Here is a 55,686-nt window from a genome sequence, read left to right as displayed (position 1 = left end):
CTTATCCGGCCTACATAATCACGCAAATTCAATATATTGCAGAGATCATGTAGGCCGGATAAACGTAGTGCATCAGGCAAAACGTAAACAACGAGTACATTAATGAGCGAAATGATTTACGGCATCCACGCAGTGCAGGCCCTGCTGGAGCGCGCCCCTGAACGTTTTCAGGAAGTCTTTATTTTAAAAGGCCGTGAAGATAAACGTCTGTTGCCGCTGATTCACGCCCTTGAGTCCCAGGGCGTGGTTATCCAGCTGGCAAACCGCCAATATCTCGACGAGAAAAGCGACGGTGCCGTGCATCAGGGCATTATCGCTCGTGTGAAGCCAGGACGGCAGTATCAGGAAAACGATCTGCCGGATCTGATCGCTTCGCTCGATCAACCGTTCCTGCTGATCCTCGACGGCGTAACCGATCCGCACAACCTCGGCGCGTGCCTGCGTAGCGCGGACGCCGCTGGTGTTCATGCGGTGATTGTGCCGAAAGATCGCTCCGCACAGCTCAACGCCACGGCGAAAAAAGTGGCCTGTGGTGCGGCAGAAAGCGTTCCGCTGATTCGGGTGACTAATCTGGCGCGCACCATGCGTATGTTGCAGGAAGAGAATATCTGGATCGTCGGTACGGCAGGCGAGGCGGATCATACACTCTATCAGAGCAAAATGACCGGACGCCTGGCGCTGGTGATGGGCGCGGAAGGTGAAGGTATGCGTCGCCTGACCCGTGAACATTGCGATGAGTTGATCAGCATCCCAATGGCAGGAAGTGTTTCTTCCCTGAACGTTTCGGTTGCAACCGGAATTTGCTTATTTGAAGCGGTTCGTCAGCGCAGCTAGTTCCTCTGAATTATGAAAAGCCATCCAGATTTGGATGGTTTTTTTTTGTCTATAGCTGGTAAGATAATTACGTACTGCAAATATTCATTTTATTAATATTTAAACTTAATCTATATGGAATAATATATGACATGGAATCCGTTGGCGCTGGCGACGGCGCTGCAAACTGTACCTGAACAAAATATTGATGTAACAAATAGCGAAAGCGCATTAATTATTAAAATGAATGATTATGGCGATTTGCAAATCAATATTCTTTTTACTTCCCGCCAAATGATCATCGAAACCTTTATTTGTCCGGTAAGTAGTATCAGCAATCCAGATGAATTTAATACCTTCTTATTAAGAAATCAGAAGATGATGCCGTTGTCATCGGTAGGGATCTCCAGCGTGCAACAGGAAGAGTATTACATTGTTTTCGGTGCGTTATCGCTTAAATCTTCTCTTGAAGATATCCTGCTTGAGATAACCTCGCTGGTAGATAACGCATTGGATCTGGCTGAAATTACAGAAGAATATTCACACTAATTACAAGGACGGGTATTTATGGGGATTTTAAAAAGTTTATTTACGCTGGGGAAATCGTTTATCTCCCAGGCGGAAGAGTCCATTGAAGAAACCCAGGGCGTGCGCATGCTGGAACAGCATATTCGTGACGCTAAAGCTGAACTCGATAAAGCCGGAAAATCTCGCGTTGATCTGCTGGCGCGGGTGAAATTAAGTCACGATAAGCTGAAAGATTTACGTGAGCGCAAAGCCAGTCTGGAAGCTCGTGCGCTGGAAGCGTTAAGCAAGAACGTTAATCCGTCGTTGATTAACGAAGTTGCTGAAGAAATCGCGCGCCTTGAGAATCTCATTACCGCTGAAGAGCAAGTGTTGTCGAATCTGGAAGTCTCTCGTGATGGCGTGGAAAAAGCAGTTACAGCGACAGCGCAGCGTATCGCTCAGTTTGAGCAGCAAATGGAAGTCGTTAAAGCTACTGAAGCCATGCAGCGTGCACAACAGGCTGTAACGACCTCTACCGTTGGCGCATCTTCCAGCGTTTCGACAGCGGCAGAATCCTTAAAACGCCTGCAAACGCGTCAGGCCGAACGTCAGGCTCGCCTGGATGCTGCCGCACAGTTGGAAAAAGTCGCAGACGGTCGCGATCTTGATGAAAAGCTGGCGGAAGCCGGAATTGGCGGTAGCAATAAAAGTAGCGCCCAGGATGTATTAGCAAGACTGCAACGCCAACAGGGCGAGTAATTTTTTGCCAGCCTCACTGCAAGGCTGGCAACTATTTTAAGGATAAAATATGTCTGGTTTTTTCCAGCGTCTGTTTGGCAAGGATAATAAGCCTGCTATCGCTCGCGGTCCGCTGGGTCTGCATCTCAATAGTGGTTTTACGCTCGATACGTTAGCGTTTCGTTTGCTGGAAGATGCATTGCTGATTGCGCTGCCGGGTGAGGAATTTACGGTAGCCGCTGTCAGCCACATCGATCTGGGCGGGGGTAGCCAGATTTTCCGTTACTACACTTCGGGCGATGAGTTCCTGCAAATCAATACCACTGGCGGCGAAGATATTGATGACATTGATGATATCAAGCTCTTTGTCTATGAAGAGAGCTACGGTATCAGTAAAGAGAGTCACTGGCGCGAGGCGATCAACGCCAAAGCGATGGGGGCTATAACCTTAAACTGGCAGGAAAAACGCTGGCAGCGATTTTTTAACAGTGAAGAACCGGGAAATATCGAACCCGTCTACATGCTGGAAAAAGTAGAAAATCAAAACCATGCCAAATGGGAGGTCCATAATTTTAGCATGGGCTACCAACGGCAAGTGACCGAAGATACTTACGAATATTTGCTGTTAAATGGTGAGGAATCATTTAACGATCTCGGCGAGCCGGAGTGGATATTTTCGCGCGCGCTGGGTGTCGATATCCCGCTGACATCACTTCATATTATTGGTTAATTACAAGGACGTTTACGATGCATATACTGGATTCACTTCTTGCCTTTAGCGCCTATTTTTTTATTGGCGTGGCTATGGTGATTATTTTTCTGTTTATCTACTCCAAAATTACACCGCACAACGAATGGCAATTAATCAAAAACAATAATACCGCGGCGTCACTGGCATTCAGCGGTACATTGTTGGGTTACGTGATCCCCTTATCCAGTGCGGCAATCAATGCGGTGAGTATTCCGGATTATTTCGCCTGGGGCGGGATCGCACTGGTGATTCAGTTACTCGTTTTTGCTGGTGTCAGACTTTATATGCCCGCATTAAGCGAAAAAATTATTAATCACAATACCGCAGCAGGAATGTTTATGGGAACCGCCGCGCTGGCAGGTGGTATTTTTAACGCAGCTTGTATGACATGGTAATGGACGATCATGGCCAGAAAACGCAAATCAAGAAATAACAGTAAAATTGGTCACGGAGCGATCAGTCGCATTGGCAGACCGAATAATCCTTTTGAACCGCGTCGCAATCGCTACGCACAAAAATACTTAACGTTGGCGCTAATGGGCGGTGCAGCTTTTTTTGTATTGAAAGGTTGTGGCGATAGTGGTGATGTCGATAACGACGGTGACGGAACGTTTTACTCGACAGTGCAGGATTGTATTGATGACGGTAATAATTCAGATATCTGTGCTCATGGCTGGAACAACGCCAAAGCGGCGTTTTATGCCGATGTTCCGAAGAATATGACTCAGCAGAATTGTCAGTCTAAGTATGAAAATTGTTACTACGACAATGTTGAACAGAGTTGGATCCCGGTCGTTTCTGGATTTTTGTTAAGCCGGGTTATTCGTAAAGATCGCGATGAGCCGTTCGTCTATAACAGCGGCGGATCCTCATTTGCTTCCCGCCCCGTCTGGCGCAACACTTCCGGTGATTACTCCTGGCGCTCCGGTTCTGGCAAAAAAGAGTCTTACTCTTCGGGCGGCTTTACCACCAAAAAAGCGTCAACCGTTTCTCGCGGCGGCTATGGTCGTTCTTCCAGCGCCCGTGGGCATTGGGGAGGCTAATCATGCTGAGACACAACGTTCCTGTGCGGCGGGATCTGGACCGGATTGCCGCCGATAACGGATTTGACTTTCATATCATCGACAATGAAATCTATTGGGATGAGAGTCGGGCTTATCGCTTTACTTTGCGCCAGATTGAAGAGCAGATCGAAAAACCGACTGCGGAACTGCATCAGATGTGCCTGGAGGTGGTGGATCGTGCGGTTAAAGATGAAGAGATCCTGACGCAACTGGCGATCCCGCCGTTGTACTGGGATGTGATCGCCGAAAGCTGGCGCGCACGCGATCCTTCGTTGTATGGCCGTATGGATTTTGCCTGGTGTGGTAATGCACCGGTTAAGTTGCTGGAGTACAACGCCGATACGCCAACTTCATTGTACGAGTCGGCTTATTTCCAGTGGTTGTGGCTGGAAGATGCCCGGCGCAGCGGCGTTATTCCGTGTGATGCCGATCAGTACAATGCCATTCAGGAACGCCTGATTTCGCGCTTTAGTGAGCTTTACAGTCGGGAACCGTTTTATTTTTGCTGCTGTCAGGACACCGATGAAGACAGGAGTACCGTGCTGTACTTGCAGGACTGCGCCCAGCAGGCAGGGCAGGAGTCGCGGTTTATCTACATTGAAGATCTCGGTTTGGGCGTCGGCGGAGTACTGACCGATCTTGATGATAATGTCATCCAGCGTGCATTTAAGCTGTATCCGCTGGAGTGGATGATGCGTGACGATAACGGTCCGCTGCTGCGCAAGCGTCGTGAGCAATGGGTGGAGCCGTTATGGAAAAGTATCTTGAGTAATAAAGGGCTAATGCCGCTGCTTTGGCGCTTCTTCCCTGGTCATCCTAACCTTCTTGCATCCTGGTTCGATGGTGAAAAACCGCAGATTGCCGCTGGCGAAAGCTATGTGCGTAAACCGATCTACTCGCGCGAAGGCGGCAACGTCACCATTTTCGACGGTCAGAATAACGTCGTTGACCACGCTGATGGTGATTACGCCGATGAACCGATGATCTACCAGGCGTTTCAACCTCTGCCGCGATTTGGCGATAGCTACACACTCATCGGTAGCTGGATTGTCGATGATGAAGCGTGCGGAATGGGGATCCGTGAAGATAACACGCTGATCACCAAAGACACCTCACGTTTCGTTCCGCATTACATTGCTGGATAAGAATGTTTTAGCAATCTCTTTCTGTCATGAATCCATGGCAGTGACCATACTAATGGTGACTGCCATTGATGGAGGGAGACACAGTGCACTGGCAAACTCACACCGTTTTTAATCAACCTATACCATTAAATAACAGCAACTTATACCTGTCTGATGGCGCGCTCTGCGAAGCGGTAACGCGTGAAGGTGCTGGCTGGGATAGCGATTTTCTAGCCAGTATTGGTCAGCAGTTAGGGACGGCTGAATCCCTTGAACTGGGGCGGCTGGCGAATGTGAATCCGCCTGAATTATTGCGCTACGATGCGCAGGGGCGGCGTCTGGACGATGTGCGTTTTCACCCCGCCTGGCACCTGCTGATGCAGGCGCTATGTACCAATCGGGTGCACAATCTTGCCTGGGAAGAAGACGCTCGCTCCGGCGCATTTGTGGCGCGCGCGGCGCGTTTTATGTTGCACGCACAGGTTGAGGCAGGGTCGTTATGTCCGATAACGATGACCTTTGCCGCCACGCCATTGCTGTTACAGATGTTACCCGCGCCGTTTCAGGACTGGACCACGCCGCTGTTGAGCGATCGCTACGATTCTCACTTATTGCCAGGTGGGCAAAAACGCGGTTTGTTGATTGGCATGGGAATGACGGAAAAGCAGGGCGGTTCCGATGTCATGAGCAACACCACCCGCGCAGAGCGCCTGGAAGATGGCTCTTATCGGCTGGTGGGGCATAAATGGTTTTTCTCGGTGCCGCAAAGCGATGCGCATCTGGTGCTGGCGCAGACTACGGGCGGTTTGTCCTGCTTTTTTGTGCCGCGCTTTTTGCCTGACGGGCAACGCAACGCGATTCGCCTCGAGCGGCTGAAAGATAAGCTGGGTAATCGCTCTAACGCCAGTTGCGAAGTGGAGTTTCAGGATGCCATTGGCTGGTTGTTAGGGCAGGAAGGGGAAGGAACTCGTCTGATCCTGAAAATGGGAGGGATGACGCGTTTTGATTGCGCCCTGGGTAGCCATGCCATGATGCGCCGTGCATTTTCGCTGGCGATTTATCATGCACATCAACGCCATGTTTTTGGTAATCCATTGATCCAACAGCCCCTTATGCGTCATGTCTTAAGTCGCATGGCGCTTCAGCTTGAAGGGCAAACCGCGTTGTTGTTTCGTCTGGCGCGGGCATGGGATCGACGTGTCGATGCCAAAGAAGCTCTGTGGGCGCGTTTATTTACGCCTGCGGCAAAATTTGTGATCTGCAAACGAGGTATGCCGTTTGTGGCCGAAGCGATGGAGGTGCTGGGCGGCATTGGTTATTGCGAGGAGAGCGAGCTGCCGCGGCTTTACCGGGAGATGCCGGTAAACAGTATCTGGGAAGGTTCCGGCAATATTATGTGCCTGGATGTGCTGCGCGTTCTCAATAAGCAAGCGGGCGTATACGACTTATTGTCGGAAGCATTTGTGGAAGTGAAAGGGCAGGATCGCTATTTTGATCGCGCGGTTCGTCGTTTACAGCAGCAGCTGCGTAAGCCTGCTGAAGAACTGGGGCGAGAGATTACTCATCAGCTATTCCTGCTGGGCTGCGGTGCGCAAATGTTGAAATATGCCTCTCCGCCAATGGCGCAGGCGTGGTGTCAGGTGATGTTAAATACGCGCGGTGGCGTGCGGTTGTCAGAGCAGATCCAGAATGATTTATTACTGCGGGCGACGGGAGGAGTGTGTTTGTAAGCGTATACGACGGATGCGACGCTGGTTTCGATTAACCAAATGAAATATATGAAAATTATAGGCCGGACAAGGCGCTCGCGCCGCATCCGGCATTGTTCATTTGCTGTAGATGATACTCATGCATACAGTATCGCCTGTACGCGCCAGTTATCAGGCTGCTGGTCTTCGTACATGGTAATAATGCGGTACCATGACGCACCTTGTTCATCAGCCTTTAACGCCACGATACGTTCCACGTCCTGCGGATCCCCTGAAATATTGCTAACTGAGATCTGACCTATTTCATTCAGGCCCGTCACGCAGTCAGCACTGGCGAATTCTGCAGACTGTGCCGTGGCGCTCGCAGGATAAGTCACTAATTGCAGCGAGGGTGAGGCAAGTAATTGTTTCATCGTCAGCTCCATTTTTCGTTTCCCCACATGTTGCAGGGCATTCCATCGCGGTAATAAACGCCCAGGCTTCCAGCCGGTAATTTATTGTGCACAGGTAAACGCATAGGGACGCAAAGCAATGTAAAACTGGCTGTATAAATTGTCTGATTTATTTACGGTATAAAATGGCTTGTGAATACCACTGTCCTGTCACGATGGTTTCATCCACCATTACGACAACGTAATAATCAGCTTTTGCAGCGACAGCTTTCGCTCTGATTTCTGCTAATGCGTCATCCGGAGAGCCCCGTACCATTGTGCTTACGCTACCTATTCGCTGTAACCCTTGTGTCTGGTCGCGGCGAATCTCTTGCGGATGGTCCGTTACTGGTGGTGCTGGCTGTGGCGTACCTTGCAGTGCGCTACAGGCACTTAACATCAACACCAATAATAAACTGGCAAACCGGTAAATAACGCTATTACGTTTCCTGCTAACCATAGTGTAGTGCCTTATTAATTTAACTTTGGGGGAATGTTCCCGAATTGTTACCTGGTACGCGATTTTCGAATGAAAACGTGACGAAAGCGTAACCCACATCTCAACATTATGAACTAATACCGCCAGCAGAAACTTGTGCTCAGGATTTCTTCATGTCATACCAGACAAAAAGGAGAGACAGATGATTGAAATAGAATCACGCGAGCTGGCAGATATTCCCGTTCTTCATGCTTATCCTGTCGGGCAAAAAGATACCCCGTTACCGTGCGCGATTTTTTATCACGGCTTTACTTCGTCCAGTCTGGTGTATAGCTATTTTGCCGTTGCGCTGGCGCAGGCTGGTTTGCGGGTGATCATGCCGGATGCGCCCGATCACGGTAGTCGTTTTAGTGGCGACGCAGCGCGGCGGTTAAATCAATTCTGGCAAATCTTGCTACAAAGTATGCAGGAATTCACTACTTTACGTGCGGCAATAGCCGAAGAAAACTGGCTGCTTGATGACCGTCTGGCAGTCGGTGGCGCGTCGATGGGCGCGATGACGGCACTGGGAATTACCGCTCGCCACCCCACGGTAAAATGTACCGCCAGCATGATGGGATCGGGCTATTTTACATCGCTCGCCCGTTCACTGTTTCCACCGCTGATACCTGAAACGGCAGCACAGCAGAATGAATTCAATAACATTGTCGCGCCGCTGGCAGAGTGGGAAGCGACAAACCACCTGGAACAACTTGCTGACAGACCTCTACTGCTGTGGCATGGCCTTGACGACGACGTCGTGCCTGCCGACGAATCACTACGTTTGCAGCAGGCCTTAAGCGAGACGGGACGGGATAAACTGCTAACCTGTTCATGGCAGCCTGGCGTGCGTCACCGCATTACGCCTGAGGCGTTAGATGCTGCCGTGACATTTTTCCGCCAGCATCTTTAAACACGCAGAATGCTGACCCCTTGCGCTTCCAGTTGTTGCAGGATTTCCGGGTTAGCATTTTTGCCGGTGATCAGCATATCGATTTGATCGGCACGGCTAAAAAGCATTCCCGCGCGTTCGCCGATCTTACTGCTATCAACCAGTACCACCAGTTTCCCTACCACGCTCAGCATCTTCTGCTCTGCCATTGCCGTCAGCATATCGGTTTTATACAACCCTTCTGCTGTCAGCCCTTTGCCGCTGGTAAACATCCAGTGCCCGGCATAGAGACTGTTTTCGCTGCCTTGCGGGCTTAAAGTGATGGACTGACTTTTGTTGTACTGTCCGCCCATAATGATCACGCTGTCATGCTCCTGATCGATCAGGTAATTTGCCAGCGGTAGATAATTAGTGATGATTTGCACTGGCTTGCCACACATTTCCCGCCCAAGCAGAAACGCGGTGGAGCCGCAGTTGATGACTACGCTTTCGCCCGGATTAACCAGCTGCGAGGCCGCTTTAGCAATACGTACTTTTTCATCGTGATTCTGCGCCTGATGCAGATTCATCGGCGTCCAGCGTGGGCGCTGCTGGGTAATAGCTTCTGCGCCATTGCGCACTTTTTTCAGTTTGCCGCTTTCGTCAAGTTTATTGATATCGCGTCGCGCAGTGGCAGGCGAAATTCCCAGACGCTCAACGACTTTCTCAACGGTCACAAAGCCCAATTGTGCGAGCATTTCCAGGAGGATTTGATGTCTTTGTGCTTCAGTCATGAGCTATTCCGATAAAATTTGATTTTTTTAGATGATATTTGAAATAGCCAGGAAATACTACGCCGGATAGCGCGAACTACTCCACGCTATCCGGTATAAACGACAGATTACAGGAACGACTTGAACGGCAGATCCGGTTCAATAGTGAAGCAATCATCGAAACCACGCGGATAGTGGTACTCGAAGTTGTCTTTATCCAGCGGCCAGGTAAATTTGCCGCCCACCTGCCAGATAAACGGCTTGAAGCCATACTTCAGACGATCTTTTTTCATCTCCCACAGCACGCGGATTTCTTGCGGATCGGCCTGGAAGTTTGACCAGATGTCGTGGTGGAACGGGATAACCACTTTCGCATTCAGGGCTTCACCCATACGCAGCATATCGGCGCTGGTCATTTTGTCGGTAATACCGCGTGGGTTCTCACCGTACGATCCTAACGCCACATCGATCTGATGTTCGTTACCGTGCTTCGCATAATAGTTAGAGTAGTGGGAATCGCCACTGTGATACAGGGTGCCGCCAGGGGTTTTGAACAGGTAGTTTACTGCGCGATCGTCCATGCCATCTGGCAGTACGCCAGCCGCTTTTTGATCGGCAGGCAGGGTGATCAGTGCAGTACGGTCGAAAGCGTCAAGCGCATGAATTTCAATGTCTTTCACTTTAACGACATCGCCTGGTTTGACCACGATGCAACGTTCTTTCGGCACACCCCAGCCAATCCACAAATCCACGCAGGTTTTCGGCCCAATGAACGGCACGTCATCAGCGCAGTTCTGCATCACGGCAGCAGCGACGTTAACGTCGATATGATCGTTGTGATCGTGAGTCGCCAGTACCGCGTCGATCTGGCGAATCGCAAACGGATCAAGAACAAACGGGGTGGTGCGCAGGTTTGGCTGCAGTTTTTTCACGCCAGCCATGCGCTGCATCTGGTGACCCTGTTTCATTAACGGGTTACCGTGACTTTGTTTGCCAGTGCCGCACCAGAAATCAACGCAAACGTTGGTGCCACCTTCTGATTTCAGCCAGATCCCGGTGCAGCCTAGCCACCACATCGCAAATGTGCCAGGGGCGACCTGCTCTTGTTCAATTTCTTCATTCAGCCAGCTACCCCACTCCGGGAAAGTGCTCAGGATCCAGGATTCTCGGGTGATACTTTTCACTTTACTCATCGCCATTTACCTTCATGATAGTTCAATTCGAATCAATATGTGATTGGTTTTGATTAATCCTGACACTATTTTTTCAGGAAGGCAATGACCATTTTTTGACTTTTTGCCAGGGAAGTTGTTGTTGATTTTGAGTATGGAAAGATTTAATGGAATGTGTAATTCAATTAACTAAATGAATTTAAATGAATAATCGTTTCGTTGTGTGAATCCCACTCTATCCATGTGGAATTATTTGCGGGTCGCGTCACATTTAATCATAAATAATCTTGTTGTGATTACTTTTGAAAATTAGAGTGAGTGCACAACATTCCGGGTGTGTGGAATACCCGGTTACCTCTTCTTCAGGAGATCGTTATGGAGATCCTCTACAACATCTTTACCGTGTTTTTTAACCAGGTCATGACCAATGCCCCGTTGTTGCTGGGTATTGTGACCTGTCTGGGCTACATCCTACTGCGCAAAAGTGTCAGCGTTATTATTAAAGGCACGATTAAAACCATAATTGGTTTCATGTTGTTGCAGGCAGGGTCCGGCATCCTCACCAGCACCTTCAAACCGGTGGTGGCGAAAATGTCCGAAGTCTACGGCATTAACGGCGCAATTTCCGATACTTACGCCTCGATGATGGCAACCATCGACCGCATGGGCGATGCCTATAGCTGGGTAGGTTACGCGGTGTTGTTAGCGCTGGCGCTGAACATCTGTTACGTGCTACTGCGTCGCATTACCGGTATTCGTACCATCATGCTGACTGGACACATCATGTTCCAGCAGGCGGGACTGATTGCCGTTACGTTGTTTATTTTCGGCTATTCCATGTGGACGACCATTATCTGCACGGCGATTCTGGTTTCGCTCTACTGGGGCATAACCTCCAACATGATGTACAAACCGACTCAGGAAGTGACGGACGGCTGCGGTTTCTCCATCGGTCACCAGCAACAGTTTGCATCATGGATTGCCTATAAAGTAGCGCCGTTCCTCGGCAAAAAAGAGGAAAGCGTTGAAGACCTCAAACTGCCAGGCTGGCTGAATATTTTCCACGACAACATCGTCTCCACGGCGATTGTCATGACCATCTTCTTTGGTGCCATTCTGCTCTCCTTCGGTATCGACACCGTGCAGGCGATGGCAGGCAAAGTGAACTGGACGGTGTATATCCTGCAAACCGGTTTCTCCTTCGCGGTGGCGATCTTCATCATCACTCAGGGTGTGCGCATGTTTGTGGCGGAACTCTCTGAAGCGTTTAACGGTATCTCTCAGCGCCTGATCCCTGGCGCGGTTCTGGCGATTGACTGTGCGGCTATTTATAGCTTCGCGCCGAACGCCGTGGTCTGGGGCTTTATGTGGGGCACCATCGGTCAACTGATTGCAGTTGGCATCCTGGTCGCCTGCGGCTCTTCCATTCTGATTATCCCTGGCTTTATCCCGATGTTCTTCTCTAACGCCACCATCGGCGTGTTCGCTAACCACTTCGGCGGCTGGCGTGCGGCACTGAAGATTTGTCTGGTGATGGGGATGATCGAAATCTTTGGTTGCGTCTGGGCGGTGAAACTCACCGGTATGAGTGCCTGGATGGGCATGGCGGACTGGTCGATTCTGGCACCGCCGATGATGCAGGGCTTCTTCTCCATCGGTATCGCCTTTATGGCTGTCATCATTGTAATTGCACTGGCTTATATGTTCTTCGCTGGCCGCGCACTGCGCGCAGAAGAAGATGCAGAAAAACAACTGGCAGAACAGTCTGCTTAATAAGGAGTTTTGATTATGACCGTACGTATTCTGGCTGTGTGTGGCAACGGACAAGGCAGTTCCATGATCATGAAGATGAAAGTGGACCAGTTTTTAACCCAATCAAACATTGACCACACGGTAAACAGCTGCGCGGTTGGCGAATACAAAAGCGAGTTGAGCGGCGCGGATATCATCATCGCTTCTACGCACATTGCGGGCGAAATCACCGTGACCGGCAACAAATATGTGGTTGGCGTGCGCAACATGCTCTCTCCTGCTGACTTTGGCCCGAAACTGCTGGAAGTGATCAAAGCGCATTTCCCGCAGGATGTGAAGTAAGGACGCGCCATGAAATTACGTGATTCGCTGGCTGAAAATAAATCTATCCGCCTGCAGGCCGAAGCAAATACCTGGCAGGAAGCGGTGAAAATCGGTGTTGACCTGCTGGTGGCGGCGGATGTTGTCGAGCCGCGTTACTACCAGGCGATTCTGGATGCGGTTGAACAGCACGGTCCGTACTTTGTGCTCGCACCAGGCCTGGCAATGCCGCACGGTCGCCCGGAAGAGGGCGTTAAGAAAACCGGTTTTGCGCTGGTGACGCTGAAAAAGCCGCTGGAGTTCAACCACGAAGATAACGATCCGGTGGATATCCTCATCACCATGGCGGCGGTCGATGCCAACACTCACCAGGAAGTGGGCATCATGCAGATCGTTAACCTGTTTGAAGATGAAGAGAATTTCGACCGTTTACGCGCCTGCCGTACCGAGCAGGAAGTACTGGATTTAATTGACCGCACCAACGCGGCAGCTTAAGAAGGAATTGAAGATGTCATTACCAATGTTGCAAGTCGCGCTGGACAACCAGACTATGGATAGCGCCTACGAAACCACTCGCCTGATTGCCGAAGAAGTCGACATTATCGAAGTGGGCACCATTCTGTGCGTGGGCGAAGGCGTGCGTGCGGTTCGTGACCTGAAAGCGCTTTACCCGCACAAAATCGTACTGGCAGACGCCAAAATTGCCGATGCGGGCAAAATCCTTTCTCGTATGTGCTTCGAAGCTAACGCTGACTGGGTGACCGTGATTTGCTGTGCGGATATCAACACCGCCAAAGGTGCGCTGGACGTGGCAAAAGAGTTTAACGGCGACGTGCAGATCGAGCTGACCGGCTACTGGACCTGGGAACAGGCGCAACAGTGGCGCGACGCAGGCATTCAGCAGGTGGTTTATCACCGCAGCCGTGACGCACAGGCCGCAGGCGTGGCGTGGGGCGAAGCTGACATTACCGCGATCAAACGTCTTTCCGATATGGGCTTCAAAGTAACCGTTACTGGTGGCCTGGCGCTGGAAGATCTGCCGCTGTTCAAAGGCATTCCGATTCATGTGTTTATCGCTGGTCGCAGCATCCGTGATGCCGCTTCTCCGGTTGAAGCCGCGCGTCAGTTCAAACGTTCCATCGCCGAACTGTGGGGCTAAGGAGCGGATATGTTGTCCAAACAAATTCCGCTTGGCATCTATGAAAAAGCGCTCCCCGCCGGGGAGTGCTGGCTGGAACGGCTGCAACTGGCAAAAAAATTAGGCTTCGATTTTGTCGAGATGTCGGTAGATGAAACGGACGATCGCCTGTCGCGCCTCGACTGGAGCCGCGAGCAGCGTCTGGCGCTGGTGAATGCGATTGTTGAAACCGGCGTGCGCGTGCCCTCCATGTGCCTTTCTGCTCATCGTCGTTTCCCGCTGGGCAGCGAAGATGACGCGGTACGGGCGCAGGGGCTGGAGATTATGCGTAAAGCTATCCAGTTCGCCCAGGACGTTGGCATTCGCGTAATCCAACTGGCGGGCTATGACGTTTACTATCAGGAAGCCAATAACGAAACGCGTCGTCGTTTCCGTGACGGCCTGAAAGAGAGCGTTGAGATGGCAAGCCGCGCGCAGGTGACGCTGGCAATGGAGATCATGGATTATCCATTGATGAACTCCATCAGCAAGGCGCTGGGTTACGCGCACTATCTCAACAACCCATGGTTCCAGCTCTACCCGGATATCGGCAACCTGTCGGCGTGGGACAATGACGTGCAGATGGAATTGCAGGCCGGAATTGGGCATATCGTCGCGGTGCATGTGAAAGACACCAAACCAGGCGTCTTCAAAAATGTGCCGTTTGGCGAAGGCGTAGTGGATTTCGAACGTTGCTTTGAAACGCTCAAACAGAGTGGCTATTGCGGGCCGTACCTGATTGAGATGTGGAGCGAAACGGCGGAAGACCCGGCGGCAGAAGTGGCGAAAGCGCGTGATTGGGTGAAAGCGCGCATGGCCAAAGCAGGCATGGTGGAGGCGGCATAATGCAAAAGCTAAAACAGCAGGTGTTTGAAGCCAATATGGATCTGCCGCGTTACGGGCTGGTGACCTTTACTTGGGGCAACGTCAGCGCCATTGACCGCGAACGCGGGCTGGTGGTGATCAAGCCCAGCGGCGTCGCCTACGAAACCATGAAAGCAGACGATATGGTGGTGGTTGATATGAGCGGCAAGGTGGTGGAAGGGGCGTATCGCCCGTCTTCCGATACTGCGACGCATCTCGAACTCTACCGTCGTTACCCGTCGCTTGGCGGCATTGTCCATACCCACTCCACTCATGCTACCGCATGGGCGCAGGCGGGGCTGGCGATCCCTGCGTTAGGCACTACGCACGCCGACTACTTCTTTGGCGACATCCCGTGTACGCGTGGATTAAGCGAAGAAGAGGTGCAGGGTGAGTACGAACTGAACACCGGCAAAGTGATTATCGAAACGCTGGGTGACGCCGAGCCGTTGCATACGCCGGGAATTGTGGTGTATCAGCACGGGCCGTTTGCCTGGGGGAAAGATGCCCACGATGCGGTGCATAACGCGGTGGTGATGGAAGAAGTGGCGAAAATGGCGTGGATTGCGCGCAGTATAAACCCGCAACTGAATCACATCGACAGCTATCTTATGAATAAACACTTCATGCGTAAGCACGGTCCCAACGCTTATTACGGGCAGAAGTAAAACACGCGCTGCGGAAATTTCCTTCTTCGGGAGATAACTGGTCTGATTCCGCAGCCGTTTTTCAAAAAAAGCCCCCTGCGAAGGGGGCAAAGCAAACTATGGCAATGTTTCGTTGGTTATACCTGGTGCTAGCGATAAATATCCGCGCTGGCGTGCATGTTGCCGTTACTCCCCGGTTCCCGCATCAGAATCACGTGGTAGTACGTTGCGCCCTGCGCATCTGTCTCTTCATTTAATGCCTGACGTGCTTCACTTTCAGTGGCGAAGTTATGGTTGATATAAATCACGCCTAAGCTTTGCACATCGTCCATATTTCTGGCCTGGTGGTTATTAATTTCAATGGCTGCCCATGTATTTGCACTTAGCAAAAGCACAGCCAGAAGGGCTAAAACACGACTGAACATAGATACCTCCTCAACGGCTGACTTTGTGTGCTCTCCTCTTGTGGTGATCTTCTGATTTAATTTTAATCAATGATAAAGAAGTGGATGGTGACCATTTCTGATGCAGTTGTTCAAAAAAACACCATGATGAAGTGTGATGAACTTCAAATCAGCGTGTTAGTACGATTTGGTGAAAGATGAGATTTATTTGTCGGCTGGCCTTGAGTTTAGCGGGGTATGTCAGTACTATAACGCGTCATTTTTCAGCCGACCTTTAACACGTTCCTTGCCTCCCCGGGATTCGGCTGACCCAGACAGGAGGCTGAATAATCCGTAAGGAGCAATTCGATGCGTCATTACGAAATCGTTTTTATGGTCCATCCTGACCAGAGCGAACAGGTTCCGGGCATGATCGAGCGCTACACTGCTGCCATCACTGGTGCAGAAGGCAAGATCCACCGTCTGGAAGACTGGGGCCGCCGTCAGCTGGCTTACCCGATCAACAAACTGCACAAAGCACACTACGTTCTGATGAACGTTGAAGCTCCGCAGGAAGTGATCGATGAGCTGGAAACTACCTTCCGCTTCAACGATGCCGTTATCCGCAGCATGGTTATGCGTACCAAGCACGCTGTTACCGAAGCATCTCCGATGGTTAAAGCGAAAGACGAGCGCCGTGAGCGTCGCGATGATTTCGCAAACGAAACCGCTGATGATGCTGAAGCTGGGGATTCTGAAGAGTAATTTCTGATGACCAACCGTCTGGTGTTGTCCGGCACCGTGTGCAGGACTCCCCTTCGAAAGGTCAGTCCATCAGGAATTCCTCACTGCCAGTTCGTGCTTGAGCATCGTTCTGTGCAGGAGGAAGCCGGTTTTCACCGGCAGGCGTGGTGCCAAATGCCCGTTATTGTTAGCGGACACGAAAACCAGGCCATTACTCACAGTATAACGGTCGGCAGTCGCATAACCGTTCAGGGGTTCATTTCATGCCACAAGGCAAAGAACGGACTGAGCAAAATGGTTTTGCATGCCGAGCAGATTGAATTGATAGATTCTGGAGACTAGCCATATGGCACGTTATTTCCGTCGTCGCAAGTTCTGCCGTTTCACCGCGGAAGGCGTTCAAGAGATCGACTATAAAGATATCGCTACGCTGAAAAACTACATCACCGAAAGCGGTAAGATTGTCCCAAGCCGTATCACCGGTACCCGTGCAAAATACCAGCGTCAGCTGGCTCGCGCTATCAAACGCGCTCGCTACCTGTCCCTGCTGCCGTACACTGATCGCCATCAGTAATCGGTCACGGTCCATTAATACGACTTTGAGAGGATAAGGTAATGCAAGTTATTCTGCTTGATAAAGTAGCAAACCTGGGTAGCCTGGGTGATCAGGTAAACGTTAAAGCGGGCTATGCTCGTAACTTCCTGGTACCGCAGGGTAAAGCTGTTCCAGCTACCAAGAAAAACATTGAATTCTTCGAAGCACGTCGCGCTGAACTGGAAGCTAAACTGGCTGAAGTTCTGGCAGCAGCTAATGCTCGCGCTGAGAAAATCAATGCACTGGAAACTGTTACCATCGCGTCTAAAGCTGGCGACGAAGGTAAACTGTTCGGTTCCATCGGTACTCGCGACATCGCTGACGCTGTAACTGCAGCTGGCGTTGAAGTGGCTAAGAGCGAAGTTCGTCTGCCGAACGGCGTTCTGCGTACCACTGGCGAACACGAAGTGAGCTTCCAGGTTCACAGCGAAGTATTCGCGAAAGTGATCGTAAACGTAGTAGCTGAATAATTCGTTATTCAACGAGACGTAAAAACGCCGACCATTGGTCGGCGTTTTGCTTTTGTAGCGAGCACTTGCAGATATCGATAAGGGCCACAATAAGCAGCCCTACGAAGATAATTACTTAGCTGCCTGAATATCAGCCAGCATTGGGGCAAGGGCTGGGTTGTCCTTAGCGAAGTTTGCGTACATTGGCTGTACTTTCTCGATAAACGGAGCTTTATCTACCTGGTAGACTTTCACGCCCATTTTATCCAGTTTTGCAAATTCTTGTTTCTCTTCCTCGCTCCACAAGTCTTTCATGTAGCTCATTGATTCTTTAGCTGCTTTTAATATAACTGCCTGATTTTCCGGGCTAAGTTTATCAAACGCAGCATTGCTCATCAGAACCACATCGGGAACCATAGTGTGTTCGTCAAGGCTGAAGGATTTTGCCACTTCACCGTGACGCATGGTGGTCAGCGCCATCACGCTGTTTTCTGCCATATCGACCACACCCTGCTGTAAGGCTGTATACAACTCGCCGTAATCCAGTGGCGTCGGGTTACCGCCCATGACTTTGATCATTTCAACTGCGCCAGGACTTGGCTGGACACGGACTTTCATGCCTTTGAGATCGTCTGGTTTCAGTACTGGTTTATTGCCGTAGAAACTGCGGGCGCCTCCATCATAAAAAGTCAGCCCGAAATAACCTTTGCTTTTCGTTGAGTCGAGGATTTTTCTCCCGATATCGCCCTGCATGACCTGATAATAATGATCACGATCGCGGAACAAATAAGGCAGGCTAAATAATTTATAGGAATTTTCAAATGCTTCCATTTCTGCCGCGTTGGTTTTTACCAGTGGAATAGCGCCAGAACGAATCAGCTCCATTGTTTCTCGTTGAGTACCCAATGTTCCATTTGGATAAATACGAATAGTAATATCACCGTTAGAGTACTCTTTGCTCTTTTTCGCAAAGAACTCCATCGCTTTATGAACAGGATGAGACTTATCCTGATTATGACTCAGTTTTAATGTCACTGCCCAGGACTGGCTTGCGGATAACATAAGAACAGCACCGATAATGCCAGCGGATACTTTTATTTTCATAGATGTTCCTTTTCTAATAAATATGGCGGCAGGTGCCGCCAGTGAATGCGCATCAGTAACCCAGTGCTCTTGGCAATGCCATACTGATTTGCGGAATATAGGTCACCATTGCCAGCACCAATACCATCACGGCATAAAATGGCAGCATAGGTTTGATAATTTTATTAATCGGTAATTTAGATACACTACAACCGACAAATAACACACTGCCTACAGGCGGAGTACAAATACCGATACACATGTTCAGTACCATGACAATACCAAAGTGAATCGGGTCCATGCCCAGTTCGGTGACAACCGGTAAAAATATCGGCGTAAAAATCAGTACCGCCGGTGTCATATCCATAAAAGTGCCGATAATCAACAGGATAATATTGATAATAAGCAGGATTATTATTGGGTTGTCAGAAATAGTGTTAAGCAAATCGAGAATCAGGAAGGGAACGTCAGCGTTTGACATCGCCCATGACATTCCCATCGAAGAACCAATTAATAACAAGACAATTGCAGTGGTAATAACGGATTCCAGAAATATTTTAGGTAAATCTTTAACTGAGATTTCACGATAAAGAACCAGTGCAAGGAAAAGGGTATAAATTACTGCAATTGCGGAGGCCTCTGTCGGGGTAAAAATACCACTTAATACACCCCCCATAATTAAAATAATCAGGAAAATACTGGGGATAGCCATCCATATCGCAACGCCAGCCTGGCGTAAAGTCGGGCGTTCTGGCTTTGGATAACCGCGACGTACCGCGATAATACCGGCTATTACCATCAGTGCCAGACCCAGCAAAATTCCCGGAACATAACCCGCCAGGAACAGTGCGGCAATAGAAGTACCACCACTGACCAGTGAATAGACGATTAACGTATTACTTGGTGGAATAAGCAAACCCGTCGGGGCAGAGGCAACGTTAACCGCAGTACTGAATGCCGGGTCGTAGCCCTCTTTAACCTGTTGCGGATGCATGACGCCGCCCATCGCAGCCGCCGAAGCAACAGCTGAACCAGAAATTGCCCCGAACAGCATATTGGCAAGAATATTACAGTGAGCAAGTGAGCCAGGCAGTCGACCGCCAAGAATTCTGGCAAAGTTGATTAATCGTCGCGCTATTCCTCCATGATTCATAATGTTGCCAGACAAAATAAAAAATGGAATTGCCAATAATGTAAAGCTATCTAACCCGGAGGCTAACTTTTGGGAAACCACACTCAATGCTGAGTTGAAATCGAGTTGTGTGGAAATTGATGCCAGTGTGGATAAACCAATGGCATAAACAATAGGTACACCTAATGCCAACATAAAAAAGAAGGCACCAAATAACACAATAATCGGTAACCAGTAATCCATAATTTCTCCATTCCTACTATGGTTGGTTGTTGTTTATTATCTTTAGAGTGGTTGTTTAAGTTCTGTTAAAACCATATCTATGGTGTATATAATAATAAGAACACCACTAATCGGGATACTCATATAGATATATCCCATCTGCCAGCCTAAAGCGGGTGAGGTTTGACCTGAATCGAATGTGTCCAGCGTTAATAGCCCACCACCATATACCATAATGATGGTAGAGAAGATAATAACGATAATCTGAATACACAAAAATAAATGACGCCGGGCTTTTCCTTTCAGCATCATAGGAAGCAGATCAATCGCCAGATGCCGGTTCTGCCCCGCGGTATAGGCACCACCAAAAAGGCCAAGGCAAATAAAAAGCAAACGACTGAGTTCATCCGTAAATATACTGGGGCTTTTAAATATAAATCGTGCTACCACTTGCCATGTCACACATGCCACAATGATCGCCAAAATGGTAATATTCAATGTTGCAAGCAGAGCATTAATAGATCTAATTATATTTCGCATAGTGATTAACCTTTGCAATATCATTCATCCTGTGGCTGGTAAATTGTCCCATTAAGAAAGCCAGGCCAGTTTTTTTCAAACCAAATGCCGCGGATAGTGGGAAACTCACGGACAGGTGTTTCTCTGACGTGAAAGATACTGTTGCAATAATGAATAAGCAGTTTATCTTTTTTATCCTCAGTACGCTCTGAACGAAAGCGCCAGGCATCACAAAAACCATTTCGTGTTTGCGGAATAGAATTTCCATCCCTGTCGAGAATAATACGTGCTCCCCGGCTACCACCACCTGCATCAATATAATGTGTCAGTTGAGTTAAGACGGCGGCAGAAGTCAGCGCCATATGCCGCCACATAAACAGCTCGGAAACTTCACCCACATGTTTGATTGCCAATCCATGCCGTTGCACAAATTCGTTCAATAGCAGGGCATCACGAGTGGCGCGTCGGACTTTATCGGCATGACAAATAAATCCCGCATGGTCAGACATTCGTGCCTGAATTTTTTCCCTCACAACCGACAACGGCATCCCGGTTCCGTTATCGTGCGCCTGAGTAATGATCTCTCTTATAGAAGCCAGTGCCGGAGCTGCCAGCTGTGCTATATCTCCATCAATATTCCGCTTTTGCGTGCAACCAATAAAACGTGCCAGACGAACAGCAAAAACCTGCCCGGCATTCAGCGCCGCACCGCCAGGTCGGGTGACGCCGTGTGTGCCAGCAACTTCCCCCACTGCAAAACAACCGGGCAGAGATGTTTGTCCCCAGATATCCACTTCAATGCCGCCATTCATATGCTGATTATTCATGGCAAACTGCAATGGCTGCGTGGTGAGATCGTAACCGTGCATCTTATACAGCGAGATAGACAGCGGATTCATTCGTTGCAGTCGTTCGATGGGCGATGGTGCCAGAGCGTCGTTATTTTCCAGATACGCGCGAACGTCGTCGTCCAGTCGATCTAATGAGAACGGCAGGTCACCCGGCACAGGTTCAGGATTACGATTGAAATCCATAAATACCTGACGCCCTGATTGCTGCTCTTGCGCTACTGCCATATCTAACAAGCTGGAGCCAAAATCCATTACCCGCGTGGCGTGGAACGGCCACTGATAGCCTTTACGGAAAATGTTTGAAGCCAGCTCCTGGGTGGTGCGATAGTAATCCGCGAGGAAGTTATACTCGTTACCCCCGGCATCCACGGAATAGATATATGGGATCACCTGTACATAAGTCCCGGACAAATTCCACGGAAACGTGCTGCGCGGTGTGCCGATACCAAACTGGCTTTCAGTCAGATTGGTTAGCGTCAGACCTTCCTCCAGCGCCAGCCCCAGCGAGCCGAAACATTTGTGTGGATACACACTGTCGCGATAAAGCTCGCCAGGCCCTCCTGTTGCCAGTACCACATTGGGCGCAGTCACAATTGCCAGCCCCCATGGGTTATGGGCGCGATGACCGGTCGCGAGGATTGCCCCCGCCACGCGGTCTTCGCCGTTTTCGTCACGCTGATGTAGCAGTTTAATCACTGTTGCACTGGTTAACATTGGGATAGCAAGACGCTGTACTTCTTCCAACAGCACTTTCACCATTAACCTTGAGGTACGCGGCCCACACGAGGTTGCACGCCCGGCTTCGTCATGGTCGGTTTGATAACGAAGAATCGCGCCATAGCGATCTTCCGGTAATTCCAGACCAAGATATTGCAACCCGCCTAGAGTGTGCAGAGAACCTACCGCTTCGACATAAGCGGTGTCGTGATCCATCGCCCCACCGCTCGCCAGTGCCTCTGCCAGTTTGGTGAAGTTGTCGCCGTTGCCCGCGGTAGCGGCGGTAAATAGTGTCTGTTTATCGGAACCAGAACATGCCGACGTCCCCATATATAACCCGGCGGTAGCGATCAGCACATTTTGCTGGCGGCGTTTAAGTTCAACTGCCGCACGTAATCCTGCTGCGCCGCTACCAACGACCAGCGCATCAACTTGCCAGATCGGGTAATCAACATCCTCAACGGTGACAATTGACGTTGGCTCTGCTGACGCAAACCCCTTTGGGAAAGTGACGTACGTCAGCGCATCAAGGATGGTGTCATCAAGCTGACTCATGCATCCTCCATCGGCGTAAACAGGCTACTTTCCATCAGGCGTGGGTGCCTGATAATCGGACGGAAAGCCATATACGGCAGAATGTCGCGCTCAATCTCTACACCCGGCGCGATTTCAATTAATTCAACGCCTTCTGCCGTTAACTGGAATACTGCACGTTCAGTGATATACAACACTTCCTGACCACTTTGCTGTGCGTAGGCGGCGCTAAAAGTGATTTTTTCCACCTGGGTAACCAGTTTAGGGATTTGACCTGACTGGGCGATATGCAAGCCATCTGGCGTTACATCAATCTTGCTGCCTTTGGCGTCAAACGTACCGCAAAACACCACTTTACGGGCGTTTTGTGCAATTTCGAGGAAGCCGCCGGGGCCAATGAGATTGCCATTAAGATGGGAGACGTTGACGTTACCGTATTGATCCATCTCTCCCATGCCGAGGAAGGTGATATCGATGCCGCCGCCACTGTAGAATTCAAATTGATCGAGTGATGGAATAATGGCATCGGCGTTACGGGCGCAGCCGAACAGAGCATCATCCAGCATCATGCCGTTATGTACACCCTGTTCTACACTCAGCCACAAACTTTGATAAGGCACGCCTTCGCGCAGCGCAACCCCAGGAATACCACCGGGAATACCAAAGCCAAAGTTGGTTGAAGCGCCTGCCGCCAGTTCCCGCGCTGCCCGACGGGCAATCAGGCGACGCACCGGATGACTAACCAGTTCAATAGCGTCGTTAGAACTTAGACGGCGATGTTGACCGCTAATGGTCAGGTCGTAACCACCAAGATAGGTTTGCGGTTGTTCGCGGTGCTCAACGATACCATCGACCAGAATCCCCGGTAGCTTGACCCGACGTGGTTCAATCGCGCCAGCTTCCAGCACATCGCGTACCTGTACGAACACTTTGCCGCCGCTGTTGTGTGCTGCCAGCGCCATCGAATAGCTATCCATATCAATCGCTTCTTCTTCGAGGCTAACGTTACCTCGTGGATCGGCATAAGTGCCACGCAAAATCGCGTAATCCACTTTGAAAGGGCGATAACGAAGTTTGGTCTCACCGTCGATTTCAATCAGTTCTACCAGGTCGTCGGTCGTGCATTCATTCGACTTACCGCCACCATTGCGTGGATCAACAAACGATCCCAGCCCAACGTGGGTAAAAAGTCCCGGACGTCCGGCACCGATCTCCCGTAGCAGTGCCTGAATCACGCCACCAGGAAAGCAGTAGGCTTCAATCATGTTATTTTTTACCAGCGCCTGCATTTTGGGCGACCAGGTAAAGTGTCCGGCAATTATGCGTTTGAGCATCTCTGCATGAGCGAAACGGTTCGTGCCTTTGCTGTCGCGATCGCCAATACCCAGTGAATGGATTAGCGTCAGGTCGCGCGGGTGTCCGGTTTGCAGGAAACGCGCTTCAATGGCAGCCATAATATGGTCGGCTTCCACCATACCGCCGCCGTTACCGCTAATGGCAATGGTTGCGCCGTCCTGAATTTGCGCCGCCAGTGCCTCGGCGGTTGTTATCTTACGCATACAATTTCCTTATTGATTATGGAAGCTCACGCTACTTTTTTCGGCAAAGGCGCGCGTCGCCTGCTGGCAATCCTGAGTGGCGGACATTAATCCGGCCAGTAGCTGGTGCGGGTAATCGGCATGTTTATTTTCCAGTGCCAGAATCAGTTGCTTAATATGTGCAAGCGCCACCGGACCGCATTTTTCCAGCTGCGCTAACTGATTCGCCATCCAGCTTTCCACCTGTTCTTTTTCTACCACTTCATCAATTAAATTCGCCACCTGGGCTTCCTGCGCCGTCAGGCGTTTACCCAGCATCAGCATCTGGCGACCGACCACCGGGCCAACCTGATTAAGCACGCGTTCAATGCCCATCCAGCCAGGCACCATGCCGAGCATCACTTCAGGATTAGAGAATTTTGCGTGGGGGCGAGCGATACGAATATCACAGCACAAGGCGAGTTCAATCCCACCGCCAATGGTATGACCGTTGAGATTTGCAACCGTTAATTGGGGTAAATTGCGCAGGCGATTAAAAACCTCGTTACCGCGTTTAATCCATTTTCTGCCCATATCTAATGGCGAATAGGCCGACCACGATTTAATATCGCCGCCCGCACAAAAGAATTTATCGCCGGTTGCCGTTAATTCGACTAAGCGTAATGTGGTGTCGTTTTCAATTTCATTTAAATAATGGTCGAGAGATTCGATCATTTCTTCATTAATAGCATGACATTTATCTTCACGGTTCAATGTCAGGCGGCAAGAAGCCGCCGCTCTGCTGAACAGAACGGGTTGGTCACTCATGATTATTCCTTAGCAATAATGCGCGATGCGATCGACGCTAATATCCAGTGTGCTGTCAATATCTTGCTGCCACCAATACGGTGAGAATATTTCCAGTTCAATAGCGCCATTAAATCCGGCGTTTTCAACCAGCCGACGAATTGACGGAATATTGATGACACCATCTCCCGGCATTCCACGGTCATTGACCAGATCGGTGGTCGGCACTAACCAGTCGGAAACATGAAACGCGAGGATGCGTTTTCCGGCACGCAGGATCTGACTGGCGAGATCCGGATCCCACCAGACATGGTAGACATCTACCGCCACGCCGAGGCCAAATTCGCCATCGGGATCGAGTTCATCACACCAGTCCAGCGCCTGACGTAACGTGCACAGACAAGAACGATCGGCAGCAGTCATCGGGTGCAGTGGCTCCAGTGCAATTGGCACACCGACATCTTTCGAATGTGGCAGCAACTGGCGAATCCCTTGTTTCACCTGTTCCCGCGCTTCGTACAGATCTTTTGTTCCCATTGGCAGACCGCCAACCACCTGCATATAACAGGCGGCGTTCAGTACAGCGGCGTCGTCCAGCGCCCGGCGGTTATCGTCAATCGCCAGTTTGCGCTCCGCCAGCGTCGGTGCGGTGTAGTAGGTGCTACGGCACAAACCGGAAACGTTTATGTTACTGGCAGCAAGCTGGCGGGCGATTTGCTGGAGATCTTCACCCTGCAACTCCCTGCGCCAGGGGGCAATGGCGCCAATACCGCGTGCGGCGCAGGCATCAATAATGGCGGGCAGCGGCGTTTTATAGCCCAGTGTCGCGGTATTGATACTGAATAAATCCGGGCGTTGTAACAGATCTCTCATGATTCAGCCTCAGAAGCGCGGCATACTTAAGCCGCCGTCGATGGCGACCGCCTGACCACAGGTGTAAATCAGTTTACCTTCCGCCATCGCGCGGACAGTGGAAGCAATATCAGCCGGATAACCCCAACGTCCCCACGGCACCAGACCTTTGGCAATCAGTTCGTCGTAATAGGCCGTTGCCGGAATAGTCATATCGGTTTTGATGAGACCAGGACGCACTTCATAAACGCCAATTTGTTCATTACAAAGGCGAGCAGCAAACAGACGAGCAGCGGCAGAGACGGCAGTTTTGGCAATGGTATATTCGCCGCGATTCATCGCCAGCATGATGGCGTTGATGGAACTGACGAAAATAATCGAGCGGTGCGGCAGTTCTGCTTCCGGTTTCGGCTGTGCCAGTAAGCGCTTACTGAATGCCTGAGCGAGGAAGAACGGTGCGCGGGTGTTAATGGCAATATTTTGGTCGAAGCTGTCTGGTTCGAGGTCGAGAAGATCACCGCGTTTTTTTACTGAAATGCCTGCGTTGTTGAGCAGGCAGTCCAGACGTCCCCACTGGTTTTGCGCTGCGTCGAGCATCTCTTCATGCAGGGAGAGATCGCCCACATCAGCAGGGAAGCAAATCACTTCCACGCCTTCCGCCAGACATTCTTGTTGTGTGATATGCAGTTTTTCTACGCTGTCGGCATCAGGGCGATCGTTAATCAGCAGGTTAAACCCGCTACGAGCAAGTTCCAGCGCACAACCCTTTCCAATACCACGAGCGGCTCCGGTAATCACGGCAACAGGACGAGTGGATTTCATACAATAGCTCTCTTTTTTTGAATTTTGTTTCCTTAGTGATGATTAGCTTGCGACTGGATGATAAAAAGATCAACCATCTGGTTGGTTGATATGCGATGGCGATCACAGGACATTTGATAACCTGATGAAAGTACAAGTTTTTGCCCTTTTTTCTGAAGCTGAAATCAAATCAGGTTATGATAGTCACCACGAAGAGGTCGTGGGGAAGCGTTATGTATCTTGATACCAGCAACGTACAAAGCCTGAAGGAAAAGCTGTTGTTATGTGCGGTTAATGAATTCGCCGAATATGGTTACGAAGGGGCCAGAGTCGATAATATTGTCAAGGCCGCGGAGTGCAGTAAACAGACGGTTTATCACCACTTTGGTAATAAAGAAAATTTATTTATCGAAGTGCTGGAATATACCTGGAACGATATTCGACAAAAAGAAAAGGCCCTTGATTTCTCAGATCTTCCGCCACAGAAAGCCATTGAGAAAATAATCGATTTTACATGGGATTATTATATTTCTAATCCCTGGTTTTTAAAAATTGTGCATAGTGAAAATCAAAGTAAGGGTGTGCATTATGCAAAGTCACAGCGTCTTTTAGAAATTAACCATGCGCACTTGCAGTTAATGGAATCCTTATTGGATGAAGGGAAGAAACACAATATTTTTAAGCCAGATATCGACCCATTGCAGGTGAATATTAATATTGCTGCGCTTGGGGGATATTATTTGATCAACCAGCATACGCTTGGCCTGGTTTATCACATCAGTATGGTTTCACCCCAGGCACTGGAAGCCAGACGTAAGGTCATCAAAGAGACAATCCTTAGCTGGCTTTTGGTTGACCCTTCATCTACCGTGCGCGAATAAAACTGCCATCCGGCTGGCGGGTAAACAGGACCTGTTGATTATTCCCCGTATCAATGGTTAAGCCCGTCACCACGCCGCTGGCGTTCTGGCGGATTTTCACCATCTGCCCGTTTTGCAAATTACTCAGTGGCTTATCCGCGCCTTCTACCTGCGCCATGGCATAGACATCGGTAGCGGGCAGTCCGTGGTCGCGGAACAGCTGCGCCATCGTTTTACCGGGTTCGACACGATAGGAGCGCCATTGATTATCAATTCCGCTATCTGGCTGGAATGGTTGCGTATGGGTGGTTTGCGGCTGCTCTTCTGGTTGGCCTTCCTGTATTGGTTCTGGAGCGACCGGAGCCACCTGATCAGGATCATTTTGTGGCGTGACTAATTGCGCCCGCAGCTGTTCTTCTGTCGGTGGTTGTGATTGCGACTGAATATCTAACTGCGCTTCACGCGTCACCACTGGCGCGTTGGGCGTATCATCAGATGGAAGCAGAAATCCGACTACCAATACAATGGCGGCAATAATGATCCCCCGACGATGCATCGGCGGCAGCGGGTCCATGAAGCGAAAATTGTCCGGCGCGTGCCAGACTTTCTCCAGGGTTGGTTTTAGTTCAAAGCGCCCGGGCATGGTTTCCTCCTGCTCCGCGTCTTGTTCCTCAATCATAGCCTATGAATAAGCTAACGCTATGATGTCCGTGGTAAACCCGCCTTTATTATATTCATACGGGATATTGCTATTGTTTCTTTTTCCCCGGGATTTGTCATCATTCCCGCGACAAAGTTTTACCCAAAGAAGTGTGGCTGATATGCTGCCCGCTACTTTATACCCTAAGAAAGGAAATACGATGACCACCCCAACTTTTGACACCATCGAAGCGCAAGCAAGCTACGGCATTGGTTTGCAGGTAGGGCAACAACTGAGTGAATCTGGCCTGGAAGGGCTGCTGCCAGAAGCACTGGTTGCAGGCATTGCCGATGCGCTGGAAGGCAAACATCCGGCTGTTCCGGTTGATGTGGTGCACCGCGCGCTGCGTGAAATCCACGAACGCGCCGATGCCGTTCGTCGTCAGCGTTTCCAGGCGATGGCTGCTGAAGGTGTGAAATACCTGGAAGAAAACGCCAAAAAAGAAGGTGTAAATAGCACCGAATCTGGCCTGCAATTCCGCGTGATCAACCAGGGCGAAGGCGCAATTCCGGCACGTACCGACCGCGTTCGTGTTCATTACACCGGAAAACTGATCGACGGCACCGTGTTTGACAGCTCCGTTGCTCGCGGCGAGCCAGCTGAATTCCCGGTTAATGGTGTGATCCCTGGCTGGATTGAAGCACTGACTCTGATGCCGGTAGGTTCTAAATGGGAACTGACCATCCCGCAGGAACTGGCATATGGCGAGCGCGGCGCTGGCGCGTCCATCCCTCCGTTCAGCACCCTGGTGTTTGAAGTCGAACTGCTGGAAATCCTCTAAGCAGCGCATTCTGTTCCCCTCGAACCAGAGGGGAGCAGGCATTCAGCAATAACTCCTTCAGTTTGCCAAACGGCGCTATTTTATGTTGCAAAGACCCTGTAAGCGTGTATTTTTGTGAGCTGTTTCGCGTTATCACCGTGATATGACACTCACTTCAAACATAAAATTAACATTAGATCTAAATCTTAGTATTCATCCCGCGTATTGTTACCTAATATCGATGAGTCCCGATACAGATTCGTCGTATCATAGACTGACTAAAGGCCGTAGAGCCTGAACAACACAGACAGGTACAGGAAGAAAAAAACATGGTAGATCAGGTAAAAGTCGTTGCCGATGATCAGGCTCCGGCTGAACAGTCGCTACGGCGCAATCTCACAAACCGACATATTCAGCTTATTGCCATTGGCGGTGCCATTGGTACAGGGTTGTTTATGGGGTCCGGCAAAACGATTAGCCTTGCCGGGCCGTCGATCATTTTCGTTTATATGATCATCGGTTTTATGCTCTTTTTCGTGATGCGGGCAATGGGGGAATTGCTGCTTTCGAATCTGGAATACAAATCTTTTAGTGACTTCGCTTCCGATCTACTCGGGCCGTGGGCAGGATATTTCACCGGCTGGACTTACTGGTTCTGCTGGGTTGTAACCGGTATGGCAGACGTGGTGGCGATCACGGCTTATGCTCAGTTCTGGTTCCCTGGGCTTTCTGACTGGGTTGCTTCGTTATCCGTGATCATTCTGTTACTGGTTCTAAACCTCGCCACGGTAAAAATGTTCGGTGAGATGGAGTTCTGGTTTGCGATGATCAAAATCGTCGCCATCGTGTCGCTGATTGTTGTCGGCCTGGTCATGGTGGCGATGCACTTTCAGTCACCGACCGGTGTGGAAGCATCATTTGCACATTTGTGGAATGACGGCGGCTGGTTCCCGAAAGGCTTAAGTGGCTTCTTTGCCGGATTCCAGATAGCGGTTTTTGCTTTCGTGGGGATTGAGCTGGTAGGTACAACAGCTGCGGAAACCAAAGATCCAGAGAAATCACTGCCACGCGCGATTAACTCCATTCCGATCCGTATCATTATGTTCTACGTCTTCTCGCTGATTGTGATTATGTCCGTGACGCCGTGGAGTTCGGTAGTCCCGGAGAAAAGCCCGTTCGTTGAACTGTTTGTGTTGGTAGGTTTGCCTGCGGCTGCCAGCGTGATCAACTTTGTGGTGTTGACCTCTGCGGCGTCTTCCGCTAACAGCGGTGTCTTCTCTACCAGCCGTATGCTGTTTGGTCTGGCCCAGGAAGGTGTGGCACCGAAAGCGTTCGCTAAACTCTCTAAGCGCGCAGTACCCGCGAAAGGGCTGACCTTCTCCTGCATCTGCCTGCTCGGCGGCGTGGTGATGTTGTATGTGAATCCCAGCGTGATTGGCGCGTTCACGATGATTACAACCGTTTCCGCGATTCTGTTTATGTTTGTCTGGACGATTATCCTTTGCTCGTACCTGGTGTATCGCAAACAGCGTCCTCATCTGCATGAGAAGTCGATCTACAAGATGCCACTCGGCAAGCTGATGTGCTGGGTATGTATGGCATTCTTTGTGTTCGTGGTCGTGCTGCTGACACTGGAAGATGATACCCGCCAGGCGCTGCTGGTTACCCCGCTGTGGTTTATCGCGCTGGGGCTGGGCTGGCTGTTTATTGGTAAGAAACGGGCTGCTGAACTGCGGAAATAACCGCATTATCATGCTGGATGGCGCAATGCCATCCAGCTTTTAGATCACTCACCCGCCAGCGCGCGCGGGAATAGTACATTGTTTTCCAGACTGATGTGCTCCATCAGGTCATCAATCAGTTCATTAATGCCGTTATACATCGCTTTCCAGGTGGTGCAGGCTTCCGGCGGCGGTGTGACGTTATTGGTGGTGTGTTTGATCACTTCCAGCAGTTCGCCCGCTTCATCGTGCTCGCTTTCCATTACGCTGATTGGCCCCATTGCCTGGCTGCCCATGCCTTGTTTGATCATCGGGAAGAGGATCTGCTCTTCTTTCATCATATGGCTGGAAAGCTCTTCATGCAGCATAGTCAGGTATTTTGTCAGCCCTTTTGGCACGCTCGGTTTGTCGGCGTGAACGCGCTCGACTTTAGTCGCTTGCAGAATCAGCTCCGGCAGTTGCTCGCGGTGACGATCGTGGTAGCGCACAATAATGTGGTCGATGATTTCCGCCAGCGGGGCGCTACGCCAGTCTTTCTCAATCGGTTGTTCAGCAAGCTTTGCCAGTTCGGCTTCAATGACGTCAACATCCAGTTCTTTACGTGCCGCCGCACGCGCCAGCGTTTGCTTACCGCCGCAGCAGTAATCCATATCATATTTACGAAACAGAGCCGAAGCGCGAGGGATAGAGAGCGCCAGTTCACCTAAAGGTTGGTCGCGATAAGCCATAGCTGATACCTCATTCTTAATAAGATAAGATGCATTTTAAATGCATCTTTAAGGCAAAAGCTATAACCCTTACGTAGCAGAGGCTTATTTAACTCACTGCCAGCGTGTCAACTTTCTGAGACAGATTCAGTTAAGGGTTTTTCTGGTTTTGCTCTGACCGCAATGACCACGCCAATCACTAACAGCGCGATACCGCTCAGCGTCATTAGCGGCGGCATTTGCTGGCGGAGTAAAAAGGTGTACAGCAAACCTGCCAGCGTTTCGAAAACAATCAGCGGCCCGAGAATCACTGTCGGTAATCGCTGGCTGGCGACGTTCCAGCAGAGTGCGCCAACCCATGAGCAAAGCACGGCTATCGCAACCATCAGACTAATAAACACCAGCGGACGGGGGCCAAAAGGTAAGGAGAAGTCCGGCGTTTGTATATTCAGCCAGTAACAGGCGACGAGATAGCCGATGAGAGAAACCGGCAGCGTGACCAGCGCCTGCGCCGTCGCCCACATCATCGGATGTTTGTCGGGATTTTCCCGCAGCCAGCGGGCGTTGCGCAGGGCATACCATGTCCAGCAGACCACGGAAACTAACGCCAGCACGATGCCAGAGGTATAACGTGCCCAGTCAAAATCGGGGAGTCCGTGGTTTAACTCAGCAATATTCACACACGCCAGGCCGATGCCAATACAAATCAGTGCCGGGACGAGTTTTCCCCACGCGAGTTTGCCGTCGCGCTGGCTATAAAGCAGATTGGCAAAAACGGGAATCACCACCGGCAGGGTGCCGATAATCATCGTAGAAACAGGCGCGCCAGTACGTTGAATGGCACTGGCAAGGCAGAAGTAATAGATGAGGTTGCCCATCATAGTGAGCATCAAGGCGGTAAGCCAGTCCCGACGCGCCAACTGACGCAGACGCACGCGTCCCAGCCAGGCAATGGGCAGCGCAATTAACCCTAACGCCAGATAACGCCCCATCGACTGCAACATCGCCGGGTATTCCGGCACGATCAACGGCCCGACAAAAATAAGCCCCCACATCAACCCTGCTAACAGGGCGTACAGCACGCCGCTAATCATTACTGGCATCCATTGATCTGTCAGAAGAAAGTTCAGGAAGCAGACATGATTGCTCCCGGCATCCCGTCATTATCAGAGAGGATGCGGGAGGATGCCACTTTAATTAACTAGTTATTAACATTAAAAAGATGGCTTACGCTTTCGGCTAACGTTGTCGTTGGGCGGCCAATCAATTTGCTAAGCGTTTTGCTGTTATCAAACAGACCACCTTTCGATGCGCCAACGTCAGAATCCGCCAACATATCCGCCAGTTCGTCAGGCAGTCCGACGCTTTTCAGTGCCGCGGCGAAATCGGCTTCGCTCAGGTTTTGATAGGTAACCTGTTTGCCGCTCTGTTTGGTCAGCTCTGCCGCTAACTGTGTCAACGTCCAGGCACTATCGCCCGCCAGTTCGTAAACCTTGCCTTCGTGACCGGCTTCGCTAATCACGCGTGCCGCAGCTGCCGCATAATCTGCCCGCGTTGCTGAGGCGATTTTGCCATCGCCCGCCGCACCGATAAATACGCCGTGTTCCAGTGCTGCCGGGGCGCTGGCGAGGTAGTTTTCGCTGTACCAGCCGTTGCGCAGCAGGGTGTAAACGATGCCAGAATCAGCCAACATTTTCTCCGTCTCAATGTGCTCATCGGCGAGGCCGAGCGGAGATTTATCCGCGTGAAGCAGACTGGTATAAGCGATAAATTTCACACCAGCCGCCTTTGCGGCATTAATAACATTACGATGCTGCGGGGCACGTTGACCCACTTCGCTGGAAGAGATCAGCAGTAGTTTTTCCACTCCCTGAAGTGCAGATGTCAGTGCGGCTTCATCGCCGTAGTCAGCCTGACGCACGGTAATGCCTTGTGCTGTCAGTGCCTGGGCTTTTGCCGGATTACGAACGATAGCCACTATTTGGCTGGCAGGAACCGTTTTCAGTAAGGAGTTAATAACATAATGACCAAGTTGGCCAGTGGCACCAGTAATAGCGATCATGGGAAGCCTCCATCGTTTTGTCTTGTGTTTAAATACGCTACCACCTAAACTTACTTTTAGTAAGTACGTACAAAAAGGTAAGTATGAAATGAGTCAGGTTAGCCTGTCGCAACAACTCAAAGAGGGAAATCTCTTTGCGGAACAGTGCCCGTCGCGCGAGGTGTTAAAACACGTCACCAGCCGTTGGGGGGTGTTGATTCTGGTGGCGCTACGCGAAGGTACTCATCGCTTTAGCGACCTGCGGCGCAAGATGGGCGGGGTGAGTGAAAAGATGCTTGCGCAGTCGTTACAGGCATTAGAACAGGATGGTTTTCTTAACCGTATCGCGTATCCGGTGGTGCCGCCGCATGTGGAATATAGCCTCACGCCGCTGGGCGAGCAGGTGAGCGAAAAGGTTGCTGCACTGGCGGACTGGATTGAGTTGAATTTGCCCGAGGTGTTAGCGGTGCGGGATGAACGTGCGGCATAACTGCCGGATGCGCTGCGCTTATCCGGACTACGGTTCATGGCTTGTAGGGCGGATAAGATGCGTCAGCATCGCATCCGACAAAAGTGCCGGATGCGGTTGATGATTTATAGGCCGAAAAAGAAGTGTATTACTTACTCAAATCCACCTGATAAATTGCAAACCCGATATCATCGGTCGCGACTTTATTCATCGGATATTGCCCTTTCTCTTTAATAAACGCTGCGGCTTTATCTGACGGAGAGGTTTCGAAACGGATATCCAGTTTCTTATCGCCAGCTATCGGTGCTAAACGCCAGTTGTTATCTGCCGCCGGGTGAATTTCCCCCGCACGTTTCGACTCTTCCGCAATCCACGCTGCCAGCACCGAGCGGTTCTCATCCGGTGAAGCAAAAGCGATATGGCTGTCGCCCGTACCGGCAAATTTGCCACCGTAAGCGCGATAGTTATTGGTGGCAACGAGGAACATGGCGTTCGGATCAATCGGCTTGCCATTAAAGGTCAGGTTCTTAATCCTTTCCGCATTGGCATTAACCATCTGGCACTCGCCGTCATAACGGGCAGGCTGGGTAACATCAATCTGATAATTCACACCATCAATAACATCAAAGTTATAGGTGCGGAAACCATCCCAGTTGATGAGTGACTGTGGTTTCGTGCTGTTAGGATCAATCTGGTTAAACTGTCCGGCAGAGCATTCCAGCCACTCTTTCACCTCTTTACCGCTGGCTTTCACCACAATCAGCGTATTGGGATAGAGATAAAGATCGGCGGCATTACGGAAGGTCAACTGGCCTTTTTCCACCTCCACATAGCTTGCCGGGTCATTTTTGCGACCACCAACTTTAAACGGTGCGGCAGCTGAAAGCACTGGCAGTTTTGCCAGATCCGGATCGCCCTGAATGTAATGCTCGACATACGCTTTTTGCGCGTTGTTCACCACCTGCACGGTCGGATCGTCCTGCACCAGTGCCAGATAGCTATACATATTGTCGGCAGATTTACCGATTGGCTTGCTGACGAACTGGCGTGTGGCATCGTGATCGGCTTTGAGTGTTTCTACCAGCTTGCTGTCTTCCGCCGCGAGGGATTTTTTATTAGCGATGTCGTAAATCGGTCGTGCTTCCGCTTTCGCCTGCGTCACCTGCCATTTACCGCTGTCATTACTGAGTTGTAAGTCGACCACACCAAGATGATCGCCCCACATGCCCGGCATTACCGCCGGAACACCATTCAGCGTGCCTTTCGCGATATCAGCTCCTTCGATATCAGCAAAATCTTTACCTGGGAAAACGGCGTGAGCATGGCCAAACATAATGGCGTTAACGCCCGGAATTTCACTGAGGTAATAAACTGAGTTTTCCGCCATCACTTTATACGGATCGGCAGACAGCCCGGAATGCGCCAGAACGACAACGACATCGGCACCTTTCTCGCGCATTTCAGGCACGTATTTGCGCACGGTTTCGGTAATATCATTCACCGTCACTTTCCCGGATAAATTAGCTTTATCCCAGCCCATGATTTGCGGCGGTACGACGCCAATATAGCCAATCTTCAGCGTCTGTTTTTTTCCGTCTTTATCGACCACTTCGGTATCTTTAATTAAATACGGTGTAAACATTGGCTGTTTGGTTCTGGCGTCAATGACGTTGGCATTTACATAAGGGAATTTCGCTCCCGCCAGCGCATTTTTCAGGTAATCCAGACCGTAGTTAAACTCATGGTTGCCAAGCGTGCCGACGGTATAGTCCAGCGTATTTAATGCCTTATAGACCGGGTGAATATCACCTGCTTTTAATCCTTTCGCCGACATGTAATCTGCCAGCGGACTCCCCTGAATCAAATCGCCGTTATCGACCAGTACGCTGTTTTTCACTTCATTGCGGGCATCGTTAATCAGGCTTGCCGTACGTACCAGTCCGAATTTTTCCGTGACGGTGTCTTTGTAATAATCGAAATCCATCATGTTGCTATGCAGATCAGTGGTTTCCATGATACGCAGATCGACCGTCGCTGCATTCACACTGGCGGCAATCAGCGTGGCCAGGAGCGTTGCGCTAAACTTAATCATCAGGGACATCCTTTTATCATCGGGAATACGAAAGAAAAGGGAGAATAAACGTCTTACTTATAGAACAGTGAAGAATGCCACAATTTTACGCTTTGAAAATGATGACACTATCACAGTTGGCGCATTCATTAACGATAGGGTATAAGTAAAACAATAAGTTAACACCGCTCACAGAGACGAGGTGGAGAAATGTTAGATCAAGTATGCCAGCTTGCACGGAATGCAGGCGATGCCATTATGCAGGTCTACGACGGGACGAAACCGATGGACGTCGTCAGCAAAGCGGACAATTCTCCGGTAACGGCAGCGGATATTGCCGCACACACCGTTATCATGGACGGTTTACGTACGCTGACACCGGATATTCCGGTCCTTTCTGAAGAAGATCCTCCCGGTTGGGAAGTCCGTCAGCACTGGCAGCGTTACTGGCTGGTAGACCCGCTGGATGGTACTAAAGAGTTTATTAAACGTAATGGCGAATTTACCGTTAACATTGCGCTCATCGACCACGGCAAACCGATTTTAGGTGTGGTGTATGCGCCGGTAATGAACGTAATGTACAGCGCGGCAGAAGGCAAAGCGTGGAAAGAAGAGTGCGGCGTGCGCAAGCAGATTCAGGTCCGTGATGCGCGCCCGCCGCTGGTGGTGATCAGCCGTTCCCATGCAGATGCGGAGCTGAAAGAGTATCTGCAACAGCTTGGCGAACATCAGACCACGTCCATCGGCTCTTCGCTGAAATTCTGCCTGGTGGCGGAAGGACAGGCGCAGCTGTACCCGCGTTTCGGGCCAACGAATATTTGGGATACCGCCGCTGGTCATGCTGTGGCTGCGGCTGCCGGAGCGCACGTTCACGACTGGCAGGGTAAACCGCTGGATTACACTCCGCGCGAGTCGTTCCTGAATCCGGGGTTCAGAGTGTCTATTTATTAATTAATTTATGCAGCAGGTCCATCACTTGCTGCACCTCTTCCTGAGTAAGCGCCCCGTCTTTGGCCCATTGCACGCGACCGTCTTTATCCAGCACCACTACAGCGGAACTTTTTTCATCCAGCTGCCAGGCACCGCGTGCGACGCCATTGCTATCAACAATAAACTGCGACCAGGGATAAAGCTTTTTATTACTCTCCAGACTGCTGCGCACAAACATGCCGGAACCCGGAATTGCGTCGTCGGTGTTAACAATGGTGGTGGTCTGGTAACGATCGTGCGGTAACTTTGCTGATTTAATCGCTTCAATCAGCGTCGCGTTTTTCTCTTTTGCAGAGGTGCGACCAGCAATATGTTGCAGTACTCGCACTTTTCCCACTAACTGCGCGCTGTTCCAGGTTTTGTAGCTAAACTGATCTTTATCAAGCACCAACTCGCCACGATCGGTGATGCCAATCGGCGGCACTCGCTGACCGGTTTCGAACTGATGTGCGGAAGCCATCATCGGCAACAGCAGGCAGGTGAGTGCCAGAATCTTGCGTAGGGTCATGGTGTTTCCTTCTTATGATATGCAGGTGATCCGACCACTTGGGTCTGAGTTTTAATCATATGTGCTATTTATCGAATTTCCCGCAAGTGTGATGCCAGTTTGCGGTCAAGCGCACAAATCATATGAAAAATGAATGCTTATACTGAAGACCGCGCTTCGGTAAAAAGATAATTCTGAATAATTGTAACCTTTAGGTAAAAAAAGTTATACGCGGTGGAAACATTGCCCGGATAGTCTATAGTCACTAGGCATTAAAATTTGCGCCTCATAATAGTTGGGCCGATTGTGGCACCGCACAGGCGTAATACTCAGCAGGAGATAACAATGAAAATTTTCCAACGGTACAACCCACTTCAGGTGGCGAAGTACGTAAAGATCCTGTTCCGTGGACGGTTATACATCAAGGACGTTGGCGCTTTTGAATTTGATAAGGGTAAGATTCTTATCCCAAAAGTGAAGGATAAGCTGCATTTGTCAGTGATGTCCGAAGTTAACCGTCAGGTTATGCGTCTGCAAACAGAGATGGCTTAACCAAAGTGCTATGCAGTAATAAGACGGCTCCTGATTCAGGAGCCGTTGATGTTTCTGGGGGTTACGCGACGCTTTCTTCTTTATCTTTAGCGTCAGGCAGTTTTGGCGAAAGGGCGGTGGCCTTGCTGTCGATCCGGGTCACCAGCAGTTGGTCGATACGGTAGTTATCGATATCCACCACTTCAAATTTGTAGCCGGCGAATTTCACCGAATCGGTGCGTTTCGGGATCTTACGCAGCATAAACATCATAAAGCCGCCGATGGTTTCGTAGTTGCCCGACTGCGGGAACTCGTCAATATCCAGCACGCGCATGACGTCGTCAATCGGGGTGCCGCCGTCAATCAGCCATGAGTTCTCATCACGGGCGACAATCTGCTCTTCCAGCCCCTGACCGACCAGATCGCCCATCAGCGTGGTCATCACGTCGTTGAGGGTGATGATCCCCACTACCAGCGCGTACTCGTTCATGATCACCGCGAAGTCTTCACCTGCGGTTTTAAAACTTTCCAACGCTTCTGAAAGGGTTAACGTATCCGGCACAATCAGCGTGTTGCGAATTTGTACGCCGCTGTTCAGTGCCAGGCTTTGGTTAGCCAGCACGCGGTTCAGCAGGTCTTTAGAATCGACATAGCCGATGATGTGGTCAATATCTTCATTACAGACGAGAAACTTAGAGTGCGGATGTTCCGCCACCTTATTCTTCAGACTTTGCTCATCTTCGTGGAGATCAAACCAAATCACGTTTTCACGCGGTGTCATTGAAGACGGAACGGTACGGGATTCCAGCTCAAAGACGTTTTCAATCAGCTCGTGTTCCTGTTTACGTAACACGCCTGCCAGCGCACCGGCTTCCACTACCGCGTAGATGTCATCAGAAGTGATGTCATCTTTACGTACCATTGGCAGTTTGAAAATACGGAAGATTATGTTCGCCAGTCCGTTGAAGAACCACACCAGCGGGGTGCAAACGTACAGGCAGAAGCGCATCGGGTTGATGATACGCAAAGCCACCGCTTCTGGCGCAATCATACCGATGCGTTTCGGGGTTAAATCCGCAAACAGGATAAACATGCCAGTCACTAACGAGAAAGAGAGAATAAAGCTCAGTTGCTCAGAGAGTTCTGCCGACATATAGCGGGAGAACAGGCTGTGAAAAGCTGGAGAAAATGCCGCATCACCGACGATACCGCCGAGAATCGCCACTGCGTTCAGACCGATTTGGACCACGGTAAAGAACATGCCGGGATTTTCCTGCATATTCAGAACGCGTTGGGCATTTATATTGCCTTCATCAGCCAGCAGTTTAAGTTTGATTTTGCGTGAGGCGGCAAGTGAGATCTCAGACATCGAGAAGAACGCACTTACAGCGATCAAACAGAGTATGACTAAAATACTGTTTAACATATCTTATCCGACCTTTCAGGCCAGATCCTCGGAAGGGGAAGTTGATTAATTTGTGTGAAATACACATTGAAAGCCGATTCGAAGAAAGTGAACCGGCATTTTCAGTGGCTAGTATAGCGTAAGGTACTGTAAAGCCGCCAGAGGGTTAAAATTCAGACAGCTGAAAAATGAAAAACTGGCTGATGCGCTATGCCGAACAGGCCTACGCAGTCCCCGCAATATATTGAATTTGGACGATTTTGTAGGCCTGGCAAGGCGTTTACGCCGTATCCGGCATAAACAAAATGCACTTTATCAACAATCTACATTTGTACCCGTAACGCTATGCTTCCGGCGGCAGACAGACGCCAATTCCGCCAATTCCACAGTAACCATACGGGTTTTTATGCAGATATTGCTGGTGGTCATCTTCGGCATAATAAAACGGTGTGGCGTTAGCGATTTCCGTGGTGATGCGACGATCGTCATCGGCGGCAAGCATCGCCGCCTGAAAACGTTCCAGACTGGCGCGAGCGGCGGCATCCTGTTCTGGGGTCAGAGGATAAATCGCTGAACGATACTGCGTACCGTGGTCATTGCCCTGACGCATTCCCTGGGCGGGATCGTGATTCTCCCAAAATACTTGTAGCAACTGCTCATAGCTGATGACGGATGGATCGTAAACAATGCGCACCGCTTCGGCATGGCCAGTATCGCCGGAGCACACTTCCCGATAAGTCGGATTTGGCGTATAGCCGCCGGTATAGCCTGCGGCGGTGCTGTAAACGCCGGGTAACTGCCAGAACAGACGCTCCACACCCCAGAAACAACCCATCGCAAAAATGGCAATCTCCATTCCGTCAGGTACATTGGTCATTGAGTGACCGTTGACCGCATGCAGCGTGGCTACGGGCATCGGGGTGTTACGTCCAGGCAGGGCATCGGCGGGGGAAACCAGATGCTTTTTATCAAATAAACTCATGGTGTCGCTCTCCCGAAAATCGGTCATTGGGGTTAAGGTTGTAACAAGAGGCGTATTTGCACACAATAACCGCTGTGAATAGGTCTAAAGTAAAACATAAGAAATATTTGGGGTTTAGTCTGCTTTTTAATCCATATTACTGGATTTTTGTTAAGCCGTTTAACGGCGTTCCAGGGGCAGGAAAAAAGGATATTCAGGAGAAAATGTGCGCTATATCCGACAGTTATGCTGTGTAAGCTTACTCTGCTTAAGCGGATCTGCCGTCGCCGCGAACGTCCGTCTACAGGTCGGGGGGTTATCGGGACAGCTGGAAAAGAACGTTCGTGCGCAGCTTTCTACGATTGAAAGTGATGAAGTGACGCCAGACCGTCGCTTTCGCGCACGCGTCGATGATGCCATCCGCGAAGGTCTGAAAGCGCTGGGTTATTACCAGCCGACCATTGAATTTGATCTCCGTCCACCGCCAAAGAAAGGGCGGCAGGTATTGATCGCCAAAGTCACGCCAGGCGTGCCGGTGTTAATTGGCGGCACCGATGTGGTATTGCGCGGCGGCGCGCGGACCGATAAAGACTATTTGAAATTGCTCGATACTCGCCCGGCTATTGGTACGGTACTGAACCAGGGCGATTATGAAAATTTCAAAAAGTCCTTAACCAGCATTGCGTTGCGTAAAGGTTATTTCGATAGCGAATTTACCAAAGCGCAGCTGGGCATTGCGCTCGGTCTGCATAAAGCCTTCTGGGATATTGATTATAACAGTGGCGAACGTTACCGCTTTGGGCATGTGACCTTTGAAGGATCACAAATCCGCGATGAATACCTGCAAAATCTGGTGCCGTTTAAAGAAGGCGATGAGTACGAATCGAAAGATCTGGCAGAGCTGAACCGTCGACTTTCTGCTACCGGCTGGTTTAACTCGGTCGTAGTGGCTCCACAATTTGATAAAGCGCGCGAAACGAAAGTATTACCATTGACGGGCGTGGTTTCGCCGCGAACAGAAAACACCATCGAAACCGGGGTCGGTTACTCTACGGACGTGGGACCGCGCGTGAAAGCGACGTGGAAAAAGCCGTGGATGAACTCTTATGGTCACAGTCTGACCACCAGTACCAGTATTTCCGCGCCGGAACAGATCCTCGACTTCAGCTATAAAATGCCGCTGTTGAAGAATCCACTGGAACAATATTATCTGGTGCAGGGCGGTTTTAAGCGCACTGACCTGAACGATACCGAGTCTGACTCCACTACGCTGGTGGCTTCTCGCTACTGGGATCTCTCCAGCGGCTGGCAGCGTGCCATTAACCTGCGCTGGAGCCTCGATCACTTTACCCAGGGTGAAATTACCAACACCACGATGCTGTTTTATCCTGGGGTGATGATTAGCCGCACGCGTTCTCGTGGTGGCCTGATGCCAACCTGGGGCGACTCGCAACGCTACTCTATCGACTACTCCAACACGGCCTGGGGCTCAGATGTCGATTTCTCCGTTTTCCAGGCGCAGAACGTCTGGATCCGCACACTGTACGATCGCCATCGTTTTGTGACACGCGGCACGCTGGGCTGGATTGAAACGGGTGATTTCGACAAAGTACCGCCGGATCTGCGTTTCTTCGCCGGGGGCGATCGCAGTATTCGCGGCTACAAATACAAATCAATCGCTCCGAAATACGCTAACGGTGACCTGAAAGGGGCCTCGAAGTTGATAACCGGATCGCTGGAGTACCAGTACAACGTGACCGGAAAATGGTGGGGCGCGGTGTTTGTCGATAGCGGCGAAGCGGTAAGCGATATTCGCCGCAGCGACTTTAAAACCGGTACCGGGGTCGGCGTGCGCTGGGAATCGCCGGTCGGGCCAATCAAACTCGATTTTGCCGTACCGGTCGCGGATAAAGACGAACACGGGTTACAGTTTTACATCGGTCTGGGGCCAGAATTATGAGTTTATGGAAAAAAATCAGCCTCGGCGTGGTTATCGTTATCTTACTGTTGCTGGGATCGGTGGCGTTTCTGGTGGGCACCACCAGCGGCCTGCATCTGGTATTTAAAGCGGCGGATCGCTGGGTGCCAGGACTGGATATTGGCAAGGTCACCGGCGGCTGGCGTGATCTCACCTTGTCTGACGTTCGTTATGAGCAGCCAGGCGTGGCGGTAAAAGCGGGCAATCTGCATCTGGCGGTCGGGCTTGAGTGCCTGTGGAACAGTAGCGTTTGTATTAATGACCTGGCGCTGAAAGACATTCAGGTCAACATCGACAGTAAAAAAATGCCTCCTTCTGAACAGGTTGAAGAAGAGGAAGATAGCGGTCCGCTGGATCTCTCCACGCCGTATCCCATTACCCTGACACGGGTGGCGCTGGACAACGTCAACATCAAGATTGATGACACCACGGTATCGGTGATGGACTTCACCTCCGGCCTGAACTGGCAGGAGAAAACCCTGACCCTGAAACCGACGTCGCTGAAAGGCTTGCTGATTGCCTTGCCGAAGGTGGCGGACGTGGCGCAGGAAGAAGTGGTCGAACCGAAGATTGAAAATCCGCAGCCTGATGAAAAACCGCTCGGCGAAACGCTGAAAGATCTCTTTTCTCGCCCGGTATTGCCGGAAATGACCGACGTGCATTTGCCGCTTAACCTGAACATTGAAGAGTTTAAGGGCGAGCAGCTGCGCGTGACGGGTGACACGGACATCACCGTGCGCACCATGCTGCTGAAAGTGAGCAGTATCGACGGCAATACCAAACTGGACGCCCTGGATATCGATTCCAGTCAAGGGATCGTCAACGCCAGCGGCACGGCGCAGCTGTCAGACAACTGGCCGGTGGATATCACCCTCAACAGCACACTGAACGTGGAGCCGTTGAAAGGTGAAAAGGTGAAGCTGAAAGTGGGCGGCGCGCTGCGCGAACAGCTGGAGATTGGCGTAAACCTTTCCGGTCCGGTGGATATGGATTTACGCGCCCAGACGCGACTGGCGGAAGCCGGATTGCCGCTCAACGTGGAAGTGAACAGCAAACAGCTTTACTGGCCGTTCACTGGTGAGAAGCAGTATCAGGCGGATGATCTGAAACTGAAACTCACCGGTAAAATGACCGATTACACGCTCTCTATGCGAACGGCAGTGAAGGGACAGGAGATCCCGCCAGCCACCATTACCCTTGATGCCAAAGGTAATGAACAGCAGGTCAATCTCGACAAACTCACCGTCGCGGCGCTGGAAGGGAAAACTGAACTCAAAGCGTTGCTCGACTGGCAGCAGGCAATTAGCTGGCGCGGTGAGCTAACGCTTAACGGCATTAACACCGCCAAAGAGTTCCCGGAGTGGCCGTCGAAACTCAATGGCTTGATTAAAACCCGCGGTAGCCTGTACGGCGGTACCTGGCAGATGGAGGTGCCAGAACTGAAGCTGACCGGTAACGTCAAACAGAACAAAGTGAACGTTGACGGCACGCTGAAAGGCAACAGTTATATGCAGTGGAAGATCCCAGGGCTGCATCTGGAACTGGGGCCAAACAGTGCCGAAGTGAAAGGCGAGCTGGGGGTAAAAGATCTCAATCTTGATGCCACCATCAACGCGCCGGGGCTGGATAACGCGCTGCCGGGGCTTGGCGGTACAGCGAAAGGGCTGGTGAAAGTTCGCGGCACGGTGGAAGCGCCACAACTACTGGCAGATATCACCGCGCGCGGCCTGCGCTGGCAGGAACTTTCCGTGGCGCAGGTTCGCGTGGAAGGCGATATCAAATCCACCGATCAGATTGCGGGTATACTTGACGTACGCGTTGAGCAAATCTCGCAGCCCGATGTGAGTATCAACCTCGTCACCCTGAATGCCAAAGGCAGCGAAAAACAGCACGAGTTACAGTTGCGGATTCAGGGCGAGCCGGTTTCCGGACAGCTTAATCTGACAGGAAGTTTTGATCGCAAAGAAGAACGCTGGAAGGGAACACTTAGCAATACCCGCTTCCAGACGCCAGTCGGCCCGTGGTCGCTGACCCGCGATATTGCGCTGGATTATCGCAACAAGGAGCAAAAAATCAGCATCGGGCCGCACTGCTGGCTTAACCCGAATGCGGAACTGTGCGTGCCGCAAACTATCGATGCGGGGGCCGAAGGGCGTGCGGTGGTGAATCTCAACCGCTTCGACCTCGCCATGCTGAAACCGTTTATGCCAGAAACCACTCAGGCCAGCGGTATCTTCACGGGTAAAGCGGACGTTGCCTGGGACACCACGAAAGAGGGGCTGCCGCAGGGCAGTATCACCCTTTCGGGGCGTAACGTGCAGGTAACGCAAACCGTCAACGATGCGGCGCTGCCCGTGGCGTTTCAGACGCTGAATCTGACGGCGGAATTGCGTAACAACCGTGCCGAATTGAGCTGGACCATCCGCCTGACCAATAACGGCCAGTTTGATGGACAGGTGCAGGTGACCGATCCGCAAGGCCGCCGTAATCTTGGTGGCAACGTCAATATCCGTAACTTCAACCTTGCGATGATAAACCCCATCTTTACCCGTGGGGAAAAAGCAGCGGGGATGGTGAGTGCCAACTTGCGTCTGGGGGGGGATGTGCAAAGCCCGCAGTTGTTTGGTCAGCTTCAGGTTACGGGTGTGGATATCGACGGCAACTTTATGCCGTTTGATATGCAGCCGAGCCAGCTTGCGGTCAACTTTAACGGTATGCGCTCGACGCTTGCCGGTACAGTACGGACCCAGCAGGGTGAAATCTACCTGAACGGTGATGCCGACTGGAGCCAGATTGAAAACTGGCGGGCGCGGGTAACAGCGAAGGGCAGTAAAGTGCGTATCACCGTGCCGCCGATGGTACGAATGGATGTATCACCAGATGTTGTATTCGAGGCTACACCAAACCTGTTTACCCTCGATGGTCGCGTGGATGTCCCGTGGGCGCGCATCGTGGTGCATGAGCTGCCGGAAAGCGCGGTGGGCGTCTCCAGCGATGTGGTGATGCTTAACGATAACCTGCAACCGGAAGAGGCAAAAACGGCGTCGATTCCGATTAACAGCAACCTGATTGTCCACGTCGGCAACAATGTGCGCATTGACGCCTTTGGCCTGAAAGCGCGGCTGACGGGCGATCTTAACGTCGTTCAGGGCAAACAAGGGCTGGGCCTGAACGGGCAGATCAACATCCCTGAAGGGCGCTTCCATGCCTATGGTCAGGATCTGATTGTGCGTAAGGGTGAGCTACTGTTCTCTGGCCCGCCGGATCAACCGTATCTTAATATTGAAGCTATTCGTAACCCGGATGCTACAGAAGACGACGTCATCGCCGGAGTTCGCGTCACTGGTCTGGCGGACGAACCGAAAGCGGAGATCTTCTCTGACCCGGCGATGTCGCAACAGGCTGCATTGTCTTATTTGCTACGTGGACAAGGGCTGGAGAGCGATCAGAGCGACAGTGCGGCGATGACCTCGATGCTGATTGGTCTGGGGGTTGCACAAAGTGGTCAGATTGTGGGTAAAATCGGCGAGACGTTTGGCGTAAGCAATTTAGCGCTCGACACCCAGGGTGTAGGCGACTCCTCCCAGGTGGTGGTCAGCGGCTATGTATTGCCAGGTCTGCAAGTGAAATACGGCGTGGGTATATTTGACTCTATAGCAACACTCACGTTACGTTATCGCCTGATGCCTAAGCTATATCTGGAAGCCGTGTCTGGTGTAGACCAGGCACTGGATTTGCTCTATCAGTTCGAGTTTTAGCAATGCGAATATTTGTCTACGGCAGTTTACGCCACAAACAAGGCAACAGTCACTGGATGACCAATGCCCAGTTACTGGGCGATTTCAGTATCGATAACTACCAGTTGTATAGCCTGGGCCACTATCCAGGCGCAGTTCCGGGGAACGGAACAGTACACGGTGAAGTTTATCGTATTGACAACGCCACGCTGGCCGAACTTGATGCCTTGCGCACCAGGGGCGGTGAATACGCGCGCCAGTTGATTCAGACGCCGTACGGGAGTGCATGGATGTACGTTTATCAACGACCCGTCGATGGATTAAAGCTAATTGAAAGCGGCGACTGGTTAGACAGGGATAAGTAACCATACGCATACGCCACCTTCGGGTGGCGTTGTTTTTTGCGAGACGACTCGCATTCTGTTTTGTAATTCCCTCACCTTTTGCTTTTCTCTCCGAGCCGCTTTCCATATCTGTTAACGCATAAAAAACTCTGCTGGCGTTCACAAATGCGCAGGGGTAAAACGTTTCCTGTAGCACCGTGAGTTATACTTTGTATAACTTAAGGAGGTGCAGATGCGTATTACCATAAAAAGATGGGGGAACAGTTCAGGTATGGTCATTCCTAATGTTGTGATGAAAGAACTTAACTTACGGCCGGGGCAGAGCGTGGAGGCGCAAGTGAGCAACAATCAACTGATTCTGACACCCATCTCCAGGCGCTACTCGCTTGATGAACTGCTGGCACAGTGTGACATGAACGCCACGGAACTTAGCGAGCAGGATGTCTGGGGTAAATCCACCCCTGCGGGTGACGAAATATGGTAAAGAAAAGTGAATTTGAACGGGGAGACATTGTGCTGGTTGGCTTTGATCCAGCAAGCGGCCATGAACAGCAAGGTGCTGGTCGACCTGCGCTTGTGCTCTCCGTTCAAGCCTTTAATCAACTGGGAATGACGCTGGTGGCCCCCATTACGCAGGGCGGAAATTTTGCCCGTTATGCCGGATTTAGCGTTCCTTTACATTGCGAAGAAGGCGATGTGCACGGCGTGGTGCTGGTGAATCAGGTGCGGATGATGGATCTACGCGCCCGGCTGGCAAAGCGTATTGGTCTGGCTGCGGGTGAGGTGGTGGAAGAGGCGTTATTACGTTTGCAGGCGGTGGTGGAATAAGGTGTGTTTATTTATCGCGGGCATAAAAAACCCCTACTAACCGAAGCCCGGCGTTCAGGGTTATTACGCTAGAAGAACTTATTTATTCTTTGCGCGCTCGAAGGAGGCAACGATTTCAGCTTTAGCGGCTTCTGCGTTTTCCCAGCCTTCAACTTTCACCCACTTGCCTTTTTCGAGGTCTTTGTAGTGCTCGAAGAAGTGAGCGATTTGCGCTTTCAGCAGCTCTGGCAGATCGTTAACGTCTTTAATGTGATCGTATTCTTTGCTCAGCTTGGTGTGCGGAACAGCAATCAGTTTCGCATCTTCACCGGCTTCGTCGGTCATTTTCAGTACGCCAACCGGACGGCAGCGGATCACAGAACCCGGCTGCAGCGGGTACGGAGTCGGGACCAGTACGTCAACCGGGTCACCGTCCAGAGACAGGGTGTGGTTGATGTAACCGTAGTTGCACGGATAGAACATCGCGGTGGACATGAAGCGGTCAACGAACAGTGCGCCGCTCTCTTTGTCGATTTCGTATTTGATCGGATCTGCGTTAGCCGGGATCTCAATAACAACGTAGATGTCTTCCGGCAGATCTTTACCCGCAGGGACGTTGAGTAAGCTCATGTCTGTTTCCTTTAAAAATATGTGGCAAACAAGTGCCGAGTATTATAGCCAACTCGCGCCGAATGTCTTCGCTTGTTTTCTTCTTCATTTTCCTTTTTAGCCAGTTTTAAGGTGGTTTAAAGAGCAGGAAAATCCATAACCGTAGCCGCATTTTTCATAGTGAGATGAAAGCGATTACAAACTTGTGATTAACGTTTTATTTACTTTTTTGAAGTGTGATGTAACGCAATCCGTTACATAACGAATTGTCTATAGTTTTTTCGCGAACATCTTTTCACCAATAATAATTACCCCGACGAGGACAACCCTATGTGGAAACGCTTACTTGTAGTCTCTGCAGTCTCGGCAGCCATGTCGTCTATGGCGTTGGCCGCTCCATTAACCGTTGGATTTTCGCAGGTCGGATCGGAATCCGGCTGGCGCGCCGCAGAAACCAATGTGGCGAAAAGTGAAGCCGAAAAGCGCGGAATTACGTTGAAAATTGCCGATGGTCAGCAAAAGCAGGAAAACCAGATTAAAGCGGTACGTTCCTTCGTCGCGCAAGGGGTGGATGCGATCTTTATCGCTCCAGTGGTAGCGACCGGTTGGGAGCCGGTATTAAAAGAGGCGAAAGATGCCGAAATCCCGGTCTTCTTGCTCGATCGTTCCATCGATGTGAAAGACAAATCTCTCTATATGACCACCGTGACTGCCGACAACATCCTCGAAGGTAAGTTGATCGGTGACTGGCTGGTAAAAGAAGTGAATGGCAAACCGTGTAACGTGGTGGAGTTGCAGGGCACCGTTGGAGCCAGCGTCGCCATTGACCGTAAGAAAGGCTTTGCCGAAGCCATTAAGAATGCGCCAAACATCAAAATTATCCGCTCGCAGTCTGGTGACTTTACCCGTAGTAAAGGCAAAGAAGTGATGGAGAGCTTTATCAAAGCGGAAAACAACGGCAAAAACATCTGCATGGTTTACGCCCATAACGATGACATGGTGATTGGCGCGATTCAGGCAATTAAAGAAGCGGGCCTGAAACCGGGCAAAGATATCCTGACAGGCTCTATCGACGGCGTGCCGGACATCTACAAAGCGATGATTGATGGCGAAGCGAACGCCAGCGTTGAACTGACGCCGAACATGGCAGGCCCCGCTTTTGATGCGCTGGAGAAATACAAAAAAGACGGCACCATGCCTGAAAAGCTGACCCTGACCAAATCCACCCTTTATCTGCCTGATACCGCAAAAGAAGAGTTAGAGAAGAAGAAAAATATGGGGTATTGAGGGGCATCAATGCCTGATGCCGACTTGTGGGCCGCCGGATAAGGCATTCACGCCGCATCCGGCGGTTGTGCGAGATGCCTGATGCGACGCAGTTGTGTCTTATCTGGCGCACGCTTTACAACGGGGGAAACTATGAATACTAACCAACACCAGGAAATCCTCCGCACCGAAGGATTAAGTAAATTTTTCCCCGGCGTCAAAGCGTTAGACAACGTTGATTTCAGCCTGCGCCGTGGTGAAATCATGGCGCTGCTCGGTGAAAACGGGGCGGGAAAATCAACGCTAATCAAAGCATTAACCGGTGTCTACCACGCCGATCGTGGCACCATCTGGCTGGAAGGCCAGACTATCTCACCGAAAAATACCGCCCACGCACAACAACTCGGCATCGGCACCGTCTATCAGGAAGTCAACCTGCTACCCAATATGTCGGTCGCTGATAATCTATTCATAGGTCGCGAACCCAAACGTTTCGGCCTTCTACGCCGTAAAGAGATGGAAAAGCGCGCCACCGAACTGATGGCATCTTACGGTTTCTCCCTCGACGTGCGCGAACCGCTCAACCGCTTTTCAGTCGCGATGCAGCAAATCGTCGCCATTTGCCGGGCTATCGATCTCTCTGCCAAAGTGCTGATCCTCGATGAACCCACCGCCAGCCTCGACACTCAGGAAGTAGAGTTACTGTTTGGCCTGATGCGTCAGTTGCGCGATCGCGGCGTCAGCCTGATCTTTGTCACTCACTTTCTCGATCAGGTCTATCAGGTCAGCGATCGGATCACCGTCTTACGCAACGGCAGTTTCGTAGGCTGTCGGGAAACCCGCGAGCTACCGCAGATCGAACTGGTAAAAATGATGCTGGGGCGCGAGCTGGACACCCACGCGCTACAGCGTGCCGGACGAACATTGCTGAGCGACAAACCCGTTGCCGCGTTCAAAAATTACGGCAAAAAAGGAACGATCGCACCGTTTGATCTCGAAGTACGCCCCGGCGAGATCGTTGGCCTGGCAGGCTTGCTGGGATCAGGACGTACCGAAACCGCCGAAGTGATCTTCGGGATCAAACCTGCTGACAGCGGCACGGCGTTGATCAAAGGCAAACCGCAAACCCTGCGATCGCCACATCAGGCTTCGGTACTGGGTATCGGCTTCTGCCCGGAAGACAGGAAAACCGATGGCATCATCGCTGCCGCCTCGGTGCGGGAAAATATCATCCTCGCTCTCCAGGCCCAGCGCGGCTGGCTACGACCGATTTCCCGCAAAGAACAGCAAGAAATTGCCGAACGCTTTATCCGCCAGCTTGGCATTCGCACACCTTCAACTGAACAACCGATTGAATTTCTCTCCGGCGGCAATCAGCAAAAAGTGTTGCTTTCACGTTGGCTACTGACCCGACCGCAATTTCTGATCCTCGATGAGCCAACCCGCGGCATTGATGTTGGTGCCCACGCCGAGATCATCCGCCTGATTGAAACGCTGTGCGCCGATGGACTGGCGCTGCTGGTGATCTCCTCCGAACTGGAAGAACTGGTGGGCTATGCCGATCGGGTGATTATCATGCGCGATCGCAAACAGGTGGCGGAGATCCCGCTGGCAGAGCTTTCCGTTCCGGCGATCATGAACGCCATTGCGGCGTAAGGAGAACAGTGTGATGCCTCAATCTCTCCCGGACACTACGCCGCCGAAAAGGCGTTTTCGCTGGCCAACAGGAATGCCGCAGCTGGCGGCACTGTTGCTGGTGCTGCTGGTCGATAGCCTGGTGGCCCCGCATTTCTGGCAGGTGGTGCTTCAGGATGGGCGTTTGTTCGGTAGCCCTATCGACATTCTTAATCGCGCCGCCCCCGTTGCGCTGTTGGCGATTGGTATGACGCTGGTGATCGCCACTGGTGGGATTGATCTCTCCGTGGGGGCGGTGATGGCTATCGCCGGAGCCACAACGGCTGCGATGACGGTCGCGGGATTCAGCCTGCCGATTGTTTTGTTAAGCGCCCTGGGCACTGGCATCCTGGCGGGATTGTGGAACGGCATACTGGTAGCGATCCTCAAAATTCAGCCGTTTGTCGCCACCCTGATCCTGATGGTCGCCGGGCGCGGCGTGGCGCAACTGATCACCTCCGGACAGATCGTCACATTTAACTCACCGGATCTCTCCTGGTTTGGCAGCGGATCGCTGTTGTTCCTGCCAACACCAGTCATTATTGCGGTACTGACGCTTCTCCTCTTCTGGCTGTTGACCCGCAAAACGGCGCTGGGGATGTTTATCGAAGCCGTTGGTATCAACATTCGGGCGGCAAAAAATGCCGGAGTTAACACGCGAATCATCGTCATGCTCACCTACGTGTTGAGCGGGCTGTGTGCGGCGATTGCGGGCATTATCGTGGCGGCGGATATTCGCGGTGCCGATGCCAACAACGCCGGATTATGGCTGGAGCTGGACGCCATTCTTGCAGTGGTTATTGGCGGTGGATCGCTGATGGGCGGGCGCTTTAACCTGCTGCTTTCGGTGGTGGGGGCGCTGATTATTCAGGGAATGAACACCGGAATTTTGCTTTCTGGCTTTCCGCCGGAGATGAACCAGGTGGTGAAAGCGGTGGTGGTGCTTTGCGTGCTGATTGTTCAGTCGCAACGCTTTATCAGTCTGATTAAAGGGGTACGTAACCGTGATAAAACGTAATTTGCCACTGATGATCACCATCGGCGTCTTTGTGTTGGGTTATATCTACTGTCTGACCCAGTTTCCCGGTTTTGCTTCCACAAGAGTGATCTGCAATATCCTGACCGATAACGCCTTTCTTGGGATAATCGCCGTTGGCATGACCTTTGTGATCCTCTCCGGTGGGATCGATCTCTCCGTCGGTTCGGTGATCGCCTTTACTGGCGTGTTTCTGGCAAAAGTGATTGGCGATTTCGGCCTCTCGCCGTTGCTGGCGTTTCCGCTGGTGTTGGTGATGGGCTGTGCCTTCGGCGCATTTATGGGGCTTCTGATTGACGCCCTGAAGATCCCGGCGTTTATCATTACCCTTGCGGGAATGTTCTTTTTGCGTGGCGTCAGCTATCTCGTTTCGGAAGAGTCGATCCCGATAAACCATCCTGTTTATGACACGCTCTCAAGTCTTGCGTGGAAAATCCCTGGCGGCGGTCGCTTAAGTGCGATGGGACTGCTGATGCTGGCGGTGGTGGTTATCGGCATATTCCTCGCGCATCGTACCCGTTTTGGTAATCAGGTATACGCCATTGGCGGCAACGCAACGTCGGCAAACCTGATGGGGATTTCCACTCGCAGCACCACTATTCGCATTTATATGCTCTCCACCGGACTGGCAACGCTGGCGGGGATTGTCTTCTCGATTTATACCCAGGCCGGATATGCACTGGCGGGCGTAGGTGTGGAACTGGATGCTATCGCCTCAGTGGTAATTGGCGGTACGCTTTTGAGTGGTGGCGTTGGAACGGTATTAGGGACGCTTTTTGGCGTGGCGATTCAGGGACTGATTCAGACTTACATAAACTTTGATGGCACGCTGAGTTCCTGGTGGACGAAAATCGCCATCGGTATTTTGTTGTTTATTTTTATAGCATTACAGCGTGGATTAACGGTGCTGTGGGAGAATCGTCAGAGTTCGCCTGTGACAAGAGTCAACATTGTGCAGCGATAAAAACGCCTCTCCGTGTGGAGAGGCGCAGGAGATTACGCGTCCGGGAACTCACGGATAAAGCGTTCGACATCTTCAACCATATGGTCGTTGCCGACAAAGAACGAACGGCGCTGGTGCAGGGTTTCCGGGATGATATCCAGAATACGCTCTTTGCCATCGCTCGCTTTACCGCCTGCTTGTTCCGCCAGGAATGCCATCGGGTTGCACTCATACAGTAAACGCAGTTTACCGTCCGGGTGGCTGGCGGTGCTTGGGTAGAGATAAATACCGCCTTTCAGCAGGTTACGGTGGAAATCCGCGACCAGTGAACCGATATAACGTGAGGTATACGGGCGATTGGTAGACTTATCTTCTTCCTGGCAGAATTTAATGTACTTCTTCACCCCGTTCGGAAACTTAATGTAGTTTCCTTCGTTGATGGAGTAGGTTTTGCCTTTCTCCGGGAAGCGCATCCGTTCCTGGCACAGGCAGAAAACGCCCAGCGAAGGATCGTAAGTAAAGGCGTGAACACCGCATCCGGTGGTGTAAACCAGCATGGTAGAGGAGCCGTATACCACGTAACCTGCCGCAACCTGTTTGTTACCAGGCTGGAGGAAATCTTCTTCCGTTACCGGCGTGCCAACAGGTGTAACGCGGCGGTAGATGGAGAAAATGGTACCGACAGAGACGTTAACATCGATGTTGGACGAGCCATCCAGGGGGTCCATCAGCACCACGTATTTTGCGTGTTCACAGCCTTCAAAGACGACAATCTCATCTTCTTCTTCAGAGGCAATGCCCGCAACGATATCGCGTGCTTTCAGTGCGGCTTTCAGTTTTTCATTAGCGAACAAGTCGAGTTTCTGCTGAACCTCGCCCTGCACATTCTCAGCACCGCTGGCACCCAGGATATCAACCAGTCCTGCTTTGTTGATATCGCGATGGATAATCTTGGCGCCCAGTTTTATTGCCGACAGCAAAGCAGTGAGCTCACCGGTAGCATGAGAAAACTCGTGCTGCTTTTCGACAATAAATTCACCTAACGTTTTCATAAAACTTTCCCTGCAATGTTTATGGAGTAAAGCGACCGCAACAATCTTAACAAATAATCTCAATGTTGCGCTCAGGTGAATCGCGCCAGCAAATTGCGGATTATCCTGAAATGCGTTTCTCACTTGCCCGACATATGCGTAAAATGAGCGGCAGATTAAAAAAGGATAGTGACGTATGCGCATTCATATTTTAGGAATTTGTGGCACGTTTATGGGCGGTCTGGCGATGCTGGCGCGCCAGTTAGGCCATGAAGTAACGGGTTCGGACGCCAATGTGTATCCGCCGATGAGCACCTTACTTGAGAAGCAAGGCATTGAACTGATTCAGGGTTACGATGCCAGCCAGCTCGACCCGCAGCCGGATCTGGTGATTATTGGCAACGCCATGACCCGTGGAAATCCGTGTGTGGAAGCGGTACTGGAAAAAAACATCCCTTATATGTCAGGTCCGCAGTGGCTGCACGATTTTGTGCTGCGTGACCGCTGGGTGCTGGCCGTTGCCGGTACACACGGCAAAACCACCACGGCGGGAATGGCGACCTGGATTCTGGAACAGTGTGGTTACAAACCAGGATTTGTGATCGGCGGTGTGCCGGGGAACTTTGAGGTCTCGGCGCGTCTGGGCGAAAGCGACTTCTTTGTTATCGAAGCGGATGAGTACGACTGCGCCTTCTTCGACAAACGCTCTAAATTTGTCCATTACTGCCCGCGTACGCTGATCCTCAACAACCTTGAGTTCGATCACGCCGATATCTTTGACGACCTGAAAGCGATCCAGAAACAGTTCCACCATCTGGTGCGTATCGTTCCGGGGCAGGGCCGTATTATCTGGCCGGAAAACGACATCAACCTGAAACAGACCATGGCGATGGGCTGCTGGAGCGAGCAGGAGCTGGTGGGCGAGCAAGGTCACTGGCAGGCGAAAAAGCTGACCACTGACGCTTCTGAATGGGAAGTCTTGCTGGATGGCGAAAAAGTGGGCGAAGTGAAATGGTCGCTGGTAGGCGAACATAATATGCACAATGGCCTGATGGCGATTGCGGCGGCTCGCCATGTTGGTGTAGCGCCGGCAGATGCCGCTAACGCGCTGGGTTCGTTTATTAACGCTCGTCGCCGTCTGGAATTGCGTGGTGAAGCAAATGGCGTCACGGTATATGACGATTTCGCCCATCACCCGACGGCGATTCTGGCAACGCTGGCGGCGCTGCGTGGCAAAGTTGGTGGTACGGCGCGCATTATTGCTGTGCTGGAACCGCGCTCGAATACCATGAAAATGGGGATCTGCAAAGACGATCTGGCACCTTCATTAGGTCGTGCCGATGAAGTCTTCCTGCTGCAACCGGCGCATATTCCGTGGCAGGTGGCAGAAGTGGCAGAAGCCTGCGTTCAGCCTGCACATTGGAGCGGCGATGTGGATACGCTGGCAGATATGGTGGTGAAAACCGCTCAGCCTGGCGACCATATTCTGGTGATGAGCAATGGCGGTTTTGGTGGGATCCATCAGAAACTGCTGGATGGACTGGCGAAGAAGGCGGAAGCTGCGCAGTAATTTGGCCTCAGCCTGATATAGCATTGCCGGATAAGGCGTTTACACCGTATCCGGCAAACCATACTCACATCAACAACGAAAATTACCCTTCGTTTTCCGCTAACTCACGCAGATATTGGAAAATCTGGCGCGCGGATTTCGGCGGCTTATTCCCTTCTTTCTCTTTCTTCGCGTTGCGGATCAGAGTACGCAGTTGCTGACGATCGGCATCGGGCCACAGATTTAATACTTCAGCAATGGCGTCATCACCCTGGTCGATCAGACGATCGCGCAGGTTTTCCAGTTTATGGAACAACACCACCTGCTGGTTGTGGCGATTTTTCAGCTTATCCAGCGCCTGACGGATCGGTTCAACATCGCGCTGGCGCAGCATCTTACCGATGAGCTGCAACTGGCGGCGGCGACCTTCCATCTTAATACGCTGGGCTAACTCAATAGCCGCACGCAGATCCGCATCTAACGGGATCTTATCCAGCGCGTTTTTCCCCAGATCAACAATTTCCGCGCCAAGGCGTTTTAGCTCCTCGGCATCACGTTTAATTTCACTTTTACTGACCCAGATAATTTCATCGTCTTCGTCTTCGATGTCA

General features: G+C 51.2%; 59 protein-coding genes (1 of these 59 cut by a window edge). 35 read left to right on the top strand and 24 right to left on the bottom strand.

The genetic code is table 11. The annotated features are described in order from the left end of the window. Nucleotides 1-102: 102 nt before the first annotated feature. From rlmB to ACJHX7_RS16230, 8 genes are all read left to right on the top strand, one after another. Nucleotides 103-834 carry a 23S rRNA (guanosine(2251)-2'-O)-methyltransferase RlmB gene (rlmB, locus tag ACJHX7_RS16265; protein ID WP_001293282.1) on the top strand — a complete coding sequence of 244 codons (732 nt, stop codon included), beginning with the start codon at nt 103-105 and terminating at the stop codon, nt 832-834. Between the two features lie 126 nt (nt 835-960). Further along, entirely contained in the window at nt 961-1,362 is a 402-nt protein-coding gene (locus ACJHX7_RS16260) for a YjfI family protein (RefSeq protein WP_000220137.1), read from the top strand. Nucleotides 1,363-1,380: 18 nt separating this feature from the next. After that, nucleotides 1,381-2,079 (top strand): PspA/IM30 family protein, encoded by a 699-nt coding sequence (locus ACJHX7_RS16255; RefSeq protein WP_000511955.1) that lies wholly within the window; start codon nt 1,381-1,383, stop codon nt 2,077-2,079. 49 nt (nt 2,080-2,128) lie between these two features. Then, nucleotides 2,129-2,788, top strand: a complete 660-nt coding sequence (locus tag ACJHX7_RS16250; protein WP_097291242.1) for a YjfK family protein — start codon at nt 2,129-2,131, stop codon at nt 2,786-2,788. Between the two features lie 17 nt (nt 2,789-2,805). Further along, nucleotides 2,806-3,204: a DUF350 domain-containing protein gene (locus ACJHX7_RS16245; RefSeq protein WP_000547760.1), complete on the top strand. Its 399-nt coding sequence runs from the start codon at nt 2,806-2,808 to the stop codon at nt 3,202-3,204. Between the two features lie 9 nt (nt 3,205-3,213). After that, nucleotides 3,214-3,852 carry a DUF1190 domain-containing protein gene (locus ACJHX7_RS16240; protein ID WP_000101674.1) on the top strand — a complete coding sequence of 213 codons (639 nt, stop codon included), beginning with the start codon at nt 3,214-3,216 and terminating at the stop codon, nt 3,850-3,852. Nucleotides 3,853-3,854: 2 nt separating this feature from the next. After that, entirely contained in the window at nt 3,855-5,018 is a 1,164-nt protein-coding gene (locus ACJHX7_RS16235; protein ID WP_094030078.1) for a glutathionylspermidine synthase family protein, read from the top strand. 83 nt (nt 5,019-5,101) lie between these two features. Then, nucleotides 5,102-6,727: an isovaleryl-CoA dehydrogenase gene (locus ACJHX7_RS16230; RefSeq protein ID WP_094030079.1), complete on the top strand. Its 1,626-nt coding sequence runs from the start codon at nt 5,102-5,104 to the stop codon at nt 6,725-6,727. 116 nt (nt 6,728-6,843) lie between these two features. On the opposite strand, the gene yjfN is transcribed toward ACJHX7_RS16230, so the two are convergent. Together yjfN and bsmA are read right to left on the bottom strand one after the other, a co-directional pair. Next, a complete protein-coding gene (yjfN, locus tag ACJHX7_RS16225; RefSeq protein ID WP_000811566.1) occupies nt 6,844-7,119 on the bottom strand; it encodes a DUF1471 family protease activator YjfN in 276 nt (91 codons plus the stop codon). Between the two features lie 148 nt (nt 7,120-7,267). After that, nucleotides 7,268-7,597, bottom strand: coding sequence for a biofilm peroxide resistance protein BsmA (gene bsmA / locus ACJHX7_RS16220; protein ID WP_000254636.1), 330 nt, complete (start codon nt 7,595-7,597; stop codon nt 7,268-7,270). A gap of 181 nt (nt 7,598-7,778) precedes the next feature. Between bsmA and yjfP the strand changes: the two genes are divergently transcribed. Further along, nucleotides 7,779-8,528 (top strand): esterase, encoded by a 750-nt coding sequence (gene yjfP, locus ACJHX7_RS16215; RefSeq protein WP_052920522.1) that lies wholly within the window; start codon nt 7,779-7,781, stop codon nt 8,526-8,528. Here yjfP and ulaR read toward each other — a convergent pair. Next, nucleotides 8,525-9,280, bottom strand: a complete 756-nt coding sequence (gene ulaR / locus ACJHX7_RS16210; RefSeq protein WP_000133631.1) for an HTH-type transcriptional regulator UlaR — start codon at nt 9,278-9,280, stop codon at nt 8,525-8,527. The two genes, yjfP and ulaR, sit on opposite strands and share 4 nt — an antisense overlap. A 107-nt stretch (nt 9,281-9,387) precedes the next feature. Next, a complete protein-coding gene (ulaG, locus tag ACJHX7_RS16205) occupies nt 9,388-10,452 on the bottom strand; it encodes an L-ascorbate 6-phosphate lactonase (protein ID WP_001572274.1) in 1,065 nt (354 codons plus the stop codon). Nucleotides 10,453-10,806: 354 nt separating this feature from the next. On the opposite strand from ulaG, the gene ulaA reads away from it, so the two are divergent. From ulaA to ulaF, 6 genes are read left to right on the top strand one after another with little or no spacing between them, the layout of a single operon-like run. Next, nucleotides 10,807-12,204: a PTS ascorbate transporter subunit IIC gene (gene ulaA, locus ACJHX7_RS16200; RefSeq protein ID WP_001300695.1), complete on the top strand. Its 1,398-nt coding sequence runs from the start codon at nt 10,807-10,809 to the stop codon at nt 12,202-12,204. Between the two features lie 15 nt (nt 12,205-12,219). Beyond that, nucleotides 12,220-12,525 carry a PTS ascorbate transporter subunit IIB gene (gene ulaB / locus ACJHX7_RS16195; RefSeq protein WP_000218360.1) on the top strand — a complete coding sequence of 102 codons (306 nt, stop codon included), beginning with the start codon at nt 12,220-12,222 and terminating at the stop codon, nt 12,523-12,525. A 9-nt stretch (nt 12,526-12,534) separates the two neighbouring features. Further along, nucleotides 12,535-12,999: a PTS ascorbate transporter subunit IIA gene (gene ulaC / locus ACJHX7_RS16190; RefSeq protein WP_032172202.1), complete on the top strand. Its 465-nt coding sequence runs from the start codon at nt 12,535-12,537 to the stop codon at nt 12,997-12,999. A 13-nt stretch (nt 13,000-13,012) separates the two neighbouring features. After that, nucleotides 13,013-13,663, top strand: a complete 651-nt coding sequence (gene ulaD, locus ACJHX7_RS16185; protein WP_000056760.1) for a 3-keto-L-gulonate-6-phosphate decarboxylase UlaD — start codon at nt 13,013-13,015, stop codon at nt 13,661-13,663. 9 nt (nt 13,664-13,672) lie between these two features. Continuing rightward, nucleotides 13,673-14,527, top strand: a complete 855-nt coding sequence (gene ulaE, locus ACJHX7_RS16180) for an L-ribulose-5-phosphate 3-epimerase UlaE (RefSeq protein ID WP_000949488.1) — start codon at nt 13,673-13,675, stop codon at nt 14,525-14,527. Continuing rightward, nucleotides 14,527-15,213 carry an L-ribulose-5-phosphate 4-epimerase UlaF gene (gene ulaF / locus ACJHX7_RS16175; RefSeq protein ID WP_075861625.1) on the top strand — a complete coding sequence of 229 codons (687 nt, stop codon included), beginning with the start codon at nt 14,527-14,529 and terminating at the stop codon, nt 15,211-15,213. Before ulaE ends, ulaF begins: the two co-directional genes overlap by 1 nt. A 128-nt stretch (nt 15,214-15,341) precedes the next feature. Here ulaF and yjfY read toward each other — a convergent pair whose 3' ends face one another. After that, a complete protein-coding gene (gene yjfY / locus ACJHX7_RS16170) occupies nt 15,342-15,617 on the bottom strand; it encodes a DUF1471 family protein YjfY (protein WP_000492914.1) in 276 nt (91 codons plus the stop codon). Between the two features lie 327 nt (nt 15,618-15,944). Between yjfY and rpsF the strand changes: the two genes are divergently transcribed. Genes rpsF through rplI form a run of 4 tightly spaced genes read left to right on the top strand, consistent with a single transcriptional unit; the run spans nt 15,945 to nt 17,384 of the window. Continuing rightward, the gene (gene rpsF, locus ACJHX7_RS16165; protein WP_001216676.1) at nt 15,945-16,340 is read left to right on the top strand and encodes a 30S ribosomal protein S6; all 396 of its coding nucleotides are present in this window, start codon (nt 15,945-15,947) and stop codon (nt 16,338-16,340) included. Nucleotides 16,341-16,346: 6 nt separating this feature from the next. After that, nucleotides 16,347-16,661 (top strand): primosomal replication protein N, encoded by a 315-nt coding sequence (gene priB / locus ACJHX7_RS16160; RefSeq protein WP_001296681.1) that lies wholly within the window; start codon nt 16,347-16,349, stop codon nt 16,659-16,661. A 4-nt stretch (nt 16,662-16,665) separates the two neighbouring features. After that, nucleotides 16,666-16,893 carry a 30S ribosomal protein S18 gene (rpsR, locus tag ACJHX7_RS16155; protein WP_000135199.1) on the top strand — a complete coding sequence of 76 codons (228 nt, stop codon included), beginning with the start codon at nt 16,666-16,668 and terminating at the stop codon, nt 16,891-16,893. A gap of 41 nt (nt 16,894-16,934) precedes the next feature. Further along, nucleotides 16,935-17,384 carry a 50S ribosomal protein L9 gene (gene rplI / locus ACJHX7_RS16150; RefSeq protein ID WP_001196062.1) on the top strand — a complete coding sequence of 150 codons (450 nt, stop codon included), beginning with the start codon at nt 16,935-16,937 and terminating at the stop codon, nt 17,382-17,384. Between the two features lie 111 nt (nt 17,385-17,495). Here the strand turns inward: rplI and ACJHX7_RS16145 are convergent, their stop codons facing one another. Genes ACJHX7_RS16145 through ACJHX7_RS16110 form a run of 8 tightly spaced genes read right to left on the bottom strand, consistent with a single transcriptional unit; the run spans nt 17,496 to nt 26,419 of the window. Continuing rightward, on the bottom strand, nt 17,496-18,467 hold the full coding sequence (locus ACJHX7_RS16145; protein WP_000695886.1) for a TRAP transporter substrate-binding protein: 972 nt from the start codon (nt 18,465-18,467) through the stop codon (nt 17,496-17,498). 52 nt (nt 18,468-18,519) lie between these two features. Further along, the gene (locus ACJHX7_RS16140; protein ID WP_000386846.1) at nt 18,520-19,821 is read right to left on the bottom strand and encodes a TRAP transporter large permease; all 1,302 of its coding nucleotides are present in this window, start codon (nt 19,819-19,821) and stop codon (nt 18,520-18,522) included. A gap of 42 nt (nt 19,822-19,863) precedes the next feature. Further along, a complete protein-coding gene (locus tag ACJHX7_RS16135; RefSeq protein WP_012311688.1) occupies nt 19,864-20,340 on the bottom strand; it encodes a TRAP transporter small permease in 477 nt (158 codons plus the stop codon). Nucleotides 20,341-20,360: 20 nt separating this feature from the next. Next, a complete protein-coding gene (locus ACJHX7_RS16130) occupies nt 20,361-22,442 on the bottom strand; it encodes an FAD-binding protein (RefSeq protein ID WP_094030080.1) in 2,082 nt (693 codons plus the stop codon). Then, nucleotides 22,439-23,980: an acyl CoA:acetate/3-ketoacid CoA transferase gene (locus ACJHX7_RS16125; RefSeq protein WP_410231660.1), complete on the bottom strand. Its 1,542-nt coding sequence runs from the start codon at nt 23,978-23,980 to the stop codon at nt 22,439-22,441. Before ACJHX7_RS16125 ends, ACJHX7_RS16130 begins: the two co-directional genes overlap by 4 nt. 9 nt (nt 23,981-23,989) lie before the next feature. Beyond that, nucleotides 23,990-24,766 carry an enoyl-CoA hydratase/isomerase family protein gene (locus ACJHX7_RS16120; RefSeq protein WP_094030082.1) on the bottom strand — a complete coding sequence of 259 codons (777 nt, stop codon included), beginning with the start codon at nt 24,764-24,766 and terminating at the stop codon, nt 23,990-23,992. A 9-nt stretch (nt 24,767-24,775) separates the two neighbouring features. After that, on the bottom strand, nt 24,776-25,618 hold the full coding sequence (locus tag ACJHX7_RS16115; protein ID WP_022646472.1) for a sugar phosphate isomerase/epimerase family protein: 843 nt from the start codon (nt 25,616-25,618) through the stop codon (nt 24,776-24,778). Nucleotides 25,619-25,627: 9 nt separating this feature from the next. Further along, the gene (locus tag ACJHX7_RS16110; RefSeq protein ID WP_075861628.1) at nt 25,628-26,419 is read right to left on the bottom strand and encodes a 3-ketoacyl-ACP reductase; all 792 of its coding nucleotides are present in this window, start codon (nt 26,417-26,419) and stop codon (nt 25,628-25,630) included. A gap of 212 nt (nt 26,420-26,631) precedes the next feature. Between ACJHX7_RS16110 and ACJHX7_RS16105 the strand changes: the two genes are divergently transcribed. After that, nucleotides 26,632-27,279: a TetR/AcrR family transcriptional regulator gene (locus ACJHX7_RS16105; protein WP_410231659.1), complete on the top strand. Its 648-nt coding sequence runs from the start codon at nt 26,632-26,634 to the stop codon at nt 27,277-27,279. Here ACJHX7_RS16105 and ytfB read toward each other — a convergent pair. Further along, complete coding sequence (gene ytfB / locus ACJHX7_RS16100) at nt 27,263-27,901, bottom strand: cell division protein YtfB (protein ID WP_001119474.1); 639 nt, start codon at nt 27,899-27,901, stop codon at nt 27,263-27,265. The genes ACJHX7_RS16105 and ytfB overlap by 17 nt on opposite strands. Nucleotides 27,902-28,118: 217 nt before the next feature. Between ytfB and fklB the strand changes: the two genes are divergently transcribed. Together fklB and cycA are read left to right on the top strand one after the other, a co-directional pair. Further along, nucleotides 28,119-28,739 (top strand): FKBP-type peptidyl-prolyl cis-trans isomerase, encoded by a 621-nt coding sequence (fklB, locus tag ACJHX7_RS16095; RefSeq protein ID WP_000211225.1) that lies wholly within the window; start codon nt 28,119-28,121, stop codon nt 28,737-28,739. Nucleotides 28,740-29,047: 308 nt separating this feature from the next. Next, complete coding sequence (gene cycA, locus ACJHX7_RS16090; RefSeq protein ID WP_094030084.1) at nt 29,048-30,460, top strand: D-serine/D-alanine/glycine transporter; 1,413 nt, start codon at nt 29,048-29,050, stop codon at nt 30,458-30,460. A 44-nt stretch (nt 30,461-30,504) separates the two neighbouring features. Here cycA and ytfE read toward each other — a convergent pair whose 3' ends face one another. From ytfE to qorB, 3 genes are all read right to left on the bottom strand, one after another. After that, entirely contained in the window at nt 30,505-31,167 is a 663-nt protein-coding gene (gene ytfE / locus ACJHX7_RS16085) for an iron-sulfur cluster repair protein YtfE (protein WP_000331451.1), read from the bottom strand. A 107-nt stretch (nt 31,168-31,274) separates the two neighbouring features. Further along, nucleotides 31,275-32,240, bottom strand: coding sequence for a DMT family transporter (locus ACJHX7_RS16080; protein ID WP_094030085.1), 966 nt, complete (start codon nt 32,238-32,240; stop codon nt 31,275-31,277). A 107-nt stretch (nt 32,241-32,347) separates the two neighbouring features. Beyond that, entirely contained in the window at nt 32,348-33,208 is an 861-nt protein-coding gene (gene qorB / locus ACJHX7_RS16075) for an NAD(P)H:quinone oxidoreductase (protein WP_094030086.1), read from the bottom strand. A gap of 88 nt (nt 33,209-33,296) precedes the next feature. Between qorB and ACJHX7_RS16070 the strand changes: the two genes are divergently transcribed. Continuing rightward, nucleotides 33,297-33,677: a winged helix-turn-helix transcriptional regulator gene (locus ACJHX7_RS16070; protein WP_001317588.1), complete on the top strand. Its 381-nt coding sequence runs from the start codon at nt 33,297-33,299 to the stop codon at nt 33,675-33,677. Nucleotides 33,678-33,804: 127 nt separating this feature from the next. Here the strand turns inward: ACJHX7_RS16070 and cpdB are convergent, their stop codons facing one another. Continuing rightward, nucleotides 33,805-35,748 carry a 2',3'-cyclic-nucleotide 2'-phosphodiesterase gene (gene cpdB / locus ACJHX7_RS16065; protein WP_094030087.1) on the bottom strand — a complete coding sequence of 648 codons (1,944 nt, stop codon included), beginning with the start codon at nt 35,746-35,748 and terminating at the stop codon, nt 33,805-33,807. Nucleotides 35,749-35,937: 189 nt separating this feature from the next. On the opposite strand from cpdB, the gene cysQ reads away from it, so the two are divergent. Next, nucleotides 35,938-36,678, top strand: coding sequence for a 3'(2'),5'-bisphosphate nucleotidase CysQ (cysQ, locus tag ACJHX7_RS16060; RefSeq protein WP_000886909.1), 741 nt, complete (start codon nt 35,938-35,940; stop codon nt 36,676-36,678). Here the strand turns inward: cysQ and ACJHX7_RS16055 are convergent. Next, a complete protein-coding gene (locus ACJHX7_RS16055) occupies nt 36,668-37,225 on the bottom strand; it encodes a YtfJ family protein (RefSeq protein ID WP_000175289.1) in 558 nt (185 codons plus the stop codon). The genes cysQ and ACJHX7_RS16055 overlap by 11 nt on opposite strands. A 324-nt stretch (nt 37,226-37,549) precedes the next feature. On the opposite strand from ACJHX7_RS16055, the gene ACJHX7_RS16050 reads away from it, so the two are divergent. After that, nucleotides 37,550-37,756, top strand: a complete 207-nt coding sequence (locus tag ACJHX7_RS16050; protein ID WP_000689228.1) for a DUF1107 domain-containing protein — start codon at nt 37,550-37,552, stop codon at nt 37,754-37,756. Nucleotides 37,757-37,817: 61 nt separating this feature from the next. Here ACJHX7_RS16050 and ACJHX7_RS16045 read toward each other — a convergent pair whose 3' ends face one another. Both ACJHX7_RS16045 and msrA read right to left on the bottom strand, forming a co-directional pair. Then, complete coding sequence (locus ACJHX7_RS16045; protein WP_000935036.1) at nt 37,818-39,161, bottom strand: hemolysin family protein; 1,344 nt, start codon at nt 39,159-39,161, stop codon at nt 37,818-37,820. Between the two features lie 322 nt (nt 39,162-39,483). Next, nucleotides 39,484-40,122 (bottom strand): peptide-methionine (S)-S-oxide reductase MsrA, encoded by a 639-nt coding sequence (gene msrA, locus ACJHX7_RS16040; protein WP_001305659.1) that lies wholly within the window; start codon nt 40,120-40,122, stop codon nt 39,484-39,486. 205 nt (nt 40,123-40,327) lie between these two features. On the opposite strand from msrA, the gene tamA reads away from it, so the two are divergent. The 5 genes from tamA to chpB all read left to right on the top strand — a co-directional run bounded on the left by tamA (nt 40,328) and on the right by chpB (nt 46,988). Beyond that, nucleotides 40,328-42,061: an autotransporter assembly complex protein TamA gene (gene tamA, locus ACJHX7_RS16035; protein ID WP_001414483.1), complete on the top strand. Its 1,734-nt coding sequence runs from the start codon at nt 40,328-40,330 to the stop codon at nt 42,059-42,061. Beyond that, nucleotides 42,058-45,837, top strand: a complete 3,780-nt coding sequence (gene tamB / locus ACJHX7_RS16030) for an autotransporter assembly complex protein TamB (protein ID WP_410231657.1) — start codon at nt 42,058-42,060, stop codon at nt 45,835-45,837. Before tamA ends, tamB begins: the two co-directional genes overlap by 4 nt. 2 nt (nt 45,838-45,839) lie before the next feature. Beyond that, nucleotides 45,840-46,181, top strand: coding sequence for a gamma-glutamylcyclotransferase (locus ACJHX7_RS16025; protein WP_001219160.1), 342 nt, complete (start codon nt 45,840-45,842; stop codon nt 46,179-46,181). A 211-nt stretch (nt 46,182-46,392) separates the two neighbouring features. Next, nucleotides 46,393-46,644 carry a type II toxin-antitoxin system antitoxin ChpS gene (chpS, locus tag ACJHX7_RS16020; RefSeq protein ID WP_001223213.1) on the top strand — a complete coding sequence of 84 codons (252 nt, stop codon included), beginning with the start codon at nt 46,393-46,395 and terminating at the stop codon, nt 46,642-46,644. Then, nucleotides 46,638-46,988 carry an endoribonuclease toxin ChpB gene (gene chpB / locus ACJHX7_RS16015; protein ID WP_000239581.1) on the top strand — a complete coding sequence of 117 codons (351 nt, stop codon included), beginning with the start codon at nt 46,638-46,640 and terminating at the stop codon, nt 46,986-46,988. The genes chpS and chpB overlap by 7 nt, the downstream gene beginning before the upstream one ends. A 78-nt stretch (nt 46,989-47,066) precedes the next feature. Here the strand turns inward: chpB and ppa are convergent, their stop codons facing one another. Beyond that, the gene (gene ppa / locus ACJHX7_RS16010) at nt 47,067-47,597 is read right to left on the bottom strand and encodes an inorganic diphosphatase (protein ID WP_000055072.1); all 531 of its coding nucleotides are present in this window, start codon (nt 47,595-47,597) and stop codon (nt 47,067-47,069) included. Between the two features lie 309 nt (nt 47,598-47,906). On the opposite strand from ppa, the gene ytfQ reads away from it, so the two are divergent. From ytfQ to yjfF, 4 genes are all read left to right on the top strand, one after another. Further along, on the top strand, nt 47,907-48,863 hold the full coding sequence (gene ytfQ, locus ACJHX7_RS16005) for a galactofuranose ABC transporter substrate-binding protein YtfQ (RefSeq protein WP_000265933.1): 957 nt from the start codon (nt 47,907-47,909) through the stop codon (nt 48,861-48,863). Between the two features lie 132 nt (nt 48,864-48,995). Beyond that, nucleotides 48,996-50,498, top strand: coding sequence for a galactofuranose ABC transporter, ATP-binding protein YtfR (gene ytfR, locus ACJHX7_RS16000; RefSeq protein WP_001600915.1), 1,503 nt, complete (start codon nt 48,996-48,998; stop codon nt 50,496-50,498). 13 nt (nt 50,499-50,511) lie between these two features. Then, entirely contained in the window at nt 50,512-51,534 is a 1,023-nt protein-coding gene (ytfT, locus tag ACJHX7_RS15995; RefSeq protein WP_001298067.1) for a galactofuranose ABC transporter, ATP-binding protein YtfT, read from the top strand. Next, on the top strand, nt 51,521-52,516 hold the full coding sequence (yjfF, locus tag ACJHX7_RS15990; RefSeq protein ID WP_000595994.1) for a galactofuranose ABC transporter, permease protein YjfF: 996 nt from the start codon (nt 51,521-51,523) through the stop codon (nt 52,514-52,516). Before ytfT ends, yjfF begins: the two co-directional genes overlap by 14 nt. A 32-nt stretch (nt 52,517-52,548) precedes the next feature. Here yjfF and fbp read toward each other — a convergent pair whose 3' ends face one another. Beyond that, nucleotides 52,549-53,547, bottom strand: coding sequence for a class 1 fructose-bisphosphatase (fbp, locus tag ACJHX7_RS15985; protein WP_000853753.1), 999 nt, complete (start codon nt 53,545-53,547; stop codon nt 52,549-52,551). Between the two features lie 175 nt (nt 53,548-53,722). Between fbp and mpl the strand changes: the two genes are divergently transcribed. Beyond that, nucleotides 53,723-55,096, top strand: coding sequence for a UDP-N-acetylmuramate:L-alanyl-gamma-D-glutamyl-meso-diaminopimelate ligase (gene mpl, locus ACJHX7_RS15980; RefSeq protein ID WP_001219792.1), 1,374 nt, complete (start codon nt 53,723-53,725; stop codon nt 55,094-55,096). 82 nt (nt 55,097-55,178) lie between these two features. Here the strand turns inward: mpl and yjgA are convergent, their stop codons facing one another. Beyond that, nucleotides 55,179-55,686 carry the 3' portion of a ribosome biogenesis factor YjgA gene (gene yjgA / locus ACJHX7_RS15975; RefSeq protein ID WP_000166270.1) on the bottom strand. 44 nt of this gene lie beyond the right edge of the window, so the window shows 508 of its 552 coding nt (coding positions 45-552); the start codon falls outside the window, past its right edge; the stop codon is at nt 55,179-55,181.

This window comes from Escherichia sp. WS1451 (assembly GCF_046487365.1).
GTDB lineage: Bacteria > Pseudomonadota > Gammaproteobacteria > Enterobacterales > Enterobacteriaceae > Escherichia > Escherichia coli.
The sequence above is the reverse complement of the archived record's forward strand: the minus strand, read 5'-3'. Positions and strand labels throughout refer to the sequence as shown.

What these genes read in the sequence shown, in the direction of transcription:
- ACJHX7_RS16110 (WP_075861628.1), bottom strand. Translation starts at nt 26,419, where the DNA reads ATGAAATCCACTCGTCCTGTTGCCGTGATTACCGGAGCCGCTCGTGGT.
- rpsF (WP_001216676.1), top strand. Translation starts at nt 15,945, where the DNA reads ATGCGTCATTACGAAATCGTTTTTATGGTCCATCCTGACCAGAGCGAA.
- ACJHX7_RS16145 (WP_000695886.1), bottom strand. Translation starts at nt 18,467, where the DNA reads ATGAAAATAAAAGTATCCGCTGGCATTATCGGTGCTGTTCTTATGTTA.
- ACJHX7_RS16120 (WP_094030082.1), bottom strand. Translation starts at nt 24,766, where the DNA reads ATGAGTGACCAACCCGTTCTGTTCAGCAGAGCGGCGGCTTCTTGCCGC.
- ytfE (WP_000331451.1), bottom strand. Translation starts at nt 31,167, where the DNA reads ATGGCTTATCGCGACCAACCTTTAGGTGAACTGGCGCTCTCTATCCCT.
- ytfR (WP_001600915.1), top strand. Translation starts at nt 48,996, where the DNA reads ATGAATACTAACCAACACCAGGAAATCCTCCGCACCGAAGGATTAAGT.
- tamB (WP_410231657.1), top strand. Translation starts at nt 42,058, where the DNA reads ATGAGTTTATGGAAAAAAATCAGCCTCGGCGTGGTTATCGTTATCTTA.
- ytfB (WP_001119474.1), bottom strand. Translation starts at nt 27,901, where the DNA reads ATGCCCGGGCGCTTTGAACTAAAACCAACCCTGGAGAAAGTCTGGCAC.
- ulaE (WP_000949488.1), top strand. Translation starts at nt 13,673, where the DNA reads ATGTTGTCCAAACAAATTCCGCTTGGCATCTATGAAAAAGCGCTCCCC.
- cycA (WP_094030084.1), top strand. Translation starts at nt 29,048, where the DNA reads ATGGTAGATCAGGTAAAAGTCGTTGCCGATGATCAGGCTCCGGCTGAA.
- ACJHX7_RS16115 (WP_022646472.1), bottom strand. Translation starts at nt 25,618, where the DNA reads ATGAGAGATCTGTTACAACGCCCGGATTTATTCAGTATCAATACCGCG.
- ACJHX7_RS16250 (WP_097291242.1), top strand. Translation starts at nt 2,129, where the DNA reads ATGTCTGGTTTTTTCCAGCGTCTGTTTGGCAAGGATAATAAGCCTGCT.
- ulaG (WP_001572274.1), bottom strand. Translation starts at nt 10,452, where the DNA reads ATGAGTAAAGTGAAAAGTATCACCCGAGAATCCTGGATCCTGAGCACT.
- mpl (WP_001219792.1), top strand. Translation starts at nt 53,723, where the DNA reads ATGCGCATTCATATTTTAGGAATTTGTGGCACGTTTATGGGCGGTCTG.
- ACJHX7_RS16025 (WP_001219160.1), top strand. Translation starts at nt 45,840, where the DNA reads ATGCGAATATTTGTCTACGGCAGTTTACGCCACAAACAAGGCAACAGT.
- ulaB (WP_000218360.1), top strand. Translation starts at nt 12,220, where the DNA reads ATGACCGTACGTATTCTGGCTGTGTGTGGCAACGGACAAGGCAGTTCC.
- ACJHX7_RS16105 (WP_410231659.1), top strand. Translation starts at nt 26,632, where the DNA reads ATGTATCTTGATACCAGCAACGTACAAAGCCTGAAGGAAAAGCTGTTG.
- ulaF (WP_075861625.1), top strand. Translation starts at nt 14,527, where the DNA reads ATGCAAAAGCTAAAACAGCAGGTGTTTGAAGCCAATATGGATCTGCCG.
- ulaD (WP_000056760.1), top strand. Translation starts at nt 13,013, where the DNA reads ATGTCATTACCAATGTTGCAAGTCGCGCTGGACAACCAGACTATGGAT.
- ACJHX7_RS16140 (WP_000386846.1), bottom strand. Translation starts at nt 19,821, where the DNA reads ATGGATTACTGGTTACCGATTATTGTGTTATTTGGTGCCTTCTTTTTT.
- ACJHX7_RS16125 (WP_410231660.1), bottom strand. Translation starts at nt 23,980, where the DNA reads ATGCGTAAGATAACAACCGCCGAGGCACTGGCGGCGCAAATTCAGGAC.
- ACJHX7_RS16245 (WP_000547760.1), top strand. Translation starts at nt 2,806, where the DNA reads ATGCATATACTGGATTCACTTCTTGCCTTTAGCGCCTATTTTTTTATT.
- rpsR (WP_000135199.1), top strand. Translation starts at nt 16,666, where the DNA reads ATGGCACGTTATTTCCGTCGTCGCAAGTTCTGCCGTTTCACCGCGGAA.
- rplI (WP_001196062.1), top strand. Translation starts at nt 16,935, where the DNA reads ATGCAAGTTATTCTGCTTGATAAAGTAGCAAACCTGGGTAGCCTGGGT.
- ulaC (WP_032172202.1), top strand. Translation starts at nt 12,535, where the DNA reads ATGAAATTACGTGATTCGCTGGCTGAAAATAAATCTATCCGCCTGCAG.
- ACJHX7_RS16080 (WP_094030085.1), bottom strand. Translation starts at nt 32,240, where the DNA reads ATGATTAGCGGCGTGCTGTACGCCCTGTTAGCAGGGTTGATGTGGGGG.
- ACJHX7_RS16055 (WP_000175289.1), bottom strand. Translation starts at nt 37,225, where the DNA reads ATGACCCTACGCAAGATTCTGGCACTCACCTGCCTGCTGTTGCCGATG.
- ppa (WP_000055072.1), bottom strand. Translation starts at nt 47,597, where the DNA reads ATGAGCTTACTCAACGTCCCTGCGGGTAAAGATCTGCCGGAAGACATC.
- ACJHX7_RS16130 (WP_094030080.1), bottom strand. Translation starts at nt 22,442, where the DNA reads ATGAGTCAGCTTGATGACACCATCCTTGATGCGCTGACGTACGTCACT.
- yjfN (WP_000811566.1), bottom strand. Translation starts at nt 7,119, where the DNA reads ATGAAACAATTACTTGCCTCACCCTCGCTGCAATTAGTGACTTATCCT.
- yjfP (WP_052920522.1), top strand. Translation starts at nt 7,779, where the DNA reads ATGATTGAAATAGAATCACGCGAGCTGGCAGATATTCCCGTTCTTCAT.
- fklB (WP_000211225.1), top strand. Translation starts at nt 28,119, where the DNA reads ATGACCACCCCAACTTTTGACACCATCGAAGCGCAAGCAAGCTACGGC.
- cysQ (WP_000886909.1), top strand. Translation starts at nt 35,938, where the DNA reads ATGTTAGATCAAGTATGCCAGCTTGCACGGAATGCAGGCGATGCCATT.
- ACJHX7_RS16070 (WP_001317588.1), top strand. Translation starts at nt 33,297, where the DNA reads ATGAGTCAGGTTAGCCTGTCGCAACAACTCAAAGAGGGAAATCTCTTT.
- ulaR (WP_000133631.1), bottom strand. Translation starts at nt 9,280, where the DNA reads ATGACTGAAGCACAAAGACATCAAATCCTCCTGGAAATGCTCGCACAA.
- ulaA (WP_001300695.1), top strand. Translation starts at nt 10,807, where the DNA reads ATGGAGATCCTCTACAACATCTTTACCGTGTTTTTTAACCAGGTCATG.
- ACJHX7_RS16050 (WP_000689228.1), top strand. Translation starts at nt 37,550, where the DNA reads ATGAAAATTTTCCAACGGTACAACCCACTTCAGGTGGCGAAGTACGTA.
- chpB (WP_000239581.1), top strand. Translation starts at nt 46,638, where the DNA reads ATGGTAAAGAAAAGTGAATTTGAACGGGGAGACATTGTGCTGGTTGGC.
- qorB (WP_094030086.1), bottom strand. Translation starts at nt 33,208, where the DNA reads ATGATCGCTATTACTGGTGCCACTGGCCAACTTGGTCATTATGTTATT.
- ACJHX7_RS16135 (WP_012311688.1), bottom strand. Translation starts at nt 20,340, where the DNA reads ATGCGAAATATAATTAGATCTATTAATGCTCTGCTTGCAACATTGAAT.
- rlmB (WP_001293282.1), top strand. Translation starts at nt 103, where the DNA reads ATGAGCGAAATGATTTACGGCATCCACGCAGTGCAGGCCCTGCTGGAG.
- ACJHX7_RS16255 (WP_000511955.1), top strand. Translation starts at nt 1,381, where the DNA reads ATGGGGATTTTAAAAAGTTTATTTACGCTGGGGAAATCGTTTATCTCC.
- ACJHX7_RS16260 (WP_000220137.1), top strand. Translation starts at nt 961, where the DNA reads ATGACATGGAATCCGTTGGCGCTGGCGACGGCGCTGCAAACTGTACCT.
- yjfY (WP_000492914.1), bottom strand. Translation starts at nt 15,617, where the DNA reads ATGTTCAGTCGTGTTTTAGCCCTTCTGGCTGTGCTTTTGCTAAGTGCA.
- ACJHX7_RS16235 (WP_094030078.1), top strand. Translation starts at nt 3,855, where the DNA reads ATGCTGAGACACAACGTTCCTGTGCGGCGGGATCTGGACCGGATTGCC.
- fbp (WP_000853753.1), bottom strand. Translation starts at nt 53,547, where the DNA reads ATGAAAACGTTAGGTGAATTTATTGTCGAAAAGCAGCACGAGTTTTCT.
- bsmA (WP_000254636.1), bottom strand. Translation starts at nt 7,597, where the DNA reads ATGGTTAGCAGGAAACGTAATAGCGTTATTTACCGGTTTGCCAGTTTA.
- ytfT (WP_001298067.1), top strand. Translation starts at nt 50,512, where the DNA reads ATGCCTCAATCTCTCCCGGACACTACGCCGCCGAAAAGGCGTTTTCGC.
- priB (WP_001296681.1), top strand. Translation starts at nt 16,347, where the DNA reads ATGACCAACCGTCTGGTGTTGTCCGGCACCGTGTGCAGGACTCCCCTT.
- chpS (WP_001223213.1), top strand. Translation starts at nt 46,393, where the DNA reads ATGCGTATTACCATAAAAAGATGGGGGAACAGTTCAGGTATGGTCATT.
- ACJHX7_RS16045 (WP_000935036.1), bottom strand. Translation starts at nt 39,161, where the DNA reads ATGTTAAACAGTATTTTAGTCATACTCTGTTTGATCGCTGTAAGTGCG.
- ACJHX7_RS16240 (WP_000101674.1), top strand. Translation starts at nt 3,214, where the DNA reads ATGGCCAGAAAACGCAAATCAAGAAATAACAGTAAAATTGGTCACGGA.
- ytfQ (WP_000265933.1), top strand. Translation starts at nt 47,907, where the DNA reads ATGTGGAAACGCTTACTTGTAGTCTCTGCAGTCTCGGCAGCCATGTCG.
- cpdB (WP_094030087.1), bottom strand. Translation starts at nt 35,748, where the DNA reads ATGATTAAGTTTAGCGCAACGCTCCTGGCCACGCTGATTGCCGCCAGT.
- msrA (WP_001305659.1), bottom strand. Translation starts at nt 40,122, where the DNA reads ATGAGTTTATTTGATAAAAAGCATCTGGTTTCCCCCGCCGATGCCCTG.